Genomic DNA, 57,671 nt, shown 5'->3' on the forward strand with positions numbered 1-57,671 from the left:
CGTGTCATCCTTCAGACCCTTATGGCCCCAGCGCTTGGCGAGCGCGCCGGAGAGCATCGCACCGGCGGAGCGGTCAACGTTTCTGATCGGCACTTCGAAGACCACGGGTTCGCGGTTTTCCAGCGACGGCAGCGACTTTTCGATCAGCTTGCGGTCGAGAATGTCATCGATCGGATGCTTCTGGCGTTCGGTCCAGAACGTCGCTTCCTTGGGTGCCTCGACCTTATGGAAGATGCGGCTGAAATCCAGACCCTTCGCCTTCCAATGCGCCAGCATCTCATCCTTCTCGAGCAGTTCGGAAGCGCCGATGATCTCGTCCAGCCTGGTCACGCCAAGCGAGGCAAGGATTTCGCGCACTTCTTCGGCCACGAAGAAGAAGTAGTTGATGACATGTTCCGGCGTGCCCTTGAAGCGCTTGCGCAGAACCGGGTCCTGCGTGGCAACGCCGACAGGGCAGGTGTTGAGATGGCACTTGCGCATCATGATACAGCCGGCCGCAATCAGCGGCGCGGTGGCGAAGCCGAATTCATCCGCACCGAGCAGCGCGCCGATGATGACGTCGCGGCCGGTCTTCAGACCGCCATCCACCTGCAGGGCAACGCGCGAGCGGAGACCGTTCAGCACAAGCGTCTGCTGGGTTTCGGCAAGGCCGATTTCCCAGGGCGAACCCGCGTGCTTGAGCGACGTCAGTGGTGACGCGCCCGTGCCGCCATCAAAACCGGCGACGGTGATATGGTCTGCGCGGGCCTTGGCTACACCGGCCGCAACCGTTCCGACGCCGACTTCCGACACCAGCTTCACCGACACATCGGCTTCCGGATTGACGTTTTTCAGGTCGTAGATCAGCTGCGCCAGATCTTCGATGGAATAGATATCATGATGCGGCGGCGGCGAAATGAGGCCGACGCCCGGGGTGGAGTGACGGGTCTTTGCAACCGTCGCATCCACCTTGTGGCCGGGCAGCTGGCCGCCTTCGCCGGGCTTTGCGCCCTGCGCTACCTTGATCTGCAGCATGTCGGCATTGACAAGGTATTCCGTCGTCACACCGAAGCGACCAGATGCGATCTGCTTGATGGCGGAGCGTTCCGGGTTCGGCTGGCCGTTCAACAGCGGCATGTAGCGGTCGGATTCTTCCCCGCCCTCACCCGTGTTGGACTTGCCGCCGATGCGGTTCATGGCAATCGCGAGCGTCGTATGCGCCTCGCGGCTGATCGAGCCGAAGGACATGGCCCCGGTCGAGAACCGCTTGACGATATCGGCTGCCGGCTCGACCTCATCGATGGAGACCGGTTTGCGACCGAGTGCTTCCGCCGACTTGACCTTGAACAGGCCGCGAATGGTGTTCATGCGCAGCGCCGTTTCGTTCACCATGCCGGCGAATTCGCGGTAGCGATCCTGACTGTTGCCACGCACGGCGTGTTGCAGCGAGGCGACGGCGTCCGGCGTCCAGGCATGGCTTTCCCCGCGCATGCGATAGGCGTATTCGCCGCCGATATCGAGCGTGTTGGCAAGGATCGGGTCCTTGCCAAAGGCCGCTGTGTGGCGCGCCACGGTTTCTTCAGCGATTTCCGTCAGGCCGACACCTTCGATGGAGGTGGCGGTGCCGAAGAAATATTTCTCGACGAATTCCGAAGACAGGCCGATGGCGTCGAAAATCTGCGCGCCGCAATAGGACTGGTAGGTGGAGATGCCCATCTTGGACATGACCTTGAGGATGCCCTTACCCACCGCCTTGATGTAGCGATAAACGACTTCATCATCAGACACTTCCTTCGGGAAGGCGCCGTGCTTGTGCATGTCAAGCAGAGTATCGAAAGCGAGGTATGGGTTGATCGCCTCCGCACCATAACCGGCCAGAAGGCAGAAATGGTGGATTTCGCGCGGCTCACCGGTTTCGACGACGAGACCGACCGAGGTACGCAGGCCCTTGCGGATCAGGTGGTGGTGCACGGCGGCTGTCGCCAGAAGTGCGGGGATCGCGATGCGATCCGGGCCAAGCTGGCGGTCGGACAGAACGATGATGTTGTAACCGCCGCGGACGGCGGATTCGGCCCGCTCGCAGAGGCGGTCGAGCATTTCGGGCATGCCTTCGGCACCGCGCTCCACATCATAGGTGAAGTCGAGCGTCTTGGTGTCGAAACGGTCTTCCGTGTGACCGATGGAACGAATCTTCTCCAGATCGCCATTGGTCAGGATCGGCTGGCGCACTTCCAGACGCTTGGCGCGGGCAGCACCTTCGTGGTCGAGAATATTCGGACGCGGGCCGATGAACGACACGAGGCTCATGACCAGCTCTTCGCGGATCGGATCGATCGGCGGGTTCGTGACCTGCGCGAAATTCTGCTTGAAATAGGTGTAAAGCAGCTTCGACTTGTCGGACATGGCCGAAATCGGCGTATCCGTGCCCATGGAGCCGATGGCTTCCTGGCCCGTCGTCGCCATCGGCGACATCAGGAGCTTGGTGTCTTCGCTGGTGTAACCGAAGGCCTGCTGGCGGTCGAGCAGCGACACGTCGCGGCGCAGCGCGCGTGGTTCGACAGGCTTCAGCTCTTCAAGGATGAGCTGCGTGCGATCAAGCCAGCTGCGATAGGGATGCTTGGCGGCAAGCTCGTGCTTCACTTCCTCGTCGGAAATGATCGCACCCTTTTCCATGTCGATCAGCAGCATCTTGCCAGGCTGCAGACGCCACTTCTTGACGATGCGCTCTTCCGGCACTGGCAGCGTGCCGGCCTCGGAGGCCATGATGATGCGGTCGTCATCAGTGACGAGGTAACGGGCCGGGCGCAGGCCGTTGCGGTCGAGCGTCGCGCCAATCTGCTTGCCGTCGGTGAAGGCAACGGCGGCGGGACCGTCCCACGGCTCCATCAGGGCTGCGTGATATTCGTAGAATGCCTTGCGTTCGGCAGACATGGACTGGTTACCGGCCCAGGCTTCCGGGATCAGCATCATCACGGCATGGGCCATGGAATAACCGCCGCGGACGAGGAACTCGAGCGCGTTGTCGAAACAGGCCGTGTCCGACTGGCCTTCATAAGAAATCGGCCAGAGCTTGGAGATGTCGTCACCGAACAGCGCGGACGAAACCGATGCCTGACGCGCCGCCATCCAGTTGACATTACCGCGCAGCGTGTTGATTTCGCCGTTATGGGCGACCATGCGATAGGGGTGCGCCAGCTTCCACGACGGGAAGGTGTTGGTGGAGAAACGCTGATGCACGAGCGCGACAGCCGATTCGAAACGCGGGTCCGAAAGGTCCTTGTAATATGCGCCCACCTGATAGGCGAGGAACATGCCCTTATAGACGATGGTCGAGGAAGAAAGGGAAACGGGATAGAAATCCTGCGTTTCCTTGCCGCCGCCTTCGTCATAGATGCGGTTGGAGAGAACCTTGCGGATGAGGAACAGCTTGCGCTCGAAATCGGCATTGCTCGCGGCATCGCGGCCGGCGCCGATGAAGACCTGCACGTGGTGCGGCTCTGTCGCTGCGATATCCGGCGCCTTGGAAAGCGAGGAGTTGTCGACCGGGACATCACGGAAGCCAAGGAACTGCTGGCCCTCTTCGCCGATGACGTCGACGATGACCTTCTTGTAGTGCTCGATGCGGGAGGGATCGCGCGGCATGAAGATATGACCGACGGCGTATTCGCCAGCCTTCGGCAATGTCACGCCCTGCGCGGCCATTTCCTCGCGGAAGAAGCGGTCGGGAATCTGCACGAGAATGCCCGCACCATCGCCCATCAGCGGATCTGCGCCGACGGCGCCGCGATGGGTCAGGTTTTCAAGGATGAACAGGCCGTCCTTGACGATCTGGTGCGACTTGACGCCTTTCATATGGGCGACAAAGCCGACGCCGCAGGCATCATGTTCATTGGCGGGATCGTAGAGACCCTGCCTTTCCGGCAAGCCGCCCGCGAAACGCGCTTTCGCAGAAACGGGTGCAGCCGCAGCCGCGGTGGGACAGTCAGTGGTCAGGGTTGCGGCGGCGATATCCGCCTGCGGCTTGTTCGTCATTTTTGTCCCTCCTGCAAATTACTTGCACGGTTTCATGCGAAGGTCCGGCGCGACGCAAATTTCGCTCTTTGGCAAAATCCGCATTCTCGCCGGCTGGATCAAATTTAGGACAGTAAGACTGTCTCAATTCCCGAGGATTTTGGCAGAAACCGGCGGAATTGGCAAGGGCGCGAATCCAATTAGTGAGACCGTCGTTTTATAGCGAAGTTTCGATACTGACCTATTGTGCGAAACTTTCTGTCGCAAATCCCGCCTCCCCATTGCTTTCATTGCCGGATTTGCCAATCGCGGAGTTAGGTCCTAGAACTTTGCCAGTCGTCGCTCCATGCATTTCCCAATCAGAACCCCAGCTATCGGAAAGCCTTCAGAGATGTTTTTTGCTTCAGACAATTGGGCTGGCGCCCACCCGGCCGTCAATGAACGGCTTTCGCGGGAATCCACCCGGTTTGCCTCCGCCTATGGCACCAGCGAACTCGATCTCTCCATCGAAAAGCGCTTCAACGAGATATTCGAGCGCGAGGTTGCGGTGTTTTTCGTCGCCACCGGCACGGCGGCCAATTCGCTTTCGCTGGCCAGCATCGCTCGCGCCGGCGGCCTCACCTTCTGCCATTCGGAAGCCCATGTGATCGAGGACGAATGCGGCGCGCCGGATTTCTTTTCCGGCATGCGCATGGTCGCAGTCGAAGGGCCGAACGGCAAGATGCTGCCGGAAAACCTGATCGAGCGCATTGCCCGCTATCCGCAGGATGCCGTTCACCACGGCCGTGCCGCCGCCATCACCATGACGCAGGCGACCGAAGCCGGCACCGTCTACACACTCGACGAAATTGAAGCCATCTCCAAAATCGCCAAGGAAAACGGCCTGCCGCTGCATATGGACGGCGCGCGTTTTGCCAATGCGCTGGCCGCGCTTGACACCACGCCGGCTGAAATGACCTGGAAACGCGGCGTTGACGTGCTGTCTTTCGGCGGCACGAAAAATGGCTGCTGGTGCGCGGAAGCGATCGTTTTCTTCGATCCTTCGCTCGCTCGGGATTTCTCGTTCCTGCGCAAACGCACAGCGCAACTGTTTTCGAAGTCACGTTTCATAGCAGCGCAGTTTGAAGCCTATCTGCAGGATGATCTTTGGCTCGGTCTCGCCAGCCATGCCAATGCCATGGCTAACCGGCTGCGCGCGGGCTTCGGCTCGCTGAACAGCGCGCGCCTCGCCTGGCCGACCCAGGCCAACGAAGTTTTCGCCATTTTGCCAAAGGCAGCCGCGCAAGCAGCGACGGAAAAAGGCGCAAGGTTCTATGACTGGCTGGAACCGCGCGACATGCCGGAAAAAGTCGGCAAGGACGAAGTACTGATCCGCATGGTCACCAGCTTTGCGACGACCGAGGCCGATGTAGATGAATTCCTGTCCATCTGCGCTGCCGTCTGAGATATCGGAGGGCGTCGCCTTGCGGCGCCCTCAAACCTCCTGCAACCGGTAACCCACCCCGGTTTCTGTCAGGATGTAACGGGGCTGGTCGGGGATTTTTTCGATCTTCTGGCGCAATTGGCGCACATAGACCCGCAAATATTGCACGTCGGTCAGTTCATCCCATACGTGCTCCAGCAGGAAGCGGTGCGTCAGCACCTTGCCTGCGTGCTGAACCAGCACCCGCAGAATATCGTATTCCTTCGGGGAGAGCTTCACCTCCCGGTCCTCCACCCTGACGATACGCCGGACAAGATCGACCGAAAGATCGCCGGTCTGAAAGACAGGCCGTTCACCCTGGCTCTGGAGCCGGTGGCGCAGCGCGACACGGATGCGGGCGACGAGTTCGTTCATGCCGAAGGGCTTTGTAATGTAGTCGTCGGCTCCCAGTTCGAGTGCCTTGACGATACCTGCTTCATCGGTTCGGCTGGACAGGATGATGACCGGCAACGCCACCCCCTCGCTGCGCCATTTCGCCAGAAGATCGTGTCCCGACATATCCGGCAGGCCGAGATCGAGAATGACGAGATCGGGCTTGTCCTGCTCGACCAGCTCCATCGCCACCTTCGCATTCATCGCCTCGCTTACCGTATAATCCTGCGTCGACAACCCCACCCGCAAAAGCTTGCGGATCGGCGGTTCATCGTCAACGATCAGAATGTTAACGGCGGAATTGGTCATTCCAGGGTCTCCTTTGGCGGCGTAGTGGGAGCGGGGTCGCCATTTCGGCTCAGGCGGCGCCCTTTTCATGATCTAGCACAGGCGCGTTGGCGGGAACGGGCAAAGTTACCGTGAATTGCGCACCTCCCCGATCCTGCCTGTTCTCCGCACGAATCGAGCCACCCATGGCCTCGATGAAACCCTTGCAGATGGATAGCCCCAGTCCGGTTCCCGCCTGCACCTGATCGGTCTTGCGCACCCGGTAGAAGCTGTCGAACACCCGCTCCGCATCTTCGGGAGGAAAGCCCGGCCCCTCATCGGCCACGGACAGGAAGACGTGCCTTCCCTGCTGCCAGCCCCGGAGTTCGATGACCGTGTGTCCGGGAGCATATTTGGCCGCGTTGTCTATGAGGTTGAACAGGACCTGTTCGAATAGCACGGGATCGACCCTAAGCATCGGCAGATCAGGCGGAATATCCAGGACAACCTCATGCCGCACAATGATTTTCGCGGCACGCGAAAGCGCTGTCCCGACCATGTCGCCAAGGAAATGCAGCCCGTAATTCGGCTCCATTGCACCCGATCCGATCCGCGTCATATCGAGAAGATTGGAGATGAAGCGGTTCAGCCGTTCGGATTCCTCAACGATCGTCGAAAGCAGATCGGCGCGCGCATCGGGCGGGATGTCCTCGGCAAAGTCCTTCAGCGTTCCGGCCGAACCCAGAATAGCCGCGAGCGGGGTTTTGAGGTCGTGGGAAATGGAAGTGAGGAGTGCTGTGCGCAGTCGGTCGGTTTCCGCGGCCAGCCTTGCCTTGTCGACATCCGAGGCAAGCTGGATACGTTCGATCGCGAGTGCAGCCTGGTCGGCCAGCGCATCAAACAGGCGCTGTTGTTCAGGTGTCAAAAGCAGCCCGCTTCGGTCATCATCCAACCCGACGACGCCGACGGCACCGCTGCCGGTGCGGAGCGGCAGATAAAGCCGCCGGGCGCCCGGCAATGTGTCTGCGCCGCGACCAGCCGCCTTGTCGTGTTCCCATGCCCATTGCGCGGCCGCGATATCGGCATCCACCAGCGTGTCATCGGGCGGATAACCGGCCTTGACGGCAATGGCGTTGTTCTCAGGCAGAAGCAGCACCACCCTCACCTTCAACATCGAAGCCATCTGGTAAGCGGTAGCCCACAACACATCATCCAGCGTCGCCGTTCCGGCAAGCTTTTTGGAAAACAGGTAGAGATCTTCCGTCGTGCGCGCCCTTACCCGCGCCGAGGCCGCCTGCCGTTGCACCGCAACCGTGAGGTTGGAGGCAACAAGCGCCACTCCGAGATAAAAAAGCAACGCCAGAACGCTGTCCGGCGCGCTGACCGTCAGCGTGTATCGTGGTTCCAGAAAGAAAAAATTGAATGCGACGGCGCCAAGCAGCGAGGCATACAACGCAGGTCCAAGTCCTCCGCGAACAGCGGCCGCCAGCACGGCCATGAGAAAAACGAGCGCCAGATTCTGAACGTCGAGCGTCCGGTCAAGCACGATGCCGACAACGATGGCGAGCGCTACGAACAGCGTGCTGTTGAGATAGGAGCCTATCGACCAGCGCGAGCGGGACGGTGCGGCCTTCACGGATTGCGCCGGCTTCTCTTCATTCTTGTCGCCGGAAATGACGTGCACACTGATATCGCCGGCATGGTCGATCAGATCATGCGTCAGCGAGCGCTGAAAAATTCGCTGCCACCAGGATTTTCGCGGGCGACCGATGATGATGTGGGTGAAATTGTTTGTATTGGCGTAGGAGATGATCTCCCGCGTCAGGTCAAGCGCCGGCAGGGTTACCGTCTCGCCGCCAAGCTGCTGGGCAAGCCGCATGGTGCCGGCCAGCCGGTCCTTCTCCGCCTCCGACAATTGCTGCGACCGCGGCGTGTCGAGATGCAGTGCGGTCCATGGTGCGCGCAGCCGGTCCGCCTGCCTTCGGGCATAACGCACAAGACCGGGGCCGTTGCCGCCATGATCAAGACAGACCACAACCCTGTCTCCGGCCGCCCAGGGGCCAGAGATGGCATGGGATTGCATGTGATTGAGCAATTGCTCATCCACCCGCTGCGCGGTGCGCCGGAGCGCCAGCTCGCGCAATGCCGTCAGGTTACCGCGCGAAAAATAATTCTCGATGGCGCGCCGTGCCGTACGGGGCAGGTAAACCTTGCCATCCTGCAGCCGCTTGATGAGGTCATCAGGCGTAATATCGATGATTTCGACATCATCGGCCCGGTCGATGATGCTGTCGGGCACGGTTTCACGGACACGGATGCGGGTAATCTGCGCCACCACATCATTCAGGCTTTCAACATGCTGGATGTTCAGCGTTGTGTAGACATCGATGCCCTGCGCGAGGATTTCCTGAACATCCATATAACGCTTGGGGTGGCGGCTGCCTGCAGCATTGGTGTGAGCAAGTTCATCGACCAGAACCAGGTCGGGGCGACGCGCGAGGATCGCGTCGATATCCATCTCCTCAAGCATCTGGCCGCGATAATCGATACGTTTGCGAGGGACGACCTCCAGCCCCTCGACCAATGCCTCGGTCTCCCTGCGGCCATGCGTTTCCACGACGCCGATAATGGTGTCGACGCCATCCGCAAGCTTCGCCCGGCCTGACATCAACATTTCATAGGTCTTGCCGACACCGGGTGCGGCGCCCAAAAAAATCTTCAACCGGCCCCGCGCCTCGCGCCTGGCGTTTTCCAGAAGCGCATCGGGCGACGGCCGGCCGGGCATGTTGCTGATATCGTCAGGCATTTAACCACCAGTGGTCGAGGCTATGGCTTGCGAACAAGCCATAGCCATTTCAATTCATGAGCCGGCTGCGTCAAGAGCCATGTTGAGCGCAAGAACGTTTACAACGGGCTCGCCCATGAAGCCGAGTTCCGGAGCTTCGACATGACGCTCAACGATGGCGCGCAACGCCGCTTCATCCATGCCCCTCGCTTTGGCGACACGCGGAACCTGGAAATAGGCGGCTTCCGGCGAAACATGCGGATCGAGACCGCTGCCCGAGGCCGTCACCAGATCGGCCGGCACCGCCGAGGCCGGATTTTCAGCTTTCGCGGCCTCGTAATCCTGTTTCACCCGGTCGATAAGCTTGGCGCTCGTCGGCCCGAGATTGGAGCCGGAGGACGAGGCCGCATTATAGCCATCGCCGGCGGCGGAAGGACGACCATGAAAATAAGTCTCGCCAGTGAAGGCCTGCCCGATCAATTGCGATCCGACCACCGTGCCATTTTTTTCGATCAGGCTGCCATTGGCCTGCGCGGGAAAAAGCGCCTGCGCCAGGCCCGTCATGCCGAGCGGATAGGCAAGGCCGGTGATGGCCGTGGTGGCGAGGATCAGCACCAGTGCGGGACGAAGCTGTCTAAACATTGTCTTTACTCCTCAGGCGAGACCGAGCGCCGTGATGGCGAGGTCGATGGCCTTGATGCCGATAAAGGGAACGATGATGCCGCCGAAGCCATAGATGACCAGATTGCGCGATAGCAGCGCACCTGCACCGATCGGGCGATATTTGACGCCCTTCAGCGAGAGCGGGATCAGCGCGATGATGATAAGCGCGTTGAACATGATGGCCGAGAGGATGGCGCTCTGCGGCGTCGAAAGTCCCATGACATTCAGGACGCCAAGCTGCGGATAGAGCGCCAGGAACATTGCCGGAATGATGGCAAAATATTTGGCGATGTCGTTGGCAATCGAGAAGGTGGTCAGTGCACCGCGCGTCATCAGCAACTGCTTGCCGATTTCGACGATCTCGATGAGCTTGGTCGGATCGCTGTCGAGATCGACCATGTTGCCCGCCTCGCGGGCGGCCACGGTACCGGTGTTCATGGCAACGCCGACATCGGCCTGCGCCAGCGCGGGAGCATCATTGGTGCCGTCACCGCACATGGCGACGAGCTTGCCCTTCGCCTGCTCCTCGCGGATAAGCTCCAGCTTGTTTTCCGGTGTCGCCTGGGCGAGGAAATCATCGACACCCGCTTCCGCAGCAATTGCGGCGGCGGTCATCGGATTGTCGCCAGTGATCATGACAGTGCGGATGCCCATGCGGCGAAGCTCCGCAAAACGCTCGCGAATGCCGCCCTTGACGATATCCTTCAGCTGCACGACGCCGAGAAGCTTGCCATCCCGAACAACGGCGAGCGGCGTGCCCCCGGTCTTGGCAATTTCTTCGGCAATTGTCCTTATGCCGCGCATGGCATCCGTTTCGGTTTTGACGGCAAGCGCCACATTGCCCTGTTGCGAAGCGCCGCCGTCAACATAGGAAAGAACGGCGTCGACCGCCCCCTTGCGAATGGAGGAGCCTTCGAAATCGACACCGCTCATGCGGGTCTGGGCGGTGAAGGGGACGAAATTGGCATGCAGCTTCTGCATGTCACGGGCACGGATGCCATATTTCTCCTTCGCCAGAACCACAATGGAGCGACCTTCAGGTGTTTCGTCAGCAAGGGACGCAAGCTGGGCCGCATCGGCCAGTTCCTGCTCGGAAACGCCGGCGACGGGGCGGAACTCGGTCGCCTGCCGGTTCCCGAGCGTGATCGTGCCGGTCTTGTCGAGCAACAGCGTGTCCACGTCGCCAGCAGCCTCGACGGCGCGGCCGGACATGGCGAGCACGTTGAAACGCACCAGCCTGTCCATGCCGGCGATGCCGATCGCCGACAGAAGCGCGCCGATGGTGGTGGGGATAAGCGTGACGAACAGCGCCACCAGCACGATGATCGGGATCGAACCGCCGGCATAGGCCGCGAAACTCGGTATGGTCGCGGTGGCCAGAACGAAGATCAGCGTCATGCCTGCGAGAAGAATGTTGAGCGCAATCTCGTTCGGCGTTTTCTGGCGTTCAGCACCTTCGACCAGGGAAATCATCCGGTCGAGGAAGGTGGAGCCGGCAGCAGCGGTGATGCGGACCCTTATCCAGTCCGACAGCACCTGCGTGCCGCCGGTGACGGCAGAGCGGTCGCCACCGGATTCGCGGATGACCGGGGCGGATTCGCCTGTTATCGCCGCCTCGTTTACCGAAGCAACACCTTCAATAACCTCTCCATCGGAAGGGATGATATCGCCTGCCTCTACAAGAACGATATCGTTCACCTTCAGGCTGGTGCCCGCCACCATACTGTATTGGCTACGGTCATCGCCGGTGAGCAGTTTCGCCTGGGTTTCTGTGCGGGTCCGGCGCAGCGAATCCGCCTGCGCCTTGCCGCGCCCTTCGGCGACGGCTTCGGCGAAATTGGCGAACAGCACGGTGAACCAAAGCCAGAGATTGATCTGGAAGGAGAAGCCCAGATTGGCACCGCCCGTGATGAGATCGCGGATGAACAGCACCGTGGTCAGCACTGACACCGTCGCAACAACGAACATGACCGGATTGCGCGCAAGCGTGCGCGGGTTGAGCTTTTTGAATGCGGCGGCGATGGCCGGCACGAGAATGCGAGAATCGAGGATGCTCACTTGTTTTGACTGGCTCATGAAGAGGCTCCAGCGTTTGAACAGGGCGACCGATGAGGGTCGATCAGCCCGTGATAACTTCGAGAGCGACAACGGCGGCGAACAGAGCCGCCATCATCGCGAGAATGAGATTGGAGGCGCACCAGCCGCCGGGCGTGGCGCTGCCTCTGACGGGAGCGCCGTTGCGGGCGGGAACGATGCGGCGACGTGCGGATTTGCCTTCGTTCATGACATCACCTCAAAAAAGCTGACCTGCCGCCATGACGAGATGTTCGGCAACCGGGCCGAGCGCCAGCGCAGGCAGGAAGGTAAGGCCGCCGACGATCAGGATCGTGCCGACCAGCAGGCCAACGAAAAGCGGGCCATCCGTCGGGAAGGTGCCTGCAGAGGCCGGAACGGTCTTCTTGGTGACCAGCGAACCCGCAATGGCGAGTGCGGGAATGATGACCAGAAAGCGGCCCATCAACATGCCGAGACCAAGCGTGATGTTGTACCAGGTCGTGTTCCCGGTCAGGCCACCGAAGGCCGAACCGTTATTGGCGGCCGCCGAGGTGTAGGCATAGAGGATTTCGGAAAAGCCGTGCGGGCCCGCGGTCCCAATCGATGCCACAGCCGAGGGCAGGATGGTGGCAGTGGCGGTGAAGACCAGCATGGCGAGCGGCAGGCAGAGAATGGCCAGAACCGCCATCTTCATTTCCTTCGCCTCGATCTTCTTGCCGAGATATTCCGGCGTGCGCCCGACCATCAGCCCTGCCACGAAGATGGCGATGACGATGAAGAGCAGAATGCCGTAAAAGCCCGCGCCGACCCCGCCGACGATCACCTCGCCCAGCTGCATGTTGATGAGCGGGATGAGACCACCCAAGGCCGTGAAGCTGCCGTGCATGGCATTGACCGCGCCGCAGGACGCAGCCGTGGTGATGACCGCGAAGAGCGACGAGAGCGCCAATCCGAAACGGACTTCCTTGCCTTCCATATTGCCGCCTGCAAGACCGAAGCTGTGCATCAGCGGGTTTCCGGCTGCTTCCGCCCAGTAGGTGACGGCAACGCCGGCGATGAACAGCACGCCCATGGCCGCAAGGATAGCCCAGCCCTGGCGCTGGTTGCCGACCATGCGACCGAAGACATTGGTGAAAGCTGCGCCGATGGCGAAGATCGATACCATCTGGATCATATTGGAAATGGCATCGGGGTTTTCGAAGGGATGCGCCGAATTGGCGTTGAAGAAGCCGCCGCCATTGGTGCCCAGCATCTTGATCGCGAGCTGCGATGCGACAGGGCCGACGGCAATCGTCTGCTGCGCGCCTTCCAGCGTCTGCGCGTTCACATAGGCGCCGAGCGTCTGCGGCACGCCGAGCCAGACGTAGACGAGCGTCAGCACGATGCAGAGGGGTAATAACACGTAGAGCGTGGAGCGGACCATATCCACCCAGAAGTTGCCGATCGCCTTGCCGGAAGCGCGCGAGAATGCGCGGATCAGGCCGATGGCGATTGCCATGCCGGTTGCGGCGGAAACGAAGTTCTGCACGGTGAGACCGGCCATCTGGGTCAGATAGGAAAGCGTGCTTTCGCCGCCATAATTCTGCCAGTTGGTGTTGGTGACGAAGCTGACGGCCGTATTGAAGGACAATTCTGGTCCGACGGCCGCCATTCCCTGCGGATTATAGGGTAGCACGGCCTGAAAGCGCATCAGGGCATAGAGCAGGGCGAAACCGAGAAGATTGAAGAGAAGCATGGAGACCGCATAGGTCGTCCAGTGCTGCTCCTCACGCTCACTTGTCCCGGCAAGGGCGTAAAGTCCGCGCTCGACCGGCACAAGAACCGGCGACAGCAGCGTGCGCTCGCCATTGAAGACACGCGCCATATAGAAGCCAAGCGGCTTCACCAGCGCAAAAATGATCCCGCAGAAAAGCAGGACCTGGAACCATCCATTGAGGGTCATGGTATCAAACTTTCAACAGCCGCCGCTTCCCGATCAGAAACGTTCGGGGCGAATGAGAGCATAGGTGAGATAGGCAGCGATAAAGACCGTGACGGCGCCGCTCAGGATATAATCAAACGTCATCGCAGCCTCCGTCTAAAGCCGGTCGCAGGCGCGCGTGTAGGCAAAGCAGAGGGCGAAGAACACCGTGGCTGCGCCGATCAGAACAATATCCATCATTGATGGGACTCCTTTTTAATCGAGGAGCCGGACAGGAAGAAAAGCGCCGTCATGTGGGACGTCGCTTTTCATTCTTTCTGGCTGGGAAGAAACACCATCCCTTCCCGCACAGAAGAATGCACCCGAACCGCATAAAGGTTCGAGACGGCCACAGGGGCAATAAAATAGGAATCCTATAGGAATTTCGATGCCCGCTGACCGGACATCGCTTCCGCCAATCAAGTCAGCTGTTGTCACCGAAAGCGGAAACGATGGTTTCCGCCGGACTTTTGTCCGCCAGCAGCGCGGCCAGCAAAATGCGCGCCTGACCCGGACGAAGTGTGGCTGAATGCACGGCGCCCGCCGCGACGAGATCATGTCCACCGCCGCCGCCGCCGTAACTCGCCACGAGCCGCCCTTCCGGCACGCGGCTGGAGACGACGACCGGAACGCCGCGTTCGGCGCAGCGCTTCACGGCTTCGGCGATACGCGGATTGGCATTCCCGGAACCAAGTCCAGCAAGAACGATGCCTTTCGCGCCCGCCTGAAGGCTTGCATCGATATGGGTGGCATCACAGCCAGGATGAATGGCAACGATATCGACGCGCTGATCGGCCACCGGGGCGGCAAGCAACGGTGTTCGGGCGGCAGCCAGTGGCCGGGTCGAGCGGAATGCGTCTGCCTCGTCCGCGCTCAGCTTGTAGAGCCCCCAGGCCGAGAGACAGCGACCGCCGAAGGAGAGAAGCACACCCTTAGCAGCATTCGCCTGATCGAGCGCTGTTTCTATGGCTCGAGCCAGATTTGCCGGTCCGTCTGCGTCCTTATGGTCTGCCGTAAACTGTGCGCCGGTGAAGACCACCGGCTTCGTGATGGCGTGCTGCAAATGGACGAGTAGCGAGGATTCCTCCATTGCATCGGTTCCGTGCAGAACCACGATACCCGCCACTTCGGGATCGTCGAGTTCGATACGAACGGCATCGCTGATGGTCTGCATGTCGGCAAGCGTCAGGCTGGACGAATCTTTCGCCATGAGGTCCACCGGCTTCAGCCGGGCGCCGATTTCCGGTACCAGCGCAAGCAGATCTTCACCGGAAAGGCTGGGCGTGCTGGCACCATCGGCACCGCGCCGACTGGCGATGGTGCCACCGGTGGCGATGACCGCCACCAGAGGTATCGCGCCCTGCCCGCTCAATGCGATGCTCCCGCGCGTTCAGCCGCAAGGCGATAGATGCGGTCACGCAGCAGATACCAGCCGATGACGAGCGCCGGGATGATAATCAGCAGCGAAGCGATGGTCCAGGAGCCGACGGGATAGTCGAAGGCCATCAGCACCAGCACGCCGAACAGAAAAACGAGCGTGAGGATGCCGGTATAGGGCGCGCCGAACATGCGGAAATCCGGACGCACCAGTTCACCGCGCTGCGAAAGCTGCCAGAGTTTGAGCTGGCAGAGCACGATGACGGCCCAGGCGCAGATGATGCCAAGCGCTGACAGGTTGAGCGCGATTTCGAACGCGGCTGCGGGGACAACGGCGTTGAGTGCGACGCCGAACACGGTAACGACGGCAGTAACCGCGATGCCACCATAAGGCACGCCATTCTTGTTCATCTTCGCCAGCGCTGCCGGGGCCGAGCCGGAGACAGCCATGGAGTGAAGGATGCGGCCGGTGGAATAGAGCCCGGCATTGAGCGAGGACAGGACGGCGGTCAGAACAACAAGGTTCATAATGACATCGGCACCCTGCACGCCGATGGAGCCGAAGAAGGTAACGAAAGGGCTCTCACCGGCCTTGTAGGCCGTGTAGGGCAGGAGCAGCGTGAACAACAGCACCGAGCCGACGTAAAACACGACGAGACGCAGGACGACGGCGCGGATGGCGCGCGGCATAACCTTGCGCGGGTCCTCGGTTTCGCCTGCTGCCGTACCGATCAACTCGATCGAGGCATAGGCGAATACCACGCCCTGGATGATGACGAAGGCTGGAAGAATGCCATTCGGGAAGAAGCCGCCATTGTCAGTAATGAGGCTGAAGCCGGTAACGTGGCCTTCGATGGGCGTACCGAAAATGACGAAATAAACGCCGACGACGAGGAAGATCGCGAGCGCCAGCACCTTGATCAGGCTGAACCAGAACTCCAGTTCCCCGAACACCTTCACCGACAGCATGTTCATCGCCAGTACGACCACCAGCGCCGTCATCGCGAATACCCACTGATCGATGCCCGCAAGCCACGGTACGTATTGCTTGAAGAAATTCATATAAAGCGCGACGGCGGTGACATCGGCCACCGAGGTCATCGCCCAGTTGAGCCAATACATCCAGCCGGCCGCAAAGGCCATCTTCTCACCGTAGAACTCGCGGGCATAGGACACGAAAGAACCGGAGCTGGGGCGATGCATGATCAACTCGCCGAGCGCACGCAGCACGAGAAACGCGAAGAAGCCGCAGAGTGCATAAACGAAAACCAGAGCCGGACCGGCCTGTGCGAGACGCCCGCCGGCACCCAGAAAGAGACCCGTGCCGATGGCGCCGCCGATGGCAATCATCTGAATCTGGCGCGGCTTCAGGGCTTTATGGTAACCGAGATCCTCTTCGGCGAAGACCTCACGTTCGGCGGGTGCCGTTTTTCCAGAATGCATGGATTTATCCTCCCGATAAAACGCTTGTAGTCGGCAATTAGCCGGAAATCAAAGTGGAACTGGCGTCGTCCCCAAGGCTGGAAATATGGCCAGCGAATGCGCTCATGCTGTAAAGCTGCATGACAGATTTTTGCCGTCATAAGTCGAGACAATGGCTTTCGTCAAGAGCTGTTCGCCAATATTGACCTACCTCCCCCGCAGGCATATGGTCATTAAATCTGTAAGACAGCTTTACAGATTTTGCAACGCTAGAAGCCAGTGGAGGAATAAGTGAGCGTGACGCGCAGTGAGCATGATTTGCTCGGGTCGAAGGAAATTCCGGCGAATGTTTATTGGGGCGTGCACACCGCGCGCGCGGTGGAAAACTTCAAGATCACCGGGGTGACCATTGGCCATAACCCTTACCTGTTAAGGGGTTTGGCCTATGTGAAAGAGGCGGCCGCACGTGCAAATCACGAACTTGGCCTGCTCGACAGGGATCGGATGGAGGCGATTGCGGAAGCCTGCCGCGAAATCCGCGCCGGCGCTCTTCATGAGCAGTTCGTTGTGGATGAAATCCAGGGCGGAGCCGGCACATCCACCAACATGAACGCCAATGAGGTCATCGCCAACCGCGCGCTGGAACTGCTTGGGCACGAAAAGGGCGAGTATGCCCGGCTTCACCCGAACGATCACGTCAATCTCAGCCAGTCGACCAACGATGCTTATCCGACCGCGGTGAACGTTGGCCTGATCGAGGCGATTGACGACCTGGCAGCCTCGATGGGCGTTCTGAAGGACGCCTTCGACCGCAAGTCGCAGGAATTCGCCGGCTTCATCAAGATCGGGCGCACTCAGTTGCAGGATGCGGTACCGATGACGCTCGGCCAGGAGTTCCGCACGTTCGTGGTGATGCTGGGCGAAGACCAGGCGCGTCTGATCGAATCCGCCGCTCTGCTGCATGAGATCAATCTGGGCGCCACCGCCATCGGCACCGGGCTCAACGCACCGCCCGGTTATGCCGAGCTTGCCTGCCGGCATTTGGCGGAACTGACCGGCCGGCCGCTGGTGACGGCCGCAGACCTTATCGAAGCCACACAGGACCCCGGCGCCTTCGTGCACCTCTCCGGCGTGCTGAAACGCGTCGCCGTAAAGCTGTCGAAGACTTGCAACGACCTTCGCCTGCTCTCGTCAGGCCCGCGCGCCGGGATTGGCGAAATTACCCTTCCCTCCGTTCAGGCGGGCTCCAGCATCATGCCGGGCAAGATCAATCCGGTCATTCCCGAAGTGGTCAACCAGGTGGCCTATGCGGTGATCGGCAACGACATCACCATCACCATGGCCGCCGAAGCCGGGCAGCTGCAGTTGAACGCCTTCGAGCCGATCATCGTGCGTGCGCTCTCCCAGAGCATCAGTCAGCTAAGCGCCGCCTGCCGCACACTGGCAGAGCGATGCGTGGACGGCATCGTCGCCAATCCGGCCATCATGGCGCAGCGCGTGGAAGAATCAATCGGTCTCGCCACGGCGCTTAACCCGCTGATCGGTTATTATGCGGCGACGGAAGTCGCCAAGGAAGCGCTTGCCAGCGGGCGTACCGTGCCGCAGGTGGTTCTTGAACGTGGTTACATGACAGAGGCCGAACTGCAGCAAGCGCTCAGTCCACGGCACCTTGCCAATCTGCCAGCGGTCACGGCTGGCGAAGCCGATCTTCGCCAATGATCGTCGTCACTACCTGCTTCACCTGCCCGAGGTGAAGCTCCATCGCCTCACGCGCCTCAGGCGCTGAACCGCGCCGGATCGCTTCGACGATCCGGCGATGCTCGAAATTGGAAGCGACGCGGCGACCGGCCATAAGGTTCACCATCTCTGATTGCTGGGCGACGGCCTCGCGGGCGTCCGCCACCACCTTGGCAAAGAGGCGGTTGGCGGAGGCCTCCGCGATGGCGCAATGAAACTGGCCATCCAGCAATACCCAGGGATGCGGCCTTTCCTCGGTTTCCATGCGGCTACAGAGATCGAGCAAAACCTGCAGTTGGGCGTCCGTGCGACGCAAGGCGGCCCACCCTGCAGCCGGCACTTCGATAAAGGGGCGGGCCTCGATCAGGTCGCGTGCGGAATAGGCACCGTAATTCAGTTCCGATGGCGGCGTCGGGGTCATCACATACGTGCCGCTGCCTGTGCGCGTCTGTGTCAGGCCGAGCGTCTGGAGAGACCGCAGGGCCTCGCGAATAATCGGCCGGCTGACGCCGTAACGCGTTGCGAGATGTGCTTCCGAAGGGAGCCGGGTACCGACCGCAAGCTGGCCTGTCGTGATGGCGGAACGGATATCATCGAACACCGCTTCCGCGGCATTCTTGCGATTGATCGGCTGTCCATCCGCAAGCCAATCCGACAAACCGCCCATCTTTAAATCCTCCGCACTCTCAATATGTCCGCGATATCGATGCAACCGCCCAAATACAAAAGGACGGCTGCCGCTCTCGCGGCTAAGCCGACCTTCCTAACATCATCCTGCACGCGGGAACAACGACGGTGGATATTTTTATTGGAGCGAGGAGGCAGTGCAGCCACCACCTCGCCCGGCATCCGATATCACGCCTGGATTTCTGCGCCCTCCGGCTTCTCATCCTCGCGTGGAATACGAAACCAGGCAACGTAGAGCGCCGGCAGAAAAAGCAGGGTAAGCGCCGTGCCGACCACAATGCCACCCATCATCGCATAGGCCATCGGCCCCCAGAAGATTTCCCGGGATATGGGGATGAGGGCAAGCGTTGCCGCCGCCGCCGTCAGCATGATCGGCCGCATGCGGTGTTCGGTCGCCTCAATGACGGCACGCCAGGCCGAGACACCTTCGCTTCGCAGATGCTCGATCTGCACGACGAGGATGACCGAGTTCCGGATAAGGATGCCGATCAGCGCCAGCACGCCGAGAATGGCAACGAAGCCCATTGGCGCATTGGAGAAGAGCAGTGCCACCACCACGCCGATCAGGGCCGTGGGCGCCACGGCGAAGACCAGGAACAACCGGCTGAAGCTTTGCAGCTGAACCATCAGGATCGTCGCCATTGCAAACAACATCAGCGGCACCACGGCGACGATCGGCGCTTGCGAATCCGCGCTGGACTCCACCGAACCGCCCGTCTCCACCTTGTAACCCACAGGAAGCGTTTTCTCGAAAGCCTCTATTTTCGGCTTCAGCTGCGTCACGATCGTTGCGGGCTGCGTCGGGCCGATGATGGCAGCCTTGACGGTGACCGTCGGTATCCGGTCGCGACGCCAGATGGTCGGTTGCTCCAGCTCGTAGCGGAAATTGGCAATGGCCGAAAGCGGCACGGCCTTGCCGTTGGTCGCCGGCAATTGCAGGTTCTGCAAGGTTTCGATGGACCCGCGCTCCGACAACTGCGCCCGCGCCACCACATTCACGAGGTAGATGTCGTCCCTGACCTGGGTGACCGTAGATCCCTCGACAATGCTGTTCATGGCGTTGGCGATATCTTCCGAGGAGACGCCGAGCTGGCGGGCCTTGTCCTGCAGCACATCCACCTTCACCACACGTGTCGGTTCGTTCCAGTCCATGACCATGTTGGACAACAGCTGGTGCTCGCCGACAATGCCCGACAATTGCTGCCCGAGCTCACGGACCTTCTGGATATCCGGGCCGCTGAGGCGATATTGCACCGGCTTACCGACCGGCGGGCCGATATCGAGCAGTTTCACGAAGGCGTCAGTGCCGACGAATGTCCGGTCCAGATATTCCTGCAATTCGGCGCGCACCTTGTCCCGCACGTCCAGCCCCTTGGTGACGATGACGGTCTGGCCGAAGGTGACATCAGGAGTCTGCACGTCGAAAGAGAGGATGAAGCGCGGCGCGCCTTCACCGACATAGGTCGTCCAGTGGTCGATATCCGGATTCTTGGCGAGCATTTCCTGCTCGAACTGCGCCATCTGCCGGTTGGTTTCGGCAATCGAGCTGTTCTGCGGCAGGTTCCAGTCAACGATGAGCTCCACACGGTCCGAGGACGGGAAGAACTGCTGCTGCACGAGGCTCATGCCACCCACGGACAGGCCGAACAGGGTTATGGTGAGGATGATCGTCACCCAGCGCCAGCGCAGCGCCCGGCCGAGAAGCCAGGAAAAGGCCGAGGCGAACCGGCCCTTCTTCTCGTGGTGAGATTTCATTGTCTTCGGCAGAATCGTCACGCCGAGCAGGGGCGTGAACAAAACCGCGACGATCCAAGACACGATCAGCGAAACTGCAATCACCACGAAGAGTGTGAACGTAAACTCACCCGCTGCGCTGTTGTTGAGGCCGACAGGAATAAAGCCGGCAACGGTGACCAGCGTACCGGTCAGCATCGGGAAGGCGGTGGAGGTGTAGACATAGGTCGCCGCTTTTCTGAGATCGTCTCCGACCTCAAGCCGCGCGACCATCATTTCGACGGCGATCATCGCATCATCCACGAGAAGCCCGAGCGCGATGATGAGAGCACCGAGCGAAATGCGTTGCAGCGAAATGCCTGTGTATTCCATGTAGACGAAGGTTATCGCCAGCACGAGCGGAATGGAAACCGCCACCACCATGCCGGCCCTGAGGCCAAGGCTGATGAAGCTGATGACAAGGACGATGGCGATGGCTTCGAACAGCGCCGAGGTGAAGCCCGACACCGCCTCATCGACGACGGCAGGCTGATCGGACACCCGGTGCACATCGACACCAACTGGCAGATCCGCCACCACGCGTTTCATCTGCGCATCCAGCGCCTCGCCGAAATGCAGCAGGTTCGCGCCGGTTTTCATGCCGATTGCAAGGCCGATGGCCGGCTGGCCGTTGAAACGGAACAGCGAGGACGGCGGATCGACATAACCGCGCCGGATCGTCGCTACTTCCGTCAACGGGAAAAAGCGGTTGTTGACGCGCAGGTTGATCGCCCGCAGACTGTCTTCAGACGTGAACTGGCCGCTGACGCGAAGCGCCACGCGCTCAGGTCCTGCATTGACGAAGCCGGACTGGGTGACGGCATTCTGCGATTGTAATGTCTTGATGATGGACTGCTGATCAATGCCGAGCGCCGCGATCTGTCGCGTGGAAAATTCCAGATAGATCGTCTCGTCCTGTGCGCCGATGACATCGACCTTGCCGATATTGTCGACGGTCAAGACCTTGGCGCGGGCATCTTCCACCAGGTCACGCAATTGCCGTTGGCTGAGGCCGTCGCTGGTGAAGGCGTAGATATTGCCATAAACGTCGCCGAAACGGTCATTGAAGAAGGGGCCGACCACGCCGGATGGAAACTCGCCCTTGATGTCGCCGATCATGTTGCGCACCCGCACCCAGGTCGGTTCGACATTGCGCGCCTTGGTTTCCGGCACCAGCTCCACAAAGATCGTCGTGCGGCCCGCCACCGTCTGGCTGCGCAGATGATCGAGATTATCGAGTTCCTCGAGCTTCTTCTCGATCCTGTCGGTCACCTGCCGCGCCACTTCCTCCGCCGAGGCGCCGGGCCACTGGGCACTGATCACCATGGTCTTGATGGTGAAGTTCGGGTCTTCCTCGCGACCGAGGTTGAGATAGGAAAAAACGCCGGCGAGAACGAAAACCAGCATGAAATACCAGACAAGCGAACGGTGTTCGAGCGCCCAGTCTGAAAGATTGAATTTCTTCACTGACGGACCTCCTGATCGATCCTGATGGCCTGTCCATCCTTAAGCTTGTGAACGCCGGCGCTGGCGACGCGCTCGCCGGGTTTGACGCCGCCGGTGATGCGCACGCTGCCGCCTTCGGCGGGTTCACCCTCTATCGTGACCGGGCGCGCCGTGACGGTCGCCGTGTCGGCATTAACGATCCAGACCGACCAGCCGCCCTCCGTTTTCAACAGGGCCGATGCCGGCAGCATGATCCGCGGTTCGGAAGCAGCAAGCACGGAAGCCGTGACGACGGAACCGAGGCGGAATGCCGCCGGCGCATCCTGCAGACTGATCTTGGTCCGTCGTGTGCGCGTTGCCGTTTCGGCTGCCGGGGCGATTTCCCGCACCACGCCGGTGGTTCGGATTTTTGGATCGAGCTGCAGGGCGATCTCGAAGGTCGAGCCGATATCCAGACGCTGCGCCGCAAATTGCGGAACATCCACCACTACATCGCGCACTTCCGGGCGGGCGATGGTGACGACCGTCTGGCCGGCGGAAACAACCTGGCCGATTTCACCCGATGTGGCCGTGACAACACCGTCGAATTCCGCATGGAGCTGCGCGTAACCCAGCTGTTCTTCCGCCTTGTCCAGGTTTGCACGGGCCTTGGCAACGGAGGCGTTGGCGGTGCGCGTCGCCTGTTGGGCTTCCTCCAGCGCCGCCTCGGTGCCGCTACGCGCCTCCGCCAGCACACGCTGGCGCTGTTCGGTGGTCACGGCATTGGCGAGCTGCGCTTCGGCATTGGAAAGATCCGACTGCGCGCTCTTCACCGACAGTTCAAGCGCGAGCGGATCGATCGAGGCCACCACATCGCCCTTCTTGACCAGATCGGCGACATCGACGTTCCGCGCTATGATCCGCCCGAGGACGCGAAAACCGAGATCCGTCTGAATGCGCGATTCCACCGTTCCGGTGAGCTGCAGCGCATCCGCCGACTTTTCCTCGACCACCACCGAGAGCACCGGTCGCGGCGCCTCGGCGGCGGCCTCCTGCTTTTCCTGACAGGACGAGAGCGCCATCGCGGGCAGCAGCAAAAACAAGCTTCTGTTTATCCTGAACATTATTGTGCCTGCCCCTTTTCATAGGCGACCTTTTCACCGGTCCGGAGGAATTTGGTCCCGCCCGTGACCACGAGATCGCCGGGGTTCAGCCCCGCCGAGACGACGAATTGACTGGTCTCATAATCCGCAACCTCGATCGGCCGCATGGAGACTTCGGAGGATTGCGGATCCACCACCCAGACGGCGGGTCGGCCTTTTTGCGACGTCATTGCCGACCATGGAAGCTCGATGGCATCCACCTGCCTGAAGCGGAAATGGCCGGATACCGGCGCACCAAGCGGCATGGTCAGATCGCCGTTAAGACCGACCTTCACCCTTATCGTACCATTGTCCGGATCGATCGTCGGAGAGATTTCCCGCACGGGAGCCGCCACGGCGCGGGCGGGATCCGAAAGGAGGCTGACATTGACGAGATTGTCGATGTCGCGCTCCAGGAAAAGAGATTCGTAGACATCAAACACGGCGTCGCGCGGCCCGTCATGCGCCAGCGTGAACACGAGCTGGGCAGCCTGCGCCACCTGGCCCACTTCGACATTTCGCGCCGTGATCACGCCATCCGCATCGGCCCTGAGTTCCGTATACGACAGCGCGTCGCGCGCCGTATCGAGTTGCGCCTGGGCCGATCTGACCGCGCCCTGCGTGGTAAGCAGCGTTTCCTGGGCCTTGTCGACGGCCGAGCGCGAGGTGACCTGCGTCCGGAAAAGACTTTGCTGGCGATCGAATGCCAATTGTGCCTGCGTCTGTTGTGCTTCTGCCGATTGCAGATTGGCAAGGGCAACATCGATGTCGGCCTTCTGCTCCTCCGGATCGATGCGGGCGAGCAGTTGCCCTGTCGTCACCCGCGCGCCCACATCCACCAGCCTTTCGGTGATCTTGCCGCTGACGCGAAACGACAGGTCCGTCTGAACCCTCGCCCTCACTTCGCCGGTGATGATGCTGCCACGGTCGATCGGCTGCTTCTCCGCCTTGACCACATCGACAGTTCGCAGCGGCTTTTCGGCCGGCGGCTCTTCATTGCTGCAGGATGACAGGGCAAAAACGCCGCCCACCGCCCATGCGATAAGAATGGTTCTCATGCTGACCTCTTGATCTTCGCCCTCATCCATAATATTTGACTGACTGTATAGTCAATGAAATTCTTATGCCGTCGCTCTGGGAGCTGTTCGGGGTATCCCTCCCCTAGAGAAGGATCATTGCAGACTGCCCGACGCATTCGCTGGCAAGCAAAGGCATATGTTGACATACCGAGCATCAAACCACCTGCGGAAATCGGTTCCGGTTTTTGCACTGGTGCGATAGGCAGACCACCTGTTACTTCCGCCGATCACGACGGGTAGAAGGGCACGCGCCGACAATATGTAAGGATCCGGGGTAATGGCGAAAACGAAACTCTCACGTGCAGAACAGAAGATACAACGTCCGCTGCAAATTCTCGACGCCGCATTTGAGGAATTCACCAAAAGGGGATTTACGGCAACGCGGGTCGAAGACATTGCCGACCGGGTGGGAGTGACGAAAGGCACGGTCTATGTCTATTTCGAAACCAAGGAAGCCCTTTTTGCCGCGATGATCGAGCACGTCGGCAGACCGTTCCAAGAGGCATTCGAAGCCTACGAACGCACCTCCGACGATCCGGTCGAGGAGCTTCGCCTGCTTCTCGAATTCCTGTTCGAAACGCTGGTGGATGACCGGCGTATGCGGGAACTCTTTCGTTTCGTCGTGGCCGAGGGAGCCAAGTTTCCGGATCTGATAGACCACCACCATGATATTCTGATGGCGCCGGTGCTCGCCCGCATCAATGCTATCCTGGACAAAGGTGTCGCGAAAAAGAGATTCAGGGCCAACGCGCCCGAACTTGCGCATGTCGTCATGTCACCAATGGTCGGAACATTGGTTTTCAGGCTGATTTTCGACGACCGGCGCAGCCTGGACAAGGAGGCCGTCATCAAGGTTCACCTCGACGTGCTCATGCACGGCCTGCTCCCCTGAGCAGCCACAACATCCTGCCCGCCGCGGGCTGGATGGAACCCCACCTGGTGACCTACGATACCGGACCTGGATCGCTCTCGCCCGCCACGAGCACCATCGGCCATATGCAATGGCGGGCCTGGGCGGGATAAAATGGCGCATAGGCCGGCATTGTCGACAAAAGAGTCTGCGCCACCGTAACGCCGAGATCATGCAGCGACATGCGGAAGCTTGTCAGGCGCGGTTCGAGAAACTGTCCGCGCGGGCCGTCACGAAATCCGATGACGGCGAGATCCCGCCCCGGTTCGAGCCCCGCTTCCGCAAGACGACGATAAAGACCGACGGCCATCAACTCATAGATCAGCACAATCGCCGTCGGCCGAGGCCGCATCTGCAGCCATTCGCTGGCGGCGTGATAGCCGCCCTGCTCGCTCGATTTCGCCCGGATGACCAAAGAGGAATCATAAGCGATGCCATTATCGTCCAGCGCACGCCTGTACCCATCAAGGAACACATGCCCGAGATTGATATCGCTGTCGGGCGCGGCTACCGCGATCGAACGATGCCCGGAGGCCACGAGGCGATCGATCGCGCTTTTCGCGACGCCCTCGAAATCGAGATCCACCCAGGCATGATCCGTGCTGGAGGCGGTCCGCCCGAGCGCCACGAAAGGAAGCCGATTCTGCTTGAGAAAATCGACACGCCTGTCGATTCGCCGGGTGGCGGAAATGATCATCGCATCGACCATGCGGCGCGCCACCATACGCTTGAGATATTCGTCGGGGTCCTCTTCTCCCGGGCAAGGCAGAACGATGAGATCGAGGTTGTGACCGGAAAACACGCTTTGCAGGCCATCCGTCAAGCCGAGAAAGAAGTTGTCGGCGTTCTCCACCGTCTGCGCGTCACTGCCCGTCATCAGACCAATGACATTGGTCGTTCCCTGCCGCAGGCTGCGGCCTGACTGGTTGGCGACGTAACCCAGTTTTTCCGCAGCCTCGAGAACGCGGCGCCGTGTCTCTTCGTTCACGTCGGGCTTGCCGTTCAGCGCACGGGAAACAGTGCCGATCGATATCTCGAGGTAATCGGCAAGCTGGCGAATTCCTTTCATGCGCTCCCCTTCCAAATCCCGGCCCGCAATCTGCGCGCCACTTGATGGTCTTGACATATCTAACATCATCGGCATAGTCTCGTAAACGTTTACGACACTCTGCGCAAAGAGGAGTTTGCGAAAGAGTCCGGGGAGATGAGATGACTTTTAATGCCGTTTTATGCGGGTGCGGAGCTATGGCCAAAGGCTGGCTGCGCGCCATCCAGTCCTCGCCGGAAATCGCCGGCGAAATCAGGATCGCAGGTCTGGTGGACCTGAACGAAGGCACGGCCCGCGCGCTTGCCGAGGAATTCGCCCTCGCTGGCGCGGTTATCGGCACCGATCTTCGCGCGGTTCTCGCCGAAACGAAAGCCGACATTCTTTTTGACATCGTCATCCCGCAGGCGCGTTTCGCCGTAGTCGAAGCCGGTCTCGCAGCTCGATGCCATGTGCTGAGCGAAAAGCCGCTTGCAGCCTCGATGGAGGAAGCCGCGACGCTGGTGGAACTGGCGAAAAAAGCCGGCAAAATTCACGCCGTGGTGCAAAACCGTCGATTCGTGGCCGGCATCAGACGTCTACGCCGCGCATTGGAGGACGGCGTCATCGGTGATCTGACCGCCATCCATTGCGATTTCTTCCTGGGGCCGCATTTCGGGGGGTTTCGCGAGGAGATGAAAAACGTCCTGCTTCTCGATATGGCAATTCACACCTTCGACGCGGCCCGTTTCGTCGCCAATGAAAAGCCGCTCTCCGTCTTCTGTGTGGAGAAGAACCCGGCGGGCTCATGGTATGCGCATGGGGCCAGCGCCAACGCGATTTTCGAGTTCTCCAACGATGTCGTCTTCACCTATCGCGGCTCGTGGTGCGCTGAAGGCGAGCGGACAAGTTGGGAAGCACGCTGGCGGCTGATCGGCTCCAAAGGCATGATTCTCTGGGATGGCGAAGACGGTTTTTCCGCCTCGGTGGCTGGCAACGAACAGGGTCTTCTGCGTGGCTTCAAGACCGTAAACGTTTCCGATGTCGTGTCAGACAAGGACACGCGCGGCCATGCCAGCGTCATTCTATCATTTCTCGAATCCATGCGTACCGGCGAGATGCCGGAAACAGCCTCCTTCGACAATATCAACAGCCTCGCAATGGTGATGGGCGCGATCGAAAGCGCGCGCCTTGGCCAGCGCGTTTCCATTGCAGCATAAGGACCGACAGACGTGAGCAATCCGGCAACATCCATCCGCATCGGCACCATGATCAGCGCCACCAAGGGTCAGGCGGCCGAACGTATCGGGCAGATCGCCGATCTCGGCTTTGAAAGCTTCGAGCCCTTCTTCTGGCAGACGACCAACGGTCAGGACCTTGCCGAACTCGGCAAGCGCTGCCTTGATGCAATTGGCGACCGCGATATCACCATCAGTACGCTCGGCATGTTCGGCAATCCGCTGGAAGAAACCGATATCGACCTTCAGACATTGCAGGGCTGGAAGGATTGCATCGACAACGCCCATCATTTCGGTGCGAATTGCGTGGCAGGTTTTACCGGCCGCCTGCGCGGCAGGCCGCTGCCGGAGAGCCTGCCCAGATATAAGGAAATCTGGAGCGAGCTTGCCAGGCGTGCCGCCGACAAGGGCATAAAGATCGCTTTTGAAAACTGCGCCATGGACGGCAACTGGCAGACGGGCGACTGGAACATTGCCCATAATCCCGATGCCTGGGAACTGATCTTCAACGAAACGCCGGACGAGAATATCGGCATCGAGTGGGAACCCTGCCACCAGATGGTTTATCTGATCGATCCGCTACCGCAGATTCGCAAATGGGCGAAGAAGATTTTCCACGTGCATGGCAAGGACGCGACCATCCGCTGGGACGTCATCCGCGAGCACGGCATTTTCGGCAAGGAGAAATTCGTCTTCATGCGCACGCCGGGTTTCGGCGACAGCAACTGGACCGACATTATTTCCGAACTGCGCCTCGCCGGCTGGTCCGGCTCGATCGATATCGAAGGCTGGCATGACCCGGTCTATCGCGATGCGCTGGAAATGACCGGACAGGTGCATGGCCTGAACTATCTGAAAAAATGCCGAGGCGGCGATTTCGTCGTCGATCCGACATAACGGAGACCTTTTGGGAGAAGGTTCCCGAGATTGCAGAGACGATAACCAAGAGGAGGAGATTATGGGTATCGCAAAATGCATGATGGCCGGCGCGTTTCTGTTGGCGGGCGTGTCCGCCGGCGCGATTGCGGCGCAGGCAGAGGACGTGACTTTGACCTTGTGGTCGCTGGACCGGGATATCCAGCCGGCTCCAAATCTCATCAAGGAGTTCAACGCGCTCAATAACGGCATCAAGATCGAATACCGGCAATTGCAGTTCGATGACGTGGTGAGCGAATCCATGCGCGCCTATTCGACCGGCAATGCGCCCGACATCATCGCCATCGACAATCCCAACCACGCCATGTTCGCCGCACGCGGAGCCTTCCTCGATGTGACCGACATGATAGCCAAGTCCGATGTCATCAAGACGGAGAATTATTTCCCCGGCCCGCTGAAATCGGTGATGTGGGATGGAAAATATTTCGGCGTCCCGAAGGCGACCAACACGATCGCTCTTTATTACAACAAGGATCTGTTCAAGGCCGCCGGGCTGGATGCGGCAAAGCCGCCGCAAACCTGGGATGAGCTGGTTGACGCGGCACGCAAACTGACCAACCCTTCCAAGAACGTCTATGGCATCAGCTTCAGCGCCAAGGCGAATGAGGAGGGCACATTCCAGTTCCTGCCCTGGGCGCAGATGGCTGGCGCCACCTACAAGAACATCAACACCGAGGGAGCCGTGAAAGCGCTCGAGACGTGGAAGCTGATGCTGGACGAAAAACTGGCTTCGCCCGATACGCTGACACGCAGCCAGTGGGATTCTACCGCGACCTTCAACGCCGGCAACGCCGCCATGGTCATTTCGGGCCCATGGGAAATCGACCGCATGCTGAAGGACGCGAAGTTCGACTGGGGCGTCACGCTGCTGCCGGTTCCGGCGCCCGATGCGCCGCGCTCATCGGCCATGGGGGACTATAACTGGGCGATCTTCTCAAAGACCAAACATCCTGAAGAGGCCTTCAAGGCGATCGAGTTCTTTGTCTCGCAGGACAAGGACATGTTCAAGAATTTCGGCCAATTGCCGGCGCGCTCGGACATTCCCGTACCGCCCACCGGCAATGCGCTGAAGGATGAAGCGCTCAAGACCTTCGTCGAGCAGCTCAAATATGCACAGCCGCGTGGCCCCTCGCCCGAATGGCCGAAAATCTCGAAGGCCATTCAGGATGCCATTCAGGCCGCGCTGACGGGACAGATGTCTCCGAAGGACGCACTCGACCAGGCTGCACAGAAAATCAAGCTCGTCGATGGTTGATCAGGGAGGCGGCCGGCATGTCCGGCCCCATCCGCAGGGTTCCTCCCGGTGGGGTCGCTTGCCGTGATAAGCGGCGGCGGCCCCGAGCGGAGCTTGCGAGGATTTCTTATGAAAAAGCTGCTTTCCAGCATCAGCGATGGTCGCGGTTTCGATATCGCCCTTGTCGCCTTTCCTTTGGCTTTCCTCTTCGTGATGGCGGGGTTACCCCTGCTTTACAACATCGTCATGAGCTTTCAGGAAGTCGACATGTTCAGCCTGGGCACCTTCGTGCGCCCGTTCGTCGGTTTCAAGAACTATGTCGATCTGTTCCGGCAGCCGGAAACCTGGCCCATCCTGATGAATACGGTAACCTTTGTCGTCGCTTCCATAGCGGGGCAATTTGTCATCGGCTTCGGTCTGGCTCTGTTTTTCTGGGTCAATTTCCCCGGCGCCACCTGGCTGCGGGGCCTGTTCCTCGTTTCATGGGTCATGCCCGGCCTCGTTGTCGGTGCCATCTGGAACTGGATTTTGTCCGGCGACTTCGGGGTTCTGAACTTCTTCCTGCGCGAAAGCGGACTGATATCAGGCAATATTTTCTGGCGTTCGGATGCGAATTTTTCGCTCTGGGCGGTTGTGATCGCCAATATCTGGCTCGGCACCTCCTTCAACATGATCCTCCTTTCCGTCGGCCTCGCCTCCATTCCCGGCGATCTTTACGAAGCCGCCGAGCTTGATGGCGCCAACGCCTGGCAGCGCTTCTACACCATCACGCTGCCCATGATGCGCTCCACCATCGGCGCGATCATCTCGCTCGGGCTGATCTTCACCTTGCAGCAATTCGATCTATTTGCCGCCATTACCGATGGCGGACCCAATAACAGTTCCAACGTGGCGCAATATTGGGCCTGGGACCTGTCCTTCCGGCAATATGACTTCGGCAAGGGCGCGACGATTTCAGTAATCATGATCGTTTTCGTCATGCTGGCCTCCATCGTTTATGTGCGCTCCACACGGCATGAGGTACGCGGATGAGCATCAACAACCGTAACCGCCTGATGCTGGCAATCGCCATCATTCTTGCCATCATCTACCTCTTCCCGCTCTACTGGATGTATCTGACCTCGCTCAAAAGCGGCTCGGAGATGTTCGCCAACCCGCCCTCCTTCTGGCCTGGCGAACCACAATGGCAGACCTATGCCTATGTCTGGAACAGCCGCAATATGGGCCGTTACCTGTGGAATTCGGTGCTGATCGCTTCGAGTGCGGTGTTTTTGATCACCATCCTCGGCGTCGGCTGCGCCTATGTGCTGGCCCGTTATCGCAATGTCTGGGTGGATATCGGTCTGTTCCTCGTCCTGATGCTGCAAGTCCTTCCAGCTTCATTGATGATCACGCCGATCTTCGTCGGTTTCTCGCAATTCGGGCTTCTGGATTATCCACGCCTGTCGGTCATCCTCGCCATTGCGGCGAAAAGCATGCCCTTCTTCGTTGTGCTGGTGCGCGCCACCTTCATGGCCGTGCCGCAGGAACTGGAGGAGGCAGCGCTCGTAGACGGTAATTCGAGGGTCGGCGCGTTTTTCAATATCGTGCTGCCGCTTGCCAGAAACGGCATCCTCGTCAGCGCCATTCTCATCTTCATGCAGGCCTTCGGTGAGTTCGTTTACTCCAAATCGATGATCCAGGCGGCGGAACTGCAGCCCGCCAGCGTCGGTCTCAATTCCTTCATGGGGCCCAACACCAGCGAATGGAACAACATCATGGCCTATGCGACCATGTATGTGACGCCCATTCTCGCCCTCTTCATTCTCTTGCAGCGCCGCATCGTATCCGGCCTGACATCAGGAGCGCTCAAATGACCCTTCAGATCGAACTATCAGGCGTCAATAAATATTACGGCGCTTTCCATGCCCTGAAGAACATCAACCTTTCCATCAAGAAGGGCACCTTTGTCGCCCTTGTGGGACCATCCGGCTGCGGCAAGTCCACGCTTCTGCGCTCGCTTGCCGGGCTGGAGAGCATCTCGGCCGGTGACATGCGCATTGCCGGCACGCTGATGAACGGTGTGCCGCCGCGCAAGCGCGATGTGGCGATGGTATTCCAGTCCTATGCGCTCTACCCGCATATGACGGTCGAGGAAAACCTCACCTATTCGCTGCGCATGCGTGGTGTCGCCAAGGCGGAAGCCCGCAAGGCCGCGGAAGAGGTTGCCGCCACGACGGGGCTTTCCAAGCTCATGAAGCGTTATCCCCGAGAACTCTCTGGCGGGCAGCGCCAGCGTGTCGCCATGAGCCGGGCGATCATCCGTAATCCGCAGGCCTTCCTCTTCGATGAGCCGCTCTCCAACCTCGATGCGGCCCTGCGGGTTCACATGCGCAAGGAAATCCGCGCCCTCCACGACCGCCTGCATGCCACCTCGGTCTATGTCACCCATGACCAGATCGAGGCGATGACCATGGCCGATCATGTCGTCGTGATGCGTGACGGGGTAATCGAGCAGCAGGGGACACCGCTGGAGCTCTATGACCATCCCGTCAACCGCTTCGTCGCAGGCTTTATCGGCTCCCCAGCCATGAACTTCATCCCGGCGACCGTGAGTCCGGATGGCTCATCGCTCCAGCTGCGGTTCGGCGACGGTGAACCCCGGCAGTCGATCAGGAGCCCCGCCCCCCTGCAGCCGGGCAAACATCTCATCGTCGGCATCAGGCCCGAACATATCAGCCCCGCTACTGCAACGGGAGCGGCGTTGACACTGCCCGTCTCCGCTGTGGAGACAACGGGCTCGGCAACTTTCCTGACACTCGGCACATCCACGGAACTGGTGATTGCGATACAGGGCCGCAGCCCGGTCAAGGCCGGCGAGGTCATCGGCCTCGACGTTGACCCGTCCGATATGCATCTCTTCGATGAAGAGACAGGCGCTGGCCTGTAAACGGGTGAACCGCAGCGAAGCGGGACGCCGATCATCTTCGGTTGACGATCCCCGATCGTCCAGCTCCAGAACTCGAAGCTCTGCCGTGTAATGTCGGAAAGGCCATGGCCCACATCGCCGGGACGGTTCAAAAAAACGGGGCAGCCAAATGGCTGCCCCGCTGGATTTCAGCTACCTCGGCCTCATGCAGGCCGCTCTTCGCCTGCGTTGGGCCTCCACGTGATCAGCCTTTTCTCTGCGACATCGAGAATGAGGTCGATGATGAGGACGAAGACCGCAAGGATGATGATGCCTGCGAAAACGCCGACCGCATCGAAATTGCCTTCCGACCGGGCAATGAGGTAGCCGAGGCCTGCAGAAGCCCCAAGATACTCTCCGATGATCGCGCCAACCACCGCAAAGCCGACGGAGGTGCGCAGCGACGACAAAATCCAGCTCGCCGCAGCGGGAAAATAGACATGACGCAGCAGATCCGTGCGCCGCGCCCCGAGGATGCGGGTATTTGACAGCACGACCGGATTTACTTCGCGCACACCCTGCATGGCGTTGAAAAAGGTGACGAAAAAGACGAGCGTAACCGCAAGGGCAACTTTCGACCACAGACCGAGGCCAAGCCAGAGAACGAATATCGGAGCCAAGACGACGCGGGGAATGGCATTTACCGCCTTGATGAACGGATCGAGCACGCGGGCGACGAAGGGGCTGAGGCCCAGCCAGACGCCAGCACCTACCCCGAGACCGGTGCCGATGAGATAACCGAGCACGGTTTCGCTGAGGGTAATGCCGACATGCTTGTAGAAGCCGGCATCCGCAACCCAGTCGATCACCTGCCTGACGATATCGTAGGGTGCGGGAAAGAAGAAGCGATCAATGGCGCCGGAGGACACACCGAGTTGCCATCCGCCAAGAAGCACGACCAGGAGAACGACCTGGATGATACGAACATTAACGGCTTGCATAGCTTTTCTCCACTTCGCCGCGCAGGGACGCCCAGATATCGCGATAGAGCGCCATGAATTTCGGATCGAGTTTGATTTCAGCGACGTTGCGGGGTCGTTCGAGATCGACGGGAAAGCTCTCGATGACACGGCTCTTCGGACCCGCAGCCAGAACGACGACCCGATCTCCGAGCGCAATAGCCTCCTCCAGATCATGGGTAATCATGACCACCGCCCGGCGATCCTCCTGCCACAGGCGCAGCAATTCGTTCTGCATGAGATGGCGGGTGTGGATATCGAGTGCCGAGAAGGGCTCGTCCATCAGGATGACCTTCGGCTCGGTAATCAGCGCCTGCGCCATCTGTACGCGTTTACGCTGCCCGCCGGAAAGCTGATGCGGAAAACGGTCGCCAAAACCCTTGAGGCCGACTTTTTCAAGCCATGCCATGACCTTGGCACGCCGCTCGTCCTCGGCAACGCCCCGGAACATCAGACCAAGCTCGACGTTTTGAAATGCGGTCTTCCAGGGAAGGAGGGCGTCCTGCTGAAACAGATATCCGATATTGTTCTGCACGCCCTGGACCGCTGAACCGTCGATGGAAACCGTGCCCTGCGCGGGCTTCAGCAAGCCAGCAATGGCATTGAGGATGGTCGACTTTCCGCACCCGGTCGGTCCGACAATGGAAAGAAACTCGCCATCGCCGACCTTGAGGTTAACGTCTTGGACTGCAACAAACGCACCGAATGCCATGGTGACGTTCTCGATCGCGACCATGGGCTGTGGTTTGAAGTCCGCCACTGGCTCTAGCTTTCTGACTGGGGATGACATGGCGGCCTCTCAGTTTGCAGCCTTCGAAGCCGCGGCTTCGACGAACTTGTTGGTATAGGTGGTGTTGAGGTCGATCGACGCCTTTGCCACTGCCTCGTTGAAGGTCTTGAGAACGGCAAGCGGCGTTTCGAGATCGCCGGGCTCGAATTTGCCGTCTTCGGAGAAGATAGCCTTCGCGGCTTCGACGGCCTTAATGTAGGTTTTCTTGTCCCCGGACACGAAGTCGTCAGGAAGCTTCTCGACGATTTCTTCCGCCGAATGCTGCTTCATCCAGTGCAGCGCCCGTACCGTGGCATTGGTGACCTTCTGGATCACTTCGGGATTCGCGTCGATATACTCCTGGGTCGCATAAAGCACGGAGGTCGGATAGATGCCGCCATAAACATCTTTTGCGCCCTGATCGCTGCGTGCATCGATGAGGATTTTGCCCAGCCCGCGTTCGACGACAATCGTGGCCGCCGGGTCATAATTGACGAGCAGATCGATCTTGCCCTGCTGCAGGGCTGCAACGGCGGCGGCACCCGAGCCGACGCCGATGATGGAGATATCGTTGTCGCTTAAATTGTGCTGCTTCATATAGTAGCGAATGAAGAAGTCCGAGGAAGAGCCCGGCGAGGTGATACCGACCTTCTTGCCCTTGATCGTCTCAGGCTTTGCGGGATCGAAGTCAGTATCGTTCTTGCCTGCAAGAACCAGACCCGAGTTGCGGGCGAGCTGAACGAAGCCCACGACGTGCTTGTTCTGGGACTGCATCTGAATGGTGTGGTCATAAAAACCGACGGCGACGTCCGTGGAGCCGGCGACGAGCGCCTGTAGCACCTTCGAGCCTCCCTGGGCAAAGTTCTCGGTCGTCACATCAAGCCCCTCTTCCTTATAAAAGCCGAGGCTGGCCGCAACGGGGAAAGGCAGGTTGTTGAGGTTGTATGAGCCGACGCTCATTCTGACAGATTCGGCATTGGCGGTTGCCGCCAGCGCACAGAGCGCAGCCGTTGCAAGCAGGTATTTACGCATGAGGGTCTCCTCCCGTTTCGCGATATTTTAGCCACTATGGCCTTGTCTATGCTGCGTCTTCAATCGCAGCCATCGGCTTGGCGAAGGCAAAGCCTTCGAACAGCCTGCGCGCCGTCCTTACAAGTCCGGCTGTTATGGCTCCGTTTCGCATTTCCAGCTGTACATCCAGACGGCCTGCGGGATGTTCGATTCGGATCTGGTTCGGCACGGAAAGCCCTCCTGCCGCACTATAGGCGACGGTGCCTTCCGTTACGGCCGCCGTCGCGATGCCGACAGCGCCGGTTGTCGCGAGGGCAGGATGGCACTCGTTCGGCATGAAATACCTGACCGAAAACGTTCCACCCCGCCGCGCCGGCGCAATGAGCACCGGCTTTGGAATGACCATATCCCGAACGTCTCCCATCCCCATCATCTTTCCAGCCTCGATGCGTATGCGGGTCATCCGTTCAATCAGGTCTCGATTGGCGGAGAGCGATTGCGGATCTTCGTAGCCGGTGACGCCGAGATCAGCTGCCCGCATGAGAACCATCGGAATGGCGCAATCTATCGCCGTTACATCCACCCCGTCGATCACATCGACGGGTTTTCCGGTCGGCAACAGCCTGCCGGTTTTCGCGCCGGCTGCATCCATGAATGTCAATGCGATGGGTGCCGCAAGACCCGGAACACCGTCGATCGATGCGTCACCAAGATAAATTACCTCGCGGCCCCGCGTCGGCACCTTCGCCTCGATCAGTTTGCCGGTATTCACGTTGTGAATCCTGACAAGCGTATCGTTACCCTGCGCCGGCACGAGCCCCGCCTCAATCGCGAAGGGACCGACGGCGGCCAGCATATTTCCGCAATTGGGGGAATAGTCGACATGCTGCCTGTCGGTGCGCACCTGTGCGAACAGATAATCAATATCGGCGCCGGCGACCGTGGAAGGTCCGATGATCGCCACCTTCGACGTAACCGGATTGCCCCCGCCGATACCGTCGATCTGCAGCGGATGGCCTGAGCCCATGATGGACAGCAGAGCCGCATCCCTTGCCGCCGGATCTCGGGGCAAATCGGAAGCCAGAAAGAACGGTCCGCGAGACGTTCCGCCGCGCATCAGCACACAGGGTATCTTCATCAGATCGTTCATGATTAGCCTCAATCTTGCATTTTGCGGATCAATGCGCCGCGTTGTTGCAATATGGGCAAAAGAGTCTAATCTGTTAAATGCAATGTTTTGGAGGTTTATTGCGAAATGAGCATCAATTGCGAAATACTGGATTTGCGCGCATTTCAATCCGTAGTTGAGCTTGAGAGCTTTCACAGGGCAGCGGAGGCGCTGCATATCTCCCAGCCGGCACTCACCCGCCGCATCCAGAAGCTGGAGCAGGCCATCGGCGCACCGCTTCTGGAGAGAACGACTCGACATGTCGCTCCCACCGCCATGGGCCAGGAGGTGATGCCGCTTGTCCGGCGTATGCTGGAAGAATTCGATGGGTCGCTGTTCGCCATGAAAGATGGCGCGCAACGGCGCGGCCTCATCACGATGGCCTGCGTTCCCACCGCCGCTTTCTACTTTCTTCCCACGGTTATCAAGACCTTCAGTCAGCAATATCCAAATATCAGGCTGCGCATCAGGGATCTGACGGCAAATGAGGGGCTGCAGGCGGTTGCGAGAGGCGAGGTGGAATTCGGCATCAACTTGATGGGCAATTCCGATCCCGAACTGTCATTCGAACCGCTCATCGATGACCCGTTCGTGCTGGCGATGAGGAAAGATCACCCGTTGGCAAATTTCGAAACGATTGAATGGAATCAGCTGGAAGCCTATCCGCTCGTCGTCGTGGACCGTTCGAGCGGCAACAGGACCCTTCTAGACGGCGCGCTTGCGAGACACAATCTAAAGCTGAACTGGTTTTATGAGGTGACTCATCTCAATACGTCGCTCGGGCTGGTCGAAGCCGGGCTGGGGATTTCCGTTCTGCCGCGGCTGGCCACGCCGCAAGACGAACATCCATTTCTCATCACCAGACCGATCGTCAATCCCATCGTCTCCCGTACGATTGGCATTGTACAAAGGCGAAGCAGTGCCCTTTCGCCCGCCGCGGAAAAATTCGTCCGGCTGCTGCTGGAGACCTGGAAGACACAGTAGTCACCTGATGGGTCGGGGATGCCCGGGAGGGCCCCTGACCCCGCAATCCGGATCTCCTGAAGTCTTGGAAAGGTTTTTCGCCGTCAGGTTTCTTCGAAGCCGACCGTTCCTCACACAATCCCGTCGACAGCCTTTGCCGACACGTCCTGCTGTGGCCACCGCTGCAGGGCTTCGTGTCCGGCCTCTGTCAGACCGTAGACTCCCCGGTCGAGTCGTACGAACCAGCCATAAACATTCGAAAGCAGTATCTTCCCGGCATCGGGTATATTGGACCTGACCTCACGCACGCGCATCGGACCCGACGCCAGCGCCACGGCGCAGCCAAGCGCCTGCTGGCGATACGCTGTCATTACTGGCATGCGCGTGCTCCCACCCGCCGTGGGATCGCCCCGCCGCCTCTGGTGTTCCCGCATGAGCCGCGACCGCCGTTTCGGATTGGTTCGCGGCATCGGCGAAACGGCGCCGACGATGATGCTGACGTCACCGGCATCGGAGATTCCTAGCATACCGATCCCGAGCCTGCGGCAAAGATCGCGGTAACGCCTGTCAGCCTCGCGGCCCTTACCCCTGGCAGAGACCCGGGCGGCGATCCACACCTCATCTGCGATAGCCGCGCGATCGACAGCCTGCAAAATGAGCTCCAGATTGAAGCTCAGCTTTAGCTCGCAGATGACGACGACGGGGGGATCGTCATCGCTCAGGCCAACAAGATCACAGCCGCCGACTTCGCCCTTGACGGTATAACCCGCCTCTTCGAGGAAATCTTTCACGGGCAGATAAAGCGAAGTTTCCATATGCCTGAAGGTTCACGTGACTATACTACCCCCAGATATATCGATCCGCCTGCACAGGACAACCTCTTGGTTGGCACGTGAAGCGTCAGACCTGATCCAGTGAAAGGGTCAGGTCGGCGATAAGATCGTCGGGGTGTTCGATGCCGATTGACAGCCGGATCGTGGAATCAAGCACACCGATACGCTGACGGACATCGGCAGGAACGCCTGAATGCGTCATCGTTGCCGGATGAGAAGCAAGGGACTCCGTGCCGCCAAGGCTTACCGCAAGTTTGAATATGTTGAGCGCATTGAGAAATTTGAAAGATGCGGCCTGCCCGCCGACAATGTCGAATGAGAAGGTGGATCCTGCCCCCGAACATTGGGCGGCAAACACCTTGCCAACCGCGGATGCCGGATCGCTGAATGGCAGGTAGTGGATTTTTTCGACCTTGGGATGGGCATTCAGGAATTCAGCCACAAGCCTGGCGTTGCTGTCCGCCCGTTCCATCCTGATTTGCAGCGTCTCCAGGGAACGTCCGAGCATCCAGCACGAGTGCGGATCGAGCTGCGTGCCGATCGCCCCACGTAGGGCCTTCACCTGCTTCATCACATCCTTGCGCCCCAGCGCCGCCCCGGCGATAAGATCGGAATGCCCGCCAACATATTTTGTCAGCGAATAGAGCGAAATATCGGCGCCATGTTCTATGGGCCGCTGGAATACAGGACCAAGAAGCGTGTTATCGCAGGCGATGATCGGCCTGTGCCCCTGCCTTTTGCCAATCACCTCGGCGACCCGGCCTATCATGGCGATGTCGACAATGCTGTTCGTCGGATTGGCGGGAGTCTCGATCAGGATAACGGACACCCTGCCTTTCGCCATCGCCTCCTCTGCCGCCGCCATGACCGAGGTTTCGCTGACACCATCGGCGAAACCCACTGCGGACACGCCGAAATTATGAAAGGTCTTCGCGAGAAGCGTTTCCGTGCCGCCGTAAAGGGGCTGGGAATGGAGCACCGTATCGCCGGGTCGCACGAAGGCGAAAAGCGTCGTCGAAATCGCGGACATGCCCGAGGAGAAGAGCGCACAGCTCTCCGTCCGTTCATAAACTGCAAGACGATCCTCGACGATCTCGCTGTTTGGATGGTTGAAACGCGAATACACGAGACCGGCACCCCTGCCCTCCGGCGGCTCCTTGCGCCCGGAGACGTAATCGAAGAAGTCGCGGCCATCTTCTGCCGACTTGAAAACGAAGGTGGATGTCAAGAACACCGGAGGCTTCACGGCGCCCTCCGACAACTCCGGATCATACCCGTAATTGAGCATCTGGGTTTCGGGATGAAGAGCATGGTTGCCGATATGGGTTTTGGACGGATGCGGCGCGGTCATTTCCGATGATCCCTCAGCTGGCGTTGAACTTCCTGCAGGTTACACGCAATGAAGTCGAAATGTCTTGCATTTTGGAGCGTTTATATGCCCCATGAAGCAATATATTGCGGAGAATTGTAATTTATGTCGCAGAAAATTGCAGATCCGATCGACCGGCGGATACTTCGGGAATTGTCCGCCGATGCACGGATCACGAATAACGAACTCGCCGAGCGCGTGGGGCTGTCGGCATCCGCATGTCTACGCCGGCTTCGACGCCTGGAAGAAATGGGTGCCATCAAGGGATATTCCGCCATCATCGACCCGGCGATCGAGGGATGGACCATGACCGCTCTCGCATCCATTCGCCTCAGCCGCCAGCACGATGATGAAATCCGGATGTTCGAAGCGGCGGTTCTTGAGTGGGACGAGGTTCTCGAATGTCATCTTGTCACGGGCACGAAGGACTACATGCTGAAGGTCATGTGCAGCGGACTGGAGGATTACGAGCGTTTCATCAAGGACAAGATCGCGAAGCTGAAATGCGTGGACACCATCGAGACCAGCTTCGTCATGAACACGATCAAGACGCGGCGCATCTGGTCGTCGTAACGCGCGGACAATGTCGCGCTGGCTGCATGCTGTCCGCACCTTCCGGGGGAAATTTTGATCCGAATTAGGGTCGTGGCGGGTTGAGATGATGTACGGCAAAGGGTATCAGGTGCCCCATTCTCGGCGGCTCTTCCGCAAGCAATAAGGCACCTCCTGACATGAACCCGGACTTCCTCGTCACCCATTCCGGCGGCTTCCATGCCGATGAACTTCTGTCGAGCGTTGTGCTGACACGGCTTTTCCCGCAGGCCCGCCTCATTCGCAGCAGGGCACCGGAATGGCTCGCTGCCGGTGCGGACCGCATCATCTACGACGTGGGCGGCGCCTACGACGCAGCAAGAGGAATGTTCGACCACCACCAGCGCGGCGCGCCGTTACGCGATGACGGACAGCCCTACAGTTCATTCGGGCTGATCTGGAAGCATTTCGGCCGCGATTATCTTGCTGCCTTCGGCGTTCCAGAAGACCACATCGAAACCATTCACGCTTCTTTCGATGCCGGTTTTGTGTTGCCTGTTGACCTGGTTGACAATGGGGCGCTCAGCCCCTCGACCGCCGGACCGCTCGCCGGACTGACCCTGCCCGTCCTGCTGGAAACTCTGAAACCCGTTTTTGATGACACCGATCCCGAAGCGGACAATCGCAATTTCCACGCGGCGCTGGGCATTGCCCGCAGCTTCGTTGAGGCAAAAATAACCAACAGTGACGCAAAGTTGCGCGCCGAAGCGCTAGTAAAGCAGGCTATCGTGGATGCTGGCGAAGGGCATGTTCTCGAGTTGCCGATGGGAATGCCGTTCCGGCCCGCCATCGTGAAGGCAGGCGCCGATCATCTGCTCTTCGTCGTTCATCCGCGTAACAACGACTGGTGCCTGACCGGTATCCGGCGCGCCGACGAGGGCTTCGCGTTGCGGGCGGATCTGCCGGCGGCCTGGGCAGGCCTGACTGACAAGGATCTGGAAGCGGTTTGTGGCGTGGAAGGCGCGAGCTTCTGCCATAACGGCCGGTTTGTCGCAGCTGCAAAGACCCGCGACGCCGCGTTGGCCATGGCAGAACTGGCGGTGAAAGAGGCTCTCTCCTTCAGCAACAATGCACCGGCGACAGAGCCGTCAAATGGCGGGATCTGAACGCCTGGCTGCTGGTGCGGTTCGGGCGGGGCAAATCCGCGATCCTGTCTGCATTTTTTAAAACGCGGTTCTCCGCATAGCGTCTGGACGCAAATTTCTGCGGAACAATCTGTAGATGTTGAAGTTACCCTTCGTGAGGAGGAGGACCATCTATGACCAGCAGAGCCATTTTTGCGGGGGCAGCAACTGCCCTGTCGATGCTTTTTTCCACCGCCGCACTGGCCCAGACCGACCTGACGATGTGGTATCACGGCGCAGGCAATGTTGAAGAACGTAAGATTCTGGCCGGTATCATCGAGGATTTCAACTCGTCCCAGTCGGACTGGCGGGTCTCGCTTCAGGAATTCCCCCAGAATGCATATAATGAATCCGTCACCGCTGCTGCGCTTTCCAACAAGCTGCCGGACATTTTGGATGTCGACGGTCCGAACATGCCCAACTGGGCGTGGTCCGGATATTTGCAACCACTGAAGATCGCCGAGGCAAAGCTTGCGAATTTCCTGCCCGGCGCCGTGGGCCGGTGGGGAGACAAGCTCTATTCGGTCGGTCTGTGGGACGCTGCCGTGGCGGTTTTCGCCCGTAAATCGGTGCTCGATGAAAACGGTATCCGCATTCCAACTCTTGAACAGCCGTGGACCGGCGAGGAATTCAACGCAGCCCTTGAGAAGCTCGCTGCTAGCGGCAAGTTCGAATATGCCATCGATCTCGGCATGGCCGATAAAACCGAATGGTACAGCTATGCCTTCAGTCCCTTTCTGGAAAGTTTCGGCGGCAGCCTGATCGACAAGGAGAATTATCGAACCGCCGAGGACTTCCTCAATGGAGACAATGCCGTCAAGTTCGGGGAGTGGTGGCAATCCCTGTTCGCCAGGAAGCTTGCCCCCGGGACATCGCAATCACCCGCCGACCACGAAACCGGATTTCTGGAAGGTCGCCACGCCTTGCAATGGATGGGCAACTGGGTTGCGGTGAAGGCTCTGGAAAAATACGGAGACGATCTGCTTTTTCTGCCTGCGCCTGATTTCGGGCTGGGTCCGAAAATCGGCGCGGGGTCATGGCAGTTTGGTGTTTCGGCCACCAGCAAGCATCCCGAAGGCGCTTCCGCCTTCATCGAATTCGCCATTCAGGACAAATATCTCGCGCAGTTCTCGGATGCGATCGGTCTTATCCCGGCCACGTCTTCGGCAGCCCAGATGACGAAGAATTACAAGAAGGGCGGCCCGCTCGAAGTTTTCTTCGAACTATCCAGACGCCAAGGTACGTTGCGTCCTGTCACTCCGGCCTACGCCTTCATCTCGCCGGTCTTCTCCAAGGCTCTTTCCGACATTGCCAACGGTGCGGATGTGGCCGATACCCTCGATAATGCAACGGACGAGATAAACAACAATCTGGAACGCAATTCCGGTTACCAACCCAAATAGGGGCGTGATCGATGGCGCTCTTTTCTTCACAGGGAAAACCGGCCCGGGACAGCTTCACGGGCTGGTTCATGGCTGCACCGGCGGTGGTGCTGATCGGGCTCTTTCTGATCACACCATTTCTGCTGGGGCTGGGTTTTTCCTTCACCGACCAGCGGCTCACATCTCCCAACCCGACGGAGTTCGTCGGCTTTGAAAACTACAGCCGGCTGCTAGGCGTCGGTGTGCTGACGCTCAAGCCGGAAAGGCAGGCCGATGGAAGCATCAGCCGGGATGCAGATGGCTCCATCGCCTATCCGAGAATTCGTAATTTCACCCGCAACAACCCCGACTATCCTCATCTGGACGGAATGCGGGAATATAAGAACTTCAGCTGGGGCGAGAACCGGATCGTCATTCTCGCACGCGATGTCGTATTCTTGACCGCCGTCGTAAACACCCTTTCCTTCGTGGTCGTGGTCGCGCCGGTTCAGGCGGCGCTGGCGCTGTTTCTTGCCCTGTTGGTGAACCAGAAAATCCCCGGCGTCACGATTTTCCGTGCGATCTATTTCATGCCGGTGGTCTTGTCGGTGGTCGTGGTGGCGCTTCTCTGGCGGTTTATTTATGCCGCCGATAATGGGCTCTTGAACAGCCTTCTGAGCTATATGAGTTTTGGGCTCTTCCAGCCTGTCGACTGGCTGGGCAGAACCGATACCGCCTTATGGGCCATTCTGGTGATGTCAGTCTGGCAGGGCGTCGGTTTCCATATGGTCATCTGGCTTTCCGGCCTGCAGACTATCTCGCCCGATCTCTACGAGGCAGCGGACATTGAAGGCGCGAGCCGCTGGCAGAAGTTCTGCATGATAACCTGGCCGCTGCTGCGCAACACGGCGGTGCTCGTTATCATCGTCATCACCATGCAGGCTTTTGCGCTTTTTGCGCAGATCGATGTGATGACCAAAGGCGGGCCTCGCGACTCTACGCAGAGCATCGTCTATCAGGCGGTTGAGCGAGGATACCGCCAGCAGGACATAGCCGCGGGCTCCGCAATTTCTGTCGTCCTTTTCCTGCTTGTCCTGTGCATTTCGCTGACCCAGCGCTACCTGACAAGGGAGAAGCAATGATGCAGGCCGGACGCCGCAAAAGTCCCGTTTTTCTCATCGGCAATTACGCGCTCATGCTCGCCTTCGCGGCGATCTTCATCCTGCCCCTGTTGTTCATGGGGTTCTCATCGCTAAAACCGAACGACCAGCTGTTGAGCGATGCGACTTCGATACGAGCCTTCCTGCCGGTCGGAGATCTTTCGCTCGAAAACTATACTGCGGCTTTCGCCCGGGCGCCGATTGCGACCTTCATATTCAATTCCGTTGTGGTAACTGGCGTCACCGTATTTCTCGCCCTGCTGCTCGGCTCGCTTGCCGCCTTCGCTTTTACGTTTTTGAACTGGCGCGGCAAGGACGTTCTCTTCTCTATCATTCTCGCCACGCTCATTATTCCGTTTGAGACGATTGCCGTGCCGCTGCTGCTGGAGGTCAACAATCTGCCATGGATCGGCAGCGGCGGGTTTACCTGGGGTTGGCTCAATTCCTGGCATGTGCAGATCATTCCATGGATCGCGGACGGACTGACGATTTTTCTCTTCGTCCAATATTTCAAGGATCTGCCGAGGGAATTGCTGGAGGCGGCACGCATCGACGGAGCCAGCTGGCTGCGTATTTACGCACAGGTGGTAATGCCGCTCAGCGGGCCGGTGATCGCAACAGCTGCGATCTTGAAGTTTCTCGTCATGTACAGCCAGCAGTATCTATGGCCGCTTCTCGTCACGCAGTCCGAGGCTTACCGGCCGGTTATGGTGGGGCTGCAGTATTTCTTCCAGCTCAACACGCCCTGGGGTGAAGTCATGGCCTATCTCACCATTATTACCCTGCCGGTGCTGATATTTTACCTGTGTCTGCAGAGACTTTTCATCTCCAGCATCGCAGCAAGCGGGATAAAGGGATAGCGTTTTGAAGGCTGCCCGGCATCTTAAACCGCCAGGCCCGCCGCCATCCGGTCTTCTCGCGATCCCACGACAACAACATCCTCCTTACCCCCTGCCGGGACGGGCATAATTCCGACAGGGACGCGTGCAACTGCTTTCTCTCAAAAACGGGTTCCAGTCTTTCGCCGCTAGGATTGCCCAGGCAGTAGCGCCGACATGCGGCAGTCTGAAATATTTGAAATCGGCAGAGGTCGAGGCAGGCCCGATCATCAGCCCTGTCGTCAACTCCGGCCCGACAGTGGCATAGACCAGACCATCGGGCGACACCTCAACATCAATGGTGGCAAGCAGGGCTTCGGCGCGCCCGGCGTGGCCTGCACGCTGAAACGCAAGCGCTGCCTGCGCCGTGCCTTCCAGCCAGATGCCGTCCCGGTCATCGTTGAAATCAAAGCCTTCCCCGACCGCATAGTGCCGGTCGATCCATTCCAGCACGCGCTCGGCGCGGCCGCGGAATTCCGGAACGGCGAGGATGGGCCAGAGTTCGGAATCTATTCCCGACTGGGTTAAATTGGGCCGATCGCTGCCGGGCAGGCTACCAACATAAAAACGACCCTGCTGCTCATTCCACATGGCGTCGAGGAACTTGCCTGCCCTGTCCTGCATCGTCCGCCAGGTTTTATCGTCCCCACTCTCGGTGAGCCAGCTGGCAACGGCGTAAACGTCAAGATTGTGCTCCGTCGATTTCCAGTCGAGTTTCACCGGAGACGGTTCGTGGCCGAATGTGCCGCCCGTGTAACCGATGTCGCTTTCACCTTTGGTATATGCATCGATCCAGCGCATGATTTTTTCCGCGGCCTGCAAATAGGCTGGATTGTCGGAGCGCTCAGAGGCGGTAAGCAGGGCAAGGGCTGCCCAGGCGAGATTGCCTGTCGCACTGCCGACCTGATAGCCGTCTTCGACCCAGGCATTGCTGGCGGCATTCCAGAAACCGGGCAGGAGCATAACCTCCGTTTTGCTGACGACCGGGCCGGAGCGATAGGCGTTGCGCAGGCGGCCATCACTGTAACGGCGGTCACGGTTCACGGCCAGCAGCAGCGCATCGGCAACCCTTGTTGCTTCTGCGTCTTTCCCACATGCAAAAAGAGCGATGGACGCCAGCGCATTGTCATAGGTGAAACCCGTATTCGAAAGCGCCGGATCGAGCGCCTTGCCACCGGGCGCAGGCTCGAAGCTGCGGAACACGAAAGGCGCGGGAGAACCATCCATCTTCCCGGCAAGACCCGCGCATAAGCGCGAAGCGAGCATATCGCGGACGGATCCGGATGCAGCGCGCCCGTCACCTCCAGCCAACACTGTCATGACACAGGACATCAGGATCGCAGGGATGATCGATCTGAGAGGCATGAGCGGAATTCCCGTTTGATCGAAACCTTTCAAGGCGGCAGCCGGCCATCGGGACCGTGTTGTGTCCGGCAAAGTCCTGTTCAATTGCCCCCTGATTAGCTGAAGGCCCTTGCGAGCAACATCTGCATGGATTTTATCAGGTCGCCCTGTTCCGCCACATTTTCCGGTGCAGTGCGGAAAAGCAGCCGCAGGATAGCTCGATGCTGCTCGGCGGTTACAGCAAGGCAGAATTTTCCGGGTATTAGCTGGTCTTTTGTTGCATCGATCTGCAACCAGCCCACCTCCGGCACGAATATGGCCTGCGCTTCTGTAGAAGAAGTGAAACCCGCAAGCGTCACGGTTTCAGTCGACAGTGCCACGATCTTCACCCCTGTCACCGCATTGCCCTGCCGTAATTGTCCGCCAAGGTTTACGCTGATCGGCTCCTCCCTGTCGAAACGCGGCAATTCGATGCAGCAGATAAGGCTGATGAAGGCAATCACCATGGCGACGGCCGACCAGATAAGGTTGAGACAATCGCGCGCCGAAAATTCCACGGGTGCGTCCCATCCATAAACGGCAATCAGCACGGAGATGGCCGAAGTGAGGGTTACAAGGGCAAAGAATAGCGCCGTCGGGCCGTGAACGCGCACCTGTGACCTGTCTCCGCCCTTTTCCGTGACCTTGAAGGGGCGTCCGAAAGGTTTTCGCATGGCCTGAAAAAGCGTGATCGTGATCGGAACGGCGGTCAGTGCGTGTGTTACCTCGGTGAAAAGCGGCAGTGTGCGCTTTCCCGATATCCAGGTGGAATAGGCCCAGAACAGCGCAAGCGATGACAGGCCGAGTCGCATGAACATCAACTCATCGGCCTGGAGCGCGGAAACGCCGGTCAGCCAATAGATGGAAGGCGCGAGCAGCAGGCAAAGGATGAAGGGTTTCGAAAGCCAGCAGAACAGGCCGTGCAGATAATGCAGCCGCTGCGTCAGGGTAAAATTGCCGCGCCACAGCGGCCCGGTGCGCAAAAGTCCAATCTGGATGGTGCCGAGACACCAGCGCGTGCGCTGCGTGATATACTCCGGCAGGCCTTCTGCCGATAATCCGACGCTGAGCTTTTCATTGAGCCAGCGTGTCACATACCCCCGTTCCATCAACCGGTAGGTCAGCAGCATGTCTTCCGAAAGTGCATCATGCGGGAAACCTCCGAGTTCGTTCACCGCTGCCCGCCGCAGAACGAAACTCGTTCCGACGCAGAACGCACAACCGACCGCGTCCTTTGCAGGCTGGAATACGTCGAAGAATACCCGTTGATCATCCACGAATGAATTGCGGATACCGAGATTATGCTGGATGGGGTCGCTGTTGAAATAAAATTGCGGTGTCTGCACCACTGCCACTTTGGGATCGGCAAAAAGTCCGGTCACGCGTGACAGGAAATTGGCCTGCGGCGCAAAATCAGCATCAAGAACCATGATGAAATCTGAAATTTCCGACAGCGCATTGGTGTGGACAAGCGCATTGTTCAGGTTCCCCGCCTTTGCGTGCTTATTGTCCGGCCGCGTCACGTAATTGACGCCGACTGTTTCGCAATAGTCCCGAACCTCGGACCTGCGCGTATCGTCGCAGACGAAAACGCGCAACCGCGGATATTGCATTGCCTGAGCCGCGACAATCGATTTTTCAAGCACGTTCAAAGGTTCATTGTAGGTGCAGATGAACACATCGACCAGCGGCGCATTGGGATCGCCCGTAATCCCGGCTTCGGCTTCGTCTGCGATGGAAGACCAGTCCGTTCGTCTTGTCAGGATCAGGATCGATCCCATCGCATAAAGCACGGAGATCAGTTCGAAAGTGAAATAGATGTAATTCCAGGCGGTTTCCAGCGAAAGCTCTAAGGGAGGCAGCGTATCGGTGGCGCGCCACAAAATATAGACGCTGAGCGAAAGCAGCATGATGGTGCTGAACGCCAGCCGGTCCAGCGTTCGCCGCGGGTCGGCAAGCATGGTGAACAGGATCGCGCAGAGGGCGATGATGAGATTGACATAAAGGACGGACTGAACATCGCCCTCTGAAGTGAAATACATCGCTTGTCCTCATGGTTGACCGGATACGTCCCAAAAGCCGCGCCCGATAGCGTGCGCGAATGAGGCTGCTTCGACTGTGTGAAACAGGTGGGTCGCCCTGCGGGCGTCGTGGACGCGCCCGCAGGGGCTTGCCCAATCCATGCGGGTGTCAGGATTGGGTGCGCGGTGCTTTCGCGGTGGCATCTGCACCGCTGATCGCATGCTGCGTGATGATATCCGGCTTTGTAGTGGGCGCCGCTATTCCCGGCGGCTGTTGCGGCTGCCCGCCCATGCCCATCTGCTCGAATATTTTCTCTCGTGATGTCTCGATGAGCGTCCAGGCGGCCTGCCTCACGTCGGGCATTTCGCTGGCGGATGCCTGCGCAAACTGGAAGAGGCTTGCCGATGCCTCGTGCACATATTCCCGGGTCTTGCCGAGCCATTCGCGCGGCAGACTTACACTCACCCAGGTGCCGACCGAACAGACGCCGTTGTTCATAAACTGGCTCTCGGATGTCCCGGCCATGCGGATATAAGCGTAAAGCTCCCGCCGCTCCGTGGGGGGAAACGGTACGGCATAATCGAGGTCGACGCGTTCGGTGGTTCGGGGCACCAGCCGCTCTACCACCCCGTCCGCTTCCTGCGCCCAGGCATCGGCATTTACCTTTACCCTTGAACCCACGGAAAGGGCCTGCGCCTGACGTTCGGAAAAAATTGCCACGACAAAAGCGTTGCGACAGTCGAGCGCCTCCGCCAAGGTGTCGCCGGCCACCACTTCACGTCCCGTCACGGCAACCGGCTTATAAAGCGTCGTGCCCGGCGGAATGGCGAGATCGGCGCGGGTCAGTCTGTCGATACGCGCGGCCTCCGCGGAGGCAAGCGCTTCGAGTTCGCTTTTCCGCGTCTGCATGGTCGTCATCTGCATCTGGATTTGCAGCAGATCGGCGGACCTTGTGCGGATTTCCTGCTGAAGATTTTGCAGGGATTGCAGGTCGGAACCGATATAGATGCCCTGGCGCGCGAAGCTCATTTCCTTGTTAAGCTTGTCGACGGCAACTTTCGCGGCCTGCAGTTTTGTATCTTCAAGTTGTATCGTATCGGCGATGTCGTCGCCAATTCCGAAATAAACACCCTTGGCAACCAGCTTCTGTTTGCGCACCGCTTCTGCTTTCGCGATGCGGGTCGAATAGGTCACCATCTGCAAAGCAGCCTTTGCCGCTTCAAGGTCGGATTCTGTTCTCTGCAGTAAAGCCGCTTGCTGGCTGAGAAGATCATTGTTCAGATTGTCGACCCGGCCAGCATAATCGCCGATAATCGCGTTTTTCTGGCGAAGTTCATTGTCGAGCGCCGCCAGTTGCACTTTCAGGCCGATCAGAGTGGTGTTGTCGACCTTGTCGTTTTCAACAGCCGCCCTGCCGTTACCGGATATTTTCACCACGCCACTGATGGGGGTCGTCAGCGGAATGACGGGAGCATTGATCAAGGCGCGGTTTGTCTGCGAAGTGAAGACAGGTGGAAACACGGAGGAGGAAAACACTGTGGCGACAACACCGAGAACAGTATATGAGGCCAGCCTGACCGAGGCGCCTTGAGGTTTTTCTTTATCTCTATTGCGGAACAGCATGGCACGAACTCCTGTTTTGTTGAACAGCATTTCCTCCCGCAGTATTAAAATAGTCCATCAAGTTTTTTTGCAGCGCAACATCGTTAAGATTGCATTAAGACATTTTCCGAAATTGCCGAAATACTATGCATCTGCCGGCTTTATGGACGCAAAATTTCACCCATGAAAACTTCCTGGGTCAAATTTCAGTCGTTCCATATTAGCTGTGCCTTTATAGCGGCAGCCGGCACCCGCCTTGTGCACTTTGCTCGACCGGGGCGCACAACCTGAGAATGTACCGCATTTCCACTATGGCAGAGAGAAAAATTTTAAAGAATCGCTTTGGCGGCAGGTCGCTCTGCTCTGAGCGCCGAAAGCGGCTTCACTCTTCCGTGCTTCGGGCAAAATATTTTGACCATTCGTTCGCGCTGAAGGCTATGGGGACGGCCAGGAGGTCCAATCGCTCTCCGCTAGACAGCCGTTATATTGAGATATAATCGCGAGGCACGGCGGCCATGCCGTCACCGTTCATTCCATATCATCGAGAAACGGGTGCCTTTTTTGAGTTCCGGGTGCGTGTGCGTCTGCTCGACCCGGGCGCCAATATTCTGCGCCATCGCCATGATCAGCTTGGTGCCGAGACCGGTGCCGCGAGGGGCTGAATCCGGTTTCACACCGACGCCGTCATCCTCCACAACAAGAATGAACCGGCCGTCCTGGGCGGACAGGTTAATGCGCACTGTGCCTTCTTGATCCGGATAGGCATATTTGAGCGCGTTTGTCAGAAGTTCAGTGACGATGACACCGAGCGCAACGGCATGGTCGGCGTTCAGATCAACCTCACAGAGCGACGTTTCGACCGTGATGGAGGAAGAGCCCGGAACAGCTTGGAACAGGTCGCTTATGATCGAGGTGAGATAGGAATTCAGGGATACGAGCCCCACATTCGCGGTATTGTAGAGACTGCGATGAACGCCGGCGATCGCAGAAATCCGGCTCTGCGTCTCCAGCAACGCCGTTTCTGCTTCCTGGGACTTCAGCGTATTGATCTGCAGCCGGATCATGGCGGAAACCAGTGAGAGACTATTCGCGATGCGATGGTTCATCTCTTTCACCATCATTTCCGCATGCTCTTTAGCCTTTATCAGCAGACGGTCAGCTTCCTCTTTTGTCTGGCGCAGGCGATGGTTTTCAAGCGCCTGGTTGATGGCTGCCAGCAACAGCGGAAAAAAGTCGTCTCCAACATTCTTGATGACGTAATCGGCGGCACCAGCCTTGAGCGCGTCTATGGCGATCTGGGCCTCGTTGGACCCCGTTACGTAAAGAACGGGAACCCGGGCCGGCACCGTCTCGATAGCCGCCAGAAACTCCATTCCCGTCGCCGTCTGAAAATAGTGATCGAGAACGACGACATCGAACTGCCCGTTTTGGAAAAGCTCAAGCCCGGAAGCAACGGACGCGGCATGGACCACCTCCATTCCGTGGCGACCAAGGACGCGGCTCGCAAGCCGCGCCAGAGCCGGGTCGTCATCGACATACAAAACGCGCAGAGCCATCATGCCTTCAGGGTATCTGTATTACGGAAAAGAAAAGGCCGAGATTTTTGATGGCATTCGCGAAGCCCTCATAGTCGACCGGCTTTGTTATATAAACATTCGCACCGAGATCATAGCATTTCTGAATTTCGGTTTCGTCATCAGTGGTCGTCAAAACCACGACAGGCAGACGGCGGGTGTATTCATTGCTTTTGATCTGCTCGAGAATGCTGATGCCGGACATGTCGGGGAGATTGAGGTCGAGCAAAACGAGCAGATAGCGATCCTTGCTGACGAGCCCGTCCCGGCTTTGGCCCAGGATATAATCCAGCGCCTTTGCACCGAGTGTGAACGGCACGATCTCGTTGTTGACACCTGCTCTGCGCACATTCTTCTCGATCAGACGGGCATGTCCCTCGTCGTCTTCGATCATCACGATCGTTACTTCCTGACCGGTCGCTTTCATTTGTCGCCTTCCTTCGTTACTCTTCTGAGGTCACTCGGAAGCAGCAAGATAAATGTGCTGCCTTCCCCGAGTCGCGACTCCACCCTAATGTCACCTCCTAAATTTCTGATTAGCGAACGGACATGTGCGAGACCTATTCCTTCACCGGGCTGGTCCTGTTCGCCCGCCCGACGAAACAGTTCGAAGACACGCTCAAGATCCTGCTCACCGATACCGCGCCCGTTGTCGCCAATTTCAATGGCGATCGCGCCGCGCCCGGCCGGATAGGCGCGTGCCGTTAACCTCAGAGGGCGCCCAGGCATCTGATATTTCACCGCGTTATCGAGAAGATTACCTAGAATCTGGTCGAGAGATATGCGGTCCGTCACGACTGTCAGCTTGGGCGTGTCGACATGAATCTCTCCTCCATTGGCCGTGATCTGATGGCGCACGGTCTCTGAAAGCGAGGAGAGCAAAGTTTCGATATCGACTTTCTCAGGCTGAAGCTTGCGCTGGCCGTCACGGGATATCTTCAGAATGGCGTTGATCAGCTGGTCCATCTTGCGGGTCGATGAACGGATAAACCCGATGGCTTCGGGTATGTCTTCCTCAACCGCCAGCCGCGCCTCTCGGATCACGTCCTGCGTCAGCGTTTTTCCATCTGCCAGGACATAGTTGGTGACCGGCTTCAGCGACGTATCGAATTCGGAAAGGAAGCCCATGATGTTGACAAGCGGCGCCCTCAGATCATGAGTAACGATATAAGCGAAGCGCTGAATTTCCTGGTTGGCCCGGCGAAGATCGCGTGTTCTTTCCTCGACACGCTCCTCAAGATGGCGATTGAGTTCGTCCACATCCTCCCGCGACCTGTTTAGCGCGCGAATATAAGTAAAGACGAGCAGTATCGACCCGCCGACCACGATGAGAATTGCAACGGCACCGCCAATCGTTACCCAACGAAGTGTATTGGCGGCGCCCAGTTGATCCGCAACGATGACGCGCAGGCGATCGTCGGTATCCGACTGAAGGTCCGACAGAACACTCCTGATCTCATTCATGAAGCGTTTGCCGTCGTTATTTCGAACGACCTCGGCCGCCTCGGTAATGCGACCCGCGCGCTGCAAATCGATGGTTTCGCGTGTCTCGGAGAGCTTTGCGTCGATCGCCTGCTTCAAGCCAGCGAGAGGTTGCTTATATCGCTCTTCCCCTTTCAGAAGATCGAGAAGTCGCGCCTGGCGTTCGGGCAAGCCCTGAAGGGCCTCTTCGTAAGGCCCCAGATATTCGCGATTGTTGGTAAGCAGATATCCCCGCTGGCCGGTTTCGACGTCCTGCATCGTCGTCAGCACATCCAGAATTGCGGCACGGACACGGCGCAGTTCCGCCGTTTCCTGGGAATAGAGATTATTCACCTGCACCAGCCACAAAGATGTGGAGACCATGCCAATCAAAATTGCAACGCCAACAGCAAGCATCAAAAGGCTTCGCTGGGCAAACGGTGAAAAACCAGTCACAGCAGTAACATTCCCGGTAGGCAGTTAGTTCGCAGCACAAACTAGAGTACGCAAGCGACGGATGCGAATGATTTCTTTTTACACAAGGGTGGAACCACCTCGATCTTCAGGCGTTCAGCGCTGTTGGTAAAATGTCCGGGCGCGCCTGCGACCATGTGAATGCGGTAAGCTATGCAATATGATTTTCAGGGAAAGCATATCCTCGTTCTGGAAGACGACGCCCTTCTGGCGATGGATATGGAGGACTTTCTGTCCGACCTCGGTGTCGACGTCATCGGGCCGGTTTCCGATATAGCCGCAGCGCTGGAGAAAATAAGCGCAACCGATCTGGATGGAGCGGTCATCGACCTCAATCTCAAGGGCGAATTATCCTTTCCCGTGATCGAACGACTGAGGGCCGAGAGCATACCTTTCGTCATCTGCAGCGGATATGCCGAGATACCCGGTATTCGCACGCAATTGACAGGGCTGACGATCATTTCCAAGCCGTGCGATTTTGATAATCTCCCGAATGTTCTGGCGACCGAATTCGCGCACACCGGCTAGCGGGAAAATACCCGCAACGTCCGGTAACGCTGATATGCGACACTTCAGTCCAGAGGGAAAATCACCCGATATTTCAGGCCGTCGCGATCATAGCGGATTTCACTGTCGCCCTGCAGCTCGTACTGGGCTCCCCGCGTAACAAGGGTCGTTCCGAAACCGGTCTCCAGCGGAACAGAAATGGGCGGGCCACCGCTTTCATGCCAGCGCAGCTCGATAAGGTCCCGGCCTTCATCGTTACGAAGCCTTTTCCAGAAGACCTGCACCTTCCCGGTTGCTTCTGAAAGCGAACCGTATTTCTGCGCATTCGTCACCAGTTCATGTAAAATCATGCCAAGCGCTAATGCGGATTTAGGCGATACGCTAACCCCGTCAGGACCGTCGAGCTCGACGCGGCTGGCAAAAGTGTTATGGGGTTCAATTGCCCGCTTCACGACATCCTTGAGATCGGTTTGTCCCCAGTTGCTCTGGAAAAGCAGGGCATGACTTTCGGCGAGCGCACTCACGCGGGCCACGAGCCTCTCTTGATAATCCTCTACGGATGAACTGCCTTTTGCAGTGCGCCGAATGATGGAAATGACCATCGCCATCGTGTTCTTGACACGATGGCTGAGTTCGCGGACGAGCAGCTCCTTGTGCATTTCCGCCCGTCTCCGCTCCTCCTTTTCCCGTGCTTCCGCGAGAGCGCGACCCACTGCGGAGGGCAGCCTCGCCAGTCGCTGCTTCAGGACATAATCAGTGGCGCCGCGCCTGAAGGCATCGATCGCCGCGTCTTCGCCGAGAACACCGGAAACGAAAATGAAGGGCGTGTCGGGTCTCGTTTGCATGACGACATCAAGCGCAGCCATGCCGTCAAAGTCCGGCAGGGAAAAATCTGCGAGAATGATATCGAACTGCTGATTTTCCAGAGCCTCGATGAAGGAAGTTTTACCCACCGCCCTGGTCACGACAGGGGGCGGAGAGATCCGTGAAAGCTGATCCTCGATCAGTTCGGCATCAACCGAGCTGTCTTCGAGAAGAAGAAGCTTGCTTTGCTCCATCTGCGGCATCGCCTCACGCACCATTGCGGCGCGCGCCCGGCGGCGGTTCGTTCAGCAGGGCCCAGAACACGCCAAGATCCTGTATCGCCTTAAAAAACTGATTGAACTCCACTGGCTTCACCACAAAGGCGTTCACGCCGAGTTCGTAGCTCTTTACGAGATCCTGTTCTTCACGGGAGGAGGTCAGCATGACGACCGGAATATGCTTGAGGTGATCGCTGCCCTTAACGGTCTGGAGGACCTCGAGCCCGTCAACTTTCGGCAGCTTGAGATCAAGAAGAACCACGGTCGGATCGCCGGCAGGCCGGTTGTGGAAGCTACCCGAGGCATTGAGATAATCAAGCGCTTCGGCACCATCACGTGCAATGACGACCTCGTTCGCCAGTTGACATTTTTCCAGCGCAGTTAGCGTCAATTCCAGATCGCGTGGATTATCCTCCACGAGAAGAATAGGTCTGAGTTCAGGCAATTTTTTCCTCTTCAACTTTCGTAACCGGCAATGTGAAGGAGAACGTGGCTCCCTCTCCCACAGTTCCCTTAGCGCTGACCGAACCGTGGTGGCGTTCAACAATTCGTCTTACCAGCGCAAGTCCAATTCCCGTTCCCTCAAAATCCTCTACCCGCTGCAATCTCTGGAACACACCAAAAAGCTTGCTGTAATAGGCCATGTCAAAGCCGACACCGTTATCCTCGACCGAGTAGGTCACGCCACCTTCGATTTCTGCCGCGGAAATGGTGATAATCGAAACGGGTTTCTGGCGGGAATATTTGATCGCGTTGTCAACGAGGTTGTACCACACCTGCCGAAGCAGGGTCGGATCTCCGAGCGATACGGGCAGATTGCCGATATGCCATTCGATCTGCCGATCAGCGATGGAATGAGCGAGGGACCGGCGAACCTCGTTCACGACTTTCTCCATGTCTACCGGCACCATTGTGATTTGCGTGCGGCCGAGTTGCGAGAAATTCAGAAGATCATCCACGAGCCTGCCTGCGCCGAGTGCCGCTTCGGAGATCATCTGCAGATAGTGGAGCGATTTTTCATCCAGGGCGTTGCTGCGTTCGCGCAAGAGCTGGGCGAAACCGACAATATGACGGAAGGGCGCACGGAGATCATGCGAAACCGAGTAGGAAAATGCCTCCAGCTCCTTGTTGGTCCTCTGCAATTCTTTTGTCAGATCCGCCATTTCCTCCGCCTTGCGCAGGACGATGCCGATGATCGCGCCACGCAACTCCCGCGCCGCTGCAAGCTCGGGCGCTGACCACGGTGAGGCTGTGTTGCGCACCTGCTCTTTCCAGGTTTCGAACGATTTGCGCGGATGAATGCGCCCGCTCTCATGCACTGTCTTGTGCGGATCCCCGCCCCAGCGCACCGTCTTTACGACTTCCGGCCGAAACCAGATCAGCCAGCTTCCGTGCAATTCCGAAACCCGCATCGCTATGATCCCGCTTGCCACGGACGCAAACGCCGCAGCAGCGGGATAATCGCCGGCAAGATTGTCTGTGGCAAACAGGTCTGCAACCTCGCGTTCGCCGAGCCAGCGGATCAATCCTTCGACCTGCTCCTGCGAGGGAGTCTTGCCCACGAGATGGTACTCATCGCCAAAAAGGAGTGCCGCTCCCTCAGCCCCCACCTGCTCCAGCAGATCGTCCTTTTCGCTCTCCCCGCCCAGAAGGCCGTCAACCCATCTTTGTGCCGCCGCCATCCGCTTGAGCAGGCGAGCCTGGACATGACCAAGTTCCAGCCGGCGCGAAGCATCCTGAGAACTTTGCTCCATTGCGATCCGCATCGAAAGGAGCTGGGCGGCGAAATCGCAGGCTTCGCGCACGGCGAGCGAGACGGAGTGCGGGGCGGCGTGATGGCATGCGATCAGCCCCCACAATTTGCCATTGACGATGATTGACACCGACATCGAGGCCGCCGTCGCCATGTTACGCATGTATTCCAGATGAACGGGCGAAACGCTGCGGAGCTGTGAAAGGCTCATATCGAGCACTGCGCCCGTTTCCGAGTTGACCTGCGGCATGACAGGCACGGGCCTGTAATCGACGTCCGGGATCATACGCAGACGGTTGACCGTATAAAGCTTGCGCGCCTGCGGCGGGATGTCGCCAGCCGGGAAGCGAAGCCCGATATATGAAGGCAACGCGCCGCTGCCGGCTTCCGCCACGACATGACCGCTCCAGTCGGGACCGAAGTCATAAATGAGGGTCCGGTCATAACCGCTGATCGAGGAAACAAGCTGTGCAACTCGAGACAGTGCGTCGCTCAGCGACGGCGTGCTGTTGAGATATTGGGCGAGGCCCGTTAACTCGCTCATCAGCGCTTCGGCGGATGCGCCCGGGCCTGTTCTCTCAAGCTCGACGATGATCACGCTTCCCGACCGATGCGCCGAGACATCGAGTTTTTTTTCGGTCCAGACATATCTGAAGCTGCTGTCGTCACCGGAATACCAAGCCGGTAACGCCTCGATAAAAGGCAATGTTCCCCGGTCTGGAATCACCCCGATCGATAGAGGCGCATCTAGAAAATCCTGCAGGTTATCGCTCGCCTGCACGACGGCCAACTGACGCGCGGACAGCACGAAGAGTGCGCCATGTTGCTGGATAGCGCCGGGAATGTGGATGGGCTCGGCGCCGCAACTATCCAGCTTCGGCGTGACTGAACTCATGACTTTCTCCAGCCGCTCTGTGATCGACGGCCTGCTCAAAACGCGGCCAGCCTAGCCATTATTCTACGGATGTAAACGTTTGCTTACACGAAATTGTTTCGCCGTCGGCCACGTCCCTCTCAGGTTTCGGCAACAACAGCGGGCTTCATGAGATAATGACCCACACCCCAGACGTTACCGTCCTCGTGACCAAACAGCCCGGCCGTTGCGAGAAAAAACAGACGCC

General features: G+C 58.9%; 47 protein-coding genes (2 of these 47 cut by a window edge). 16 read left to right on the forward strand and 31 right to left on the reverse strand.

Annotation, left to right across the window (positions count from 1 at the left end; genetic code table 11):
• On the reverse strand, positions 1-4,011 hold the 5' portion of the coding sequence (gene gltB / locus K7A42_RS25305) for a glutamate synthase large subunit (protein ID WP_006697197.1). 735 nt of this gene lie to the left of the window's left edge; 4,011 of the gene's 4,746 nt are visible here — the first part of the coding sequence; the start codon lies at positions 4,009-4,011; its stop codon lies off the left edge, out of view.
• 370 nt (positions 4,012-4,381) lie between these two features.
• On the opposite strand from gltB, the gene K7A42_RS25310 reads away from it, so the two are divergent.
• The gene (locus K7A42_RS25310; RefSeq protein WP_004445845.1) at positions 4,382-5,434 is read left to right on the forward strand and encodes a low specificity L-threonine aldolase; all 1,053 of its coding nucleotides are present in this window, start codon (positions 4,382-4,384) and stop codon (positions 5,432-5,434) included.
• Between the two features lie 30 nt (positions 5,435-5,464).
• Here the strand turns inward: K7A42_RS25310 and K7A42_RS25315 are convergent, their stop codons facing one another.
• From K7A42_RS25315 to K7A42_RS25355, 9 genes are all read right to left on the reverse strand, one after another.
• A complete protein-coding gene (locus K7A42_RS25315; protein WP_006697199.1) occupies positions 5,465-6,154 on the reverse strand; it encodes a response regulator transcription factor in 690 nt (229 codons plus the stop codon).
• Positions 6,155-6,203: 49 nt separating this feature from the next.
• Complete coding sequence (locus tag K7A42_RS25320) at positions 6,204-8,918, reverse strand: sensor histidine kinase (protein WP_282456102.1); 2,715 nt, start codon at positions 8,916-8,918, stop codon at positions 6,204-6,206.
• A gap of 54 nt (positions 8,919-8,972) precedes the next feature.
• Complete coding sequence (gene kdpC / locus K7A42_RS25325) at positions 8,973-9,539, reverse strand: potassium-transporting ATPase subunit KdpC (protein WP_022563077.1); 567 nt, start codon at positions 9,537-9,539, stop codon at positions 8,973-8,975.
• Positions 9,540-9,551: 12 nt separating this feature from the next.
• Entirely contained in the window at positions 9,552-11,636 is a 2,085-nt protein-coding gene (gene kdpB, locus K7A42_RS25330) for a potassium-transporting ATPase subunit KdpB (protein WP_282456103.1), read from the reverse strand.
• A gap of 43 nt (positions 11,637-11,679) precedes the next feature.
• On the reverse strand, positions 11,680-11,844 hold the full coding sequence (locus tag K7A42_RS25335; RefSeq protein ID WP_004445852.1) for a hypothetical protein: 165 nt from the start codon (positions 11,842-11,844) through the stop codon (positions 11,680-11,682).
• 9 nt (positions 11,845-11,853) lie between these two features.
• Complete coding sequence (gene kdpA, locus K7A42_RS25340; RefSeq protein ID WP_207590434.1) at positions 11,854-13,557, reverse strand: potassium-transporting ATPase subunit KdpA; 1,704 nt, start codon at positions 13,555-13,557, stop codon at positions 11,854-11,856.
• A gap of 33 nt (positions 13,558-13,590) precedes the next feature.
• Complete coding sequence (kdpF, locus tag K7A42_RS25345) at positions 13,591-13,680, reverse strand: K(+)-transporting ATPase subunit F (protein WP_003506089.1); 90 nt, start codon at positions 13,678-13,680, stop codon at positions 13,591-13,593.
• Positions 13,681-13,999: 319 nt separating this feature from the next.
• Positions 14,000-14,947 carry an asparaginase gene (locus tag K7A42_RS25350; protein WP_006697206.1) on the reverse strand — a complete coding sequence of 316 codons (948 nt, stop codon included), beginning with the start codon at positions 14,945-14,947 and terminating at the stop codon, positions 14,000-14,002.
• Entirely contained in the window at positions 14,944-16,395 is a 1,452-nt protein-coding gene (locus K7A42_RS25355) for an amino acid permease (protein ID WP_004445858.1), read from the reverse strand. Before K7A42_RS25355 ends, K7A42_RS25350 begins: the two co-directional genes overlap by 4 nt.
• 270 nt (positions 16,396-16,665) lie before the next feature.
• On the opposite strand from K7A42_RS25355, the gene K7A42_RS25360 reads away from it, so the two are divergent.
• Positions 16,666-18,093 (forward strand): aspartate ammonia-lyase, encoded by a 1,428-nt coding sequence (locus tag K7A42_RS25360; RefSeq protein ID WP_282456104.1) that lies wholly within the window; start codon positions 16,666-16,668, stop codon positions 18,091-18,093.
• Here K7A42_RS25360 and K7A42_RS25365 read toward each other — a convergent pair.
• The 4 genes from K7A42_RS25365 to K7A42_RS25380 form a co-directional block, all read right to left on the reverse strand.
• A complete protein-coding gene (locus K7A42_RS25365) occupies positions 18,062-18,778 on the reverse strand; it encodes a FadR/GntR family transcriptional regulator (protein WP_004445862.1) in 717 nt (238 codons plus the stop codon). The genes K7A42_RS25360 and K7A42_RS25365 overlap by 32 nt on opposite strands.
• A 188-nt stretch (positions 18,779-18,966) precedes the next feature.
• The gene (locus K7A42_RS25370; RefSeq protein WP_022563085.1) at positions 18,967-22,038 is read right to left on the reverse strand and encodes an efflux RND transporter permease subunit; all 3,072 of its coding nucleotides are present in this window, start codon (positions 22,036-22,038) and stop codon (positions 18,967-18,969) included.
• Positions 22,035-23,120, reverse strand: coding sequence for an efflux RND transporter periplasmic adaptor subunit (locus tag K7A42_RS25375; RefSeq protein ID WP_077985806.1), 1,086 nt, complete (start codon positions 23,118-23,120; stop codon positions 22,035-22,037). Before K7A42_RS25375 ends, K7A42_RS25370 begins: the two co-directional genes overlap by 4 nt.
• Positions 23,120-24,196, reverse strand: a complete 1,077-nt coding sequence (locus K7A42_RS25380) for an efflux RND transporter periplasmic adaptor subunit (protein ID WP_006697210.1) — start codon at positions 24,194-24,196, stop codon at positions 23,120-23,122. The genes K7A42_RS25375 and K7A42_RS25380 overlap by 1 nt, the downstream gene beginning before the upstream one ends.
• A 298-nt stretch (positions 24,197-24,494) precedes the next feature.
• Here K7A42_RS25380 and K7A42_RS25385 point away from each other — a divergent pair, with 298 nt between their 5' ends.
• Positions 24,495-25,109 (forward strand): TetR/AcrR family transcriptional regulator, encoded by a 615-nt coding sequence (locus tag K7A42_RS25385; protein WP_004445869.1) that lies wholly within the window; start codon positions 24,495-24,497, stop codon positions 25,107-25,109.
• 52 nt (positions 25,110-25,161) lie between these two features.
• Here the strand turns inward: K7A42_RS25385 and K7A42_RS25390 are convergent, their stop codons facing one another.
• Positions 25,162-26,196, reverse strand: a complete 1,035-nt coding sequence (locus K7A42_RS25390) for a LacI family DNA-binding transcriptional regulator (RefSeq protein ID WP_004445871.1) — start codon at positions 26,194-26,196, stop codon at positions 25,162-25,164.
• A gap of 140 nt (positions 26,197-26,336) precedes the next feature.
• On the opposite strand from K7A42_RS25390, the gene K7A42_RS25395 reads away from it, so the two are divergent.
• The 6 genes from K7A42_RS25395 (at position 26,337) to K7A42_RS25420 (ending at position 32,488) form a co-directional block, all read left to right on the forward strand.
• Positions 26,337-27,371, forward strand: coding sequence for a Gfo/Idh/MocA family protein (locus tag K7A42_RS25395; RefSeq protein WP_282456105.1), 1,035 nt, complete (start codon positions 26,337-26,339; stop codon positions 27,369-27,371).
• 12 nt (positions 27,372-27,383) lie between these two features.
• The gene (locus tag K7A42_RS25400; protein ID WP_037092039.1) at positions 27,384-28,286 is read left to right on the forward strand and encodes a sugar phosphate isomerase/epimerase family protein; all 903 of its coding nucleotides are present in this window, start codon (positions 27,384-27,386) and stop codon (positions 28,284-28,286) included.
• A gap of 61 nt (positions 28,287-28,347) precedes the next feature.
• A complete protein-coding gene (locus K7A42_RS25405) occupies positions 28,348-29,580 on the forward strand; it encodes an ABC transporter substrate-binding protein (protein WP_006697214.1) in 1,233 nt (410 codons plus the stop codon).
• A 108-nt stretch (positions 29,581-29,688) separates the two neighbouring features.
• Positions 29,689-30,591, forward strand: coding sequence for a carbohydrate ABC transporter permease (locus tag K7A42_RS25410; RefSeq protein WP_006697215.1), 903 nt, complete (start codon positions 29,689-29,691; stop codon positions 30,589-30,591).
• Complete coding sequence (locus K7A42_RS25415) at positions 30,588-31,415, forward strand: carbohydrate ABC transporter permease (protein WP_037092042.1); 828 nt, start codon at positions 30,588-30,590, stop codon at positions 31,413-31,415. Before K7A42_RS25410 ends, K7A42_RS25415 begins: the two co-directional genes overlap by 4 nt.
• Entirely contained in the window at positions 31,412-32,488 is a 1,077-nt protein-coding gene (locus tag K7A42_RS25420) for an ABC transporter ATP-binding protein (protein ID WP_282456106.1), read from the forward strand. Before K7A42_RS25415 ends, K7A42_RS25420 begins: the two co-directional genes overlap by 4 nt.
• A gap of 182 nt (positions 32,489-32,670) precedes the next feature.
• Here the strand turns inward: K7A42_RS25420 and K7A42_RS25425 are convergent, their stop codons facing one another.
• The 4 genes from K7A42_RS25425 to K7A42_RS25440 are packed head-to-tail and all read right to left on the reverse strand — an operon-like array spanning position 32,671 to position 36,395.
• Positions 32,671-33,447 carry an ABC transporter permease gene (locus K7A42_RS25425; protein ID WP_004445883.1) on the reverse strand — a complete coding sequence of 259 codons (777 nt, stop codon included), beginning with the start codon at positions 33,445-33,447 and terminating at the stop codon, positions 32,671-32,673.
• On the reverse strand, positions 33,434-34,255 hold the full coding sequence (locus K7A42_RS25430; RefSeq protein ID WP_282456107.1) for an ABC transporter ATP-binding protein: 822 nt from the start codon (positions 34,253-34,255) through the stop codon (positions 33,434-33,436). The genes K7A42_RS25425 and K7A42_RS25430 overlap by 14 nt, the downstream gene beginning before the upstream one ends.
• Positions 34,256-34,264: 9 nt before the next feature.
• Positions 34,265-35,266 (reverse strand): ABC transporter substrate-binding protein, encoded by a 1,002-nt coding sequence (locus K7A42_RS25435; protein ID WP_022563095.1) that lies wholly within the window; start codon positions 35,264-35,266, stop codon positions 34,265-34,267.
• Between the two features lie 46 nt (positions 35,267-35,312).
• Entirely contained in the window at positions 35,313-36,395 is a 1,083-nt protein-coding gene (locus tag K7A42_RS25440) for a 4-oxalomesaconate tautomerase (RefSeq protein WP_022563096.1), read from the reverse strand.
• A 105-nt stretch (positions 36,396-36,500) separates the two neighbouring features.
• On the opposite strand from K7A42_RS25440, the gene K7A42_RS25445 reads away from it, so the two are divergent.
• On the forward strand, positions 36,501-37,397 hold the full coding sequence (locus K7A42_RS25445) for a LysR family transcriptional regulator (RefSeq protein ID WP_022563097.1): 897 nt from the start codon (positions 36,501-36,503) through the stop codon (positions 37,395-37,397).
• Positions 37,398-37,507: 110 nt separating this feature from the next.
• Here K7A42_RS25445 and K7A42_RS25450 read toward each other — a convergent pair whose 3' ends face one another.
• Both K7A42_RS25450 and K7A42_RS25455 read right to left on the reverse strand, forming a co-directional pair.
• A complete protein-coding gene (locus K7A42_RS25450) occupies positions 37,508-38,191 on the reverse strand; it encodes a DUF2161 domain-containing phosphodiesterase (protein ID WP_022563098.1) in 684 nt (227 codons plus the stop codon).
• Between the two features lie 85 nt (positions 38,192-38,276).
• Complete coding sequence (locus K7A42_RS25455; protein ID WP_004445895.1) at positions 38,277-39,560, reverse strand: cystathionine gamma-synthase family protein; 1,284 nt, start codon at positions 39,558-39,560, stop codon at positions 38,277-38,279.
• Between the two features lie 123 nt (positions 39,561-39,683).
• Here K7A42_RS25455 and K7A42_RS25460 point away from each other — a divergent pair, with 123 nt between their 5' ends.
• The 5 genes from K7A42_RS25460 (at position 39,684) to K7A42_RS25480 (ending at position 44,674) form a co-directional block, all read left to right on the forward strand.
• Positions 39,684-40,151, forward strand: a complete 468-nt coding sequence (locus K7A42_RS25460) for an Lrp/AsnC family transcriptional regulator (RefSeq protein WP_034497367.1) — start codon at positions 39,684-39,686, stop codon at positions 40,149-40,151.
• Between the two features lie 158 nt (positions 40,152-40,309).
• Complete coding sequence (locus K7A42_RS25465) at positions 40,310-41,275, forward strand: MYG1 family protein (protein WP_034497369.1); 966 nt, start codon at positions 40,310-40,312, stop codon at positions 41,273-41,275.
• A 152-nt stretch (positions 41,276-41,427) separates the two neighbouring features.
• Positions 41,428-42,696 (forward strand): sugar ABC transporter substrate-binding protein, encoded by a 1,269-nt coding sequence (locus K7A42_RS25470; RefSeq protein WP_282456108.1) that lies wholly within the window; start codon positions 41,428-41,430, stop codon positions 42,694-42,696.
• A gap of 11 nt (positions 42,697-42,707) precedes the next feature.
• The gene (locus tag K7A42_RS25475) at positions 42,708-43,796 is read left to right on the forward strand and encodes a carbohydrate ABC transporter permease (protein ID WP_282456109.1); all 1,089 of its coding nucleotides are present in this window, start codon (positions 42,708-42,710) and stop codon (positions 43,794-43,796) included.
• Positions 43,793-44,674: a carbohydrate ABC transporter permease gene (locus tag K7A42_RS25480; protein ID WP_004445906.1), complete on the forward strand. Its 882-nt coding sequence runs from the start codon at positions 43,793-43,795 to the stop codon at positions 44,672-44,674. The genes K7A42_RS25475 and K7A42_RS25480 overlap by 4 nt, the downstream gene beginning before the upstream one ends.
• Before the next feature lie 84 nt (positions 44,675-44,758).
• Here the strand turns inward: K7A42_RS25480 and K7A42_RS25485 are convergent, their stop codons facing one another.
• The 6 genes from K7A42_RS25485 to K7A42_RS25510 form a co-directional block, all read right to left on the reverse strand.
• Entirely contained in the window at positions 44,759-46,057 is a 1,299-nt protein-coding gene (locus K7A42_RS25485) for a hypothetical protein (RefSeq protein ID WP_282456110.1), read from the reverse strand.
• 95 nt (positions 46,058-46,152) lie between these two features.
• Entirely contained in the window at positions 46,153-48,117 is a 1,965-nt protein-coding gene (locus tag K7A42_RS25490) for a glycosyltransferase family 2 protein (RefSeq protein ID WP_282456111.1), read from the reverse strand.
• Between the two features lie 148 nt (positions 48,118-48,265).
• On the reverse strand, positions 48,266-49,720 hold the full coding sequence (locus K7A42_RS25495; protein ID WP_044459367.1) for an HlyD family efflux transporter periplasmic adaptor subunit: 1,455 nt from the start codon (positions 49,718-49,720) through the stop codon (positions 48,266-48,268).
• A gap of 500 nt (positions 49,721-50,220) precedes the next feature.
• Positions 50,221-51,258 (reverse strand): sensor histidine kinase, encoded by a 1,038-nt coding sequence (locus tag K7A42_RS25500; protein ID WP_042935498.1) that lies wholly within the window; start codon positions 51,256-51,258, stop codon positions 50,221-50,223.
• A gap of 4 nt (positions 51,259-51,262) precedes the next feature.
• Positions 51,263-51,700, reverse strand: a complete 438-nt coding sequence (locus K7A42_RS25505; RefSeq protein ID WP_004445914.1) for a response regulator — start codon at positions 51,698-51,700, stop codon at positions 51,263-51,265.
• Positions 51,697-53,151: a sensor histidine kinase gene (locus tag K7A42_RS25510; RefSeq protein ID WP_037092065.1), complete on the reverse strand. Its 1,455-nt coding sequence runs from the start codon at positions 53,149-53,151 to the stop codon at positions 51,697-51,699. The genes K7A42_RS25505 and K7A42_RS25510 overlap by 4 nt, the downstream gene beginning before the upstream one ends.
• 210 nt (positions 53,152-53,361) lie before the next feature.
• Between K7A42_RS25510 and K7A42_RS25515 the strand changes: the two genes are divergently transcribed.
• Positions 53,362-53,736 carry a response regulator gene (locus K7A42_RS25515; RefSeq protein WP_006699868.1) on the forward strand — a complete coding sequence of 125 codons (375 nt, stop codon included), beginning with the start codon at positions 53,362-53,364 and terminating at the stop codon, positions 53,734-53,736.
• Between the two features lie 44 nt (positions 53,737-53,780).
• Here the strand turns inward: K7A42_RS25515 and K7A42_RS25520 are convergent, their stop codons facing one another.
• The 4 genes from K7A42_RS25520 to K7A42_RS25535 all read right to left on the reverse strand — a co-directional run.
• Entirely contained in the window at positions 53,781-54,773 is a 993-nt protein-coding gene (locus tag K7A42_RS25520) for a sensor histidine kinase (RefSeq protein WP_113381573.1), read from the reverse strand.
• A gap of 13 nt (positions 54,774-54,786) precedes the next feature.
• Positions 54,787-55,242: a response regulator gene (locus K7A42_RS25525; protein ID WP_037092067.1), complete on the reverse strand. Its 456-nt coding sequence runs from the start codon at positions 55,240-55,242 to the stop codon at positions 54,787-54,789.
• Complete coding sequence (locus K7A42_RS25530) at positions 55,235-57,445, reverse strand: ATP-binding protein (protein ID WP_044459102.1); 2,211 nt, start codon at positions 57,443-57,445, stop codon at positions 55,235-55,237. The genes K7A42_RS25525 and K7A42_RS25530 overlap by 8 nt, the downstream gene beginning before the upstream one ends.
• A 119-nt stretch (positions 57,446-57,564) precedes the next feature.
• Positions 57,565-57,671 carry the end of an SAM-dependent methyltransferase gene (locus K7A42_RS25535; protein WP_282456112.1) on the reverse strand. 934 nt of this gene lie beyond the right edge of the window, so only the last 107 of its 1,041 coding nucleotides appear in the window; its start codon lies beyond the right edge, outside the window — the gene reads right to left on this strand; the stop codon is at positions 57,565-57,567.

The sequence above is a fragment of the Agrobacterium sp. InxBP2 genome (assembly GCF_026191755.1).
In the GTDB taxonomy this organism is placed as follows: Bacteria; Pseudomonadota; Alphaproteobacteria; order Rhizobiales; family Rhizobiaceae; genus Agrobacterium; species Agrobacterium pusense.

Coding starts and splice junctions, on each gene's coding strand:
- K7A42_RS25450 (WP_022563098.1), bottom strand. CDS start 38,191: ATGGAAACTTCGCTTTATCTGCCCGTGAAAGATTTCCTCGAAGAGGCG.
- K7A42_RS25385 (WP_004445869.1), top strand. CDS start 24,495: ATGGCGAAAACGAAACTCTCACGTGCAGAACAGAAGATACAACGTCCG.
- K7A42_RS25335 (WP_004445852.1), bottom strand. CDS start 11,844: ATGAACGAAGGCAAATCCGCACGTCGCCGCATCGTTCCCGCCCGCAAC.
- K7A42_RS25510 (WP_037092065.1), bottom strand. CDS start 53,151: ATGCTTGCTGTTGGCGTTGCAATTTTGATTGGCATGGTCTCCACATCT.
- K7A42_RS25405 (WP_006697214.1), top strand. CDS start 28,348: ATGGGTATCGCAAAATGCATGATGGCCGGCGCGTTTCTGTTGGCGGGC.
- K7A42_RS25480 (WP_004445906.1), top strand. CDS start 43,793: ATGATGCAGGCCGGACGCCGCAAAAGTCCCGTTTTTCTCATCGGCAAT.
- K7A42_RS25420 (WP_282456106.1), top strand. CDS start 31,412: ATGACCCTTCAGATCGAACTATCAGGCGTCAATAAATATTACGGCGCT.
- kdpB (WP_282456103.1), bottom strand. CDS start 11,636: ATGAGCCAGTCAAAACAAGTGAGCATCCTCGATTCTCGCATTCTCGTG.
- K7A42_RS25465 (WP_034497369.1), top strand. CDS start 40,310: ATGAACCCGGACTTCCTCGTCACCCATTCCGGCGGCTTCCATGCCGAT.
- K7A42_RS25475 (WP_282456109.1), top strand. CDS start 42,708: ATGGCGCTCTTTTCTTCACAGGGAAAACCGGCCCGGGACAGCTTCACG.
- K7A42_RS25440 (WP_022563096.1), bottom strand. CDS start 36,395: ATGAACGATCTGATGAAGATACCCTGTGTGCTGATGCGCGGCGGAACG.
- K7A42_RS25445 (WP_022563097.1), top strand. CDS start 36,501: ATGAGCATCAATTGCGAAATACTGGATTTGCGCGCATTTCAATCCGTA.
- kdpF (WP_003506089.1), bottom strand. CDS start 13,680: ATGACGTTTGATTATATCCTGAGCGGCGCCGTCACGGTCTTTATCGCT.
- K7A42_RS25520 (WP_113381573.1), bottom strand. CDS start 54,773: ATGGAGCAAAGCAAGCTTCTTCTTCTCGAAGACAGCTCGGTTGATGCC.
- K7A42_RS25310 (WP_004445845.1), top strand. CDS start 4,382: ATGTTTTTTGCTTCAGACAATTGGGCTGGCGCCCACCCGGCCGTCAAT.
- K7A42_RS25490 (WP_282456111.1), bottom strand. CDS start 48,117: ATGTATTTCACTTCAGAGGGCGATGTTCAGTCCGTCCTTTATGTCAAT.
- K7A42_RS25505 (WP_004445914.1), bottom strand. CDS start 51,700: ATGAAAGCGACCGGTCAGGAAGTAACGATCGTGATGATCGAAGACGAC.
- K7A42_RS25425 (WP_004445883.1), bottom strand. CDS start 33,447: ATGCAAGCCGTTAATGTTCGTATCATCCAGGTCGTTCTCCTGGTCGTG.
- K7A42_RS25380 (WP_006697210.1), bottom strand. CDS start 24,196: ATGAGAACCATTCTTATCGCATGGGCGGTGGGCGGCGTTTTTGCCCTG.
- K7A42_RS25395 (WP_282456105.1), top strand. CDS start 26,337: ATGACTTTTAATGCCGTTTTATGCGGGTGCGGAGCTATGGCCAAAGGC.
- K7A42_RS25495 (WP_044459367.1), bottom strand. CDS start 49,720: ATGCTGTTCCGCAATAGAGATAAAGAAAAACCTCAAGGCGCCTCGGTC.
- kdpC (WP_022563077.1), bottom strand. CDS start 9,539: ATGTTTAGACAGCTTCGTCCCGCACTGGTGCTGATCCTCGCCACCACG.
- K7A42_RS25320 (WP_282456102.1), bottom strand. CDS start 8,918: ATGCCTGACGATATCAGCAACATGCCCGGCCGGCCGTCGCCCGATGCG.
- K7A42_RS25460 (WP_034497367.1), top strand. CDS start 39,684: ATGTCGCAGAAAATTGCAGATCCGATCGACCGGCGGATACTTCGGGAA.
- K7A42_RS25430 (WP_282456107.1), bottom strand. CDS start 34,255: ATGTCATCCCCAGTCAGAAAGCTAGAGCCAGTGGCGGACTTCAAACCA.
- K7A42_RS25530 (WP_044459102.1), bottom strand. CDS start 57,445: ATGAGTTCAGTCACGCCGAAGCTGGATAGTTGCGGCGCCGAGCCCATC.
- K7A42_RS25500 (WP_042935498.1), bottom strand. CDS start 51,258: ATGATGGCTCTGCGCGTTTTGTATGTCGATGACGACCCGGCTCTGGCG.
- K7A42_RS25435 (WP_022563095.1), bottom strand. CDS start 35,266: ATGCGTAAATACCTGCTTGCAACGGCTGCGCTCTGTGCGCTGGCGGCA.
- K7A42_RS25375 (WP_077985806.1), bottom strand. CDS start 23,120: ATGTTCAGGATAAACAGAAGCTTGTTTTTGCTGCTGCCCGCGATGGCG.
- K7A42_RS25455 (WP_004445895.1), bottom strand. CDS start 39,560: ATGACCGCGCCGCATCCGTCCAAAACCCATATCGGCAACCATGCTCTT.
- K7A42_RS25415 (WP_037092042.1), top strand. CDS start 30,588: ATGAGCATCAACAACCGTAACCGCCTGATGCTGGCAATCGCCATCATT.
- K7A42_RS25515 (WP_006699868.1), top strand. CDS start 53,362: ATGCAATATGATTTTCAGGGAAAGCATATCCTCGTTCTGGAAGACGAC.
- K7A42_RS25315 (WP_006697199.1), bottom strand. CDS start 6,154: ATGACCAATTCCGCCGTTAACATTCTGATCGTTGACGATGAACCGCCG.
- K7A42_RS25485 (WP_282456110.1), bottom strand. CDS start 46,057: ATGCCTCTCAGATCGATCATCCCTGCGATCCTGATGTCCTGTGTCATG.
- K7A42_RS25355 (WP_004445858.1), bottom strand. CDS start 16,395: ATGCATTCTGGAAAAACGGCACCCGCCGAACGTGAGGTCTTCGCCGAA.
- K7A42_RS25470 (WP_282456108.1), top strand. CDS start 41,428: ATGACCAGCAGAGCCATTTTTGCGGGGGCAGCAACTGCCCTGTCGATG.
- K7A42_RS25365 (WP_004445862.1), bottom strand. CDS start 18,778: ATGGGCGGTTTGTCGGATTGGCTTGCGGATGGACAGCCGATCAATCGC.
- K7A42_RS25390 (WP_004445871.1), bottom strand. CDS start 26,196: ATGAAAGGAATTCGCCAGCTTGCCGATTACCTCGAGATATCGATCGGC.
- kdpA (WP_207590434.1), bottom strand. CDS start 13,557: ATGACCCTCAATGGATGGTTCCAGGTCCTGCTTTTCTGCGGGATCATT.
- K7A42_RS25410 (WP_006697215.1), top strand. CDS start 29,689: ATGAAAAAGCTGCTTTCCAGCATCAGCGATGGTCGCGGTTTCGATATC.